The sequence below is a fragment of the Streptomyces sp. AN091965 genome (assembly GCF_022698285.1).
Taxonomy (GTDB): domain Bacteria; phylum Actinomycetota; class Actinomycetes; order Streptomycetales; family Streptomycetaceae; genus Streptomyces.
This window is the reverse complement of record NZ_JALDMY010000001.1, coordinates 8,031,711-8,088,284: the sequence shown is the minus strand read 5'-3', so window position 1 is coordinate 8,088,284 and position 56,574 is coordinate 8,031,711. Positions and strand designations below refer to the sequence as shown.

Annotated in this window: 44 protein-coding genes and 1 tRNA gene (1 of these 45 cut by a window edge); 18 read left to right on the top strand and 27 right to left on the bottom strand. The window is 74.7% G+C overall.

The annotated features are described in order from the left end of the window. The first annotated feature begins 3 nt into the window (after positions 1-3). The gene (locus MQV74_RS34195) at positions 4-600 is read left to right on the top strand and encodes a dihydrofolate reductase family protein (protein WP_242726751.1); all 597 of its coding nucleotides are present in this window, start codon (positions 4-6) and stop codon (positions 598-600) included. A 77-nt stretch (positions 601-677) separates the two neighbouring features. Here the strand turns inward: MQV74_RS34195 and MQV74_RS34190 are convergent, their stop codons facing one another. Beyond that, the gene (locus tag MQV74_RS34190) at positions 678-2,561 is read right to left on the bottom strand and encodes an ABC transporter ATP-binding protein (protein ID WP_242726749.1); all 1,884 of its coding nucleotides are present in this window, start codon (positions 2,559-2,561) and stop codon (positions 678-680) included. A gap of 316 nt (positions 2,562-2,877) precedes the next feature. On the opposite strand from MQV74_RS34190, the gene MQV74_RS34185 reads away from it, so the two are divergent. Then, complete coding sequence (locus tag MQV74_RS34185) at positions 2,878-5,004, top strand: glycoside hydrolase family 3 N-terminal domain-containing protein (RefSeq protein ID WP_374120810.1); 2,127 nt, start codon at positions 2,878-2,880, stop codon at positions 5,002-5,004. A gap of 12 nt (positions 5,005-5,016) precedes the next feature. On the opposite strand, the gene MQV74_RS34180 is transcribed toward MQV74_RS34185, so the two are convergent. Continuing rightward, the gene (locus MQV74_RS34180; protein WP_242726745.1) at positions 5,017-5,904 is read right to left on the bottom strand and encodes a GNAT family N-acetyltransferase; all 888 of its coding nucleotides are present in this window, start codon (positions 5,902-5,904) and stop codon (positions 5,017-5,019) included. 191 nt (positions 5,905-6,095) lie between these two features. Between MQV74_RS34180 and MQV74_RS34175 the strand changes: the two genes are divergently transcribed. Then, on the top strand, positions 6,096-7,187 hold the full coding sequence (locus MQV74_RS34175; RefSeq protein WP_242726742.1) for a medium chain dehydrogenase/reductase family protein: 1,092 nt from the start codon (positions 6,096-6,098) through the stop codon (positions 7,185-7,187). A gap of 299 nt (positions 7,188-7,486) precedes the next feature. After that, positions 7,487-9,448, top strand: a complete 1,962-nt coding sequence (locus MQV74_RS34170; protein WP_242726738.1) for an ATP-binding cassette domain-containing protein — start codon at positions 7,487-7,489, stop codon at positions 9,446-9,448. Here MQV74_RS34170 and MQV74_RS34165 read toward each other — a convergent pair. From MQV74_RS34165 to MQV74_RS34150, 4 genes are all read right to left on the bottom strand, one after another. Continuing rightward, complete coding sequence (locus tag MQV74_RS34165; RefSeq protein ID WP_242726735.1) at positions 9,429-11,363, bottom strand: helix-turn-helix domain-containing protein; 1,935 nt, start codon at positions 11,361-11,363, stop codon at positions 9,429-9,431. The genes MQV74_RS34170 and MQV74_RS34165 overlap by 20 nt on opposite strands. 56 nt (positions 11,364-11,419) lie before the next feature. Next, positions 11,420-12,904 (bottom strand): MFS transporter, encoded by a 1,485-nt coding sequence (locus MQV74_RS34160; RefSeq protein ID WP_242726733.1) that lies wholly within the window; start codon positions 12,902-12,904, stop codon positions 11,420-11,422. A 117-nt stretch (positions 12,905-13,021) separates the two neighbouring features. After that, on the bottom strand, positions 13,022-13,819 hold the full coding sequence (locus MQV74_RS34155) for a 3-hydroxybutyrate dehydrogenase (RefSeq protein ID WP_242726730.1): 798 nt from the start codon (positions 13,817-13,819) through the stop codon (positions 13,022-13,024). 113 nt (positions 13,820-13,932) lie between these two features. Next, on the bottom strand, positions 13,933-14,961 hold the full coding sequence (locus MQV74_RS34150; RefSeq protein ID WP_242726728.1) for an extracellular catalytic domain type 1 short-chain-length polyhydroxyalkanoate depolymerase: 1,029 nt from the start codon (positions 14,959-14,961) through the stop codon (positions 13,933-13,935). A 272-nt stretch (positions 14,962-15,233) separates the two neighbouring features. Between MQV74_RS34150 and MQV74_RS34145 the strand changes: the two genes are divergently transcribed. Next, a complete protein-coding gene (locus MQV74_RS34145; RefSeq protein WP_242726725.1) occupies positions 15,234-15,665 on the top strand; it encodes a VOC family protein in 432 nt (143 codons plus the stop codon). 48 nt (positions 15,666-15,713) lie between these two features. Here the strand turns inward: MQV74_RS34145 and MQV74_RS34140 are convergent, their stop codons facing one another. After that, positions 15,714-16,538: a S1 family peptidase gene (locus tag MQV74_RS34140; RefSeq protein ID WP_242726723.1), complete on the bottom strand. Its 825-nt coding sequence runs from the start codon at positions 16,536-16,538 to the stop codon at positions 15,714-15,716. A 219-nt stretch (positions 16,539-16,757) separates the two neighbouring features. Next, positions 16,758-17,645, bottom strand: coding sequence for a hypothetical protein (locus tag MQV74_RS34135; protein ID WP_242726720.1), 888 nt, complete (start codon positions 17,643-17,645; stop codon positions 16,758-16,760). 193 nt (positions 17,646-17,838) lie between these two features. Between MQV74_RS34135 and MQV74_RS34130 the strand changes: the two genes are divergently transcribed. The 4 genes from MQV74_RS34130 to MQV74_RS34115 all read left to right on the top strand — a co-directional run bounded on the left by MQV74_RS34130 (position 17,839) and on the right by MQV74_RS34115 (position 22,277). After that, a complete protein-coding gene (locus tag MQV74_RS34130) occupies positions 17,839-18,795 on the top strand; it encodes a metallophosphoesterase family protein (RefSeq protein WP_242726718.1) in 957 nt (318 codons plus the stop codon). A gap of 121 nt (positions 18,796-18,916) precedes the next feature. Then, the gene (locus tag MQV74_RS34125; RefSeq protein ID WP_242726716.1) at positions 18,917-20,164 is read left to right on the top strand and encodes an MFS transporter; all 1,248 of its coding nucleotides are present in this window, start codon (positions 18,917-18,919) and stop codon (positions 20,162-20,164) included. Beyond that, positions 20,164-21,141 (top strand): TolB family protein, encoded by a 978-nt coding sequence (locus tag MQV74_RS34120; protein WP_242726713.1) that lies wholly within the window; start codon positions 20,164-20,166, stop codon positions 21,139-21,141. Before MQV74_RS34125 ends, MQV74_RS34120 begins: the two co-directional genes overlap by 1 nt. 50 nt (positions 21,142-21,191) lie before the next feature. Beyond that, positions 21,192-22,277, top strand: a complete 1,086-nt coding sequence (locus tag MQV74_RS34115; protein ID WP_242726711.1) for a S1 family peptidase — start codon at positions 21,192-21,194, stop codon at positions 22,275-22,277. 39 nt (positions 22,278-22,316) lie between these two features. Here MQV74_RS34115 and MQV74_RS34110 read toward each other — a convergent pair whose 3' ends face one another. Further along, positions 22,317-22,784 carry a hypothetical protein gene (locus MQV74_RS34110; RefSeq protein ID WP_242726709.1) on the bottom strand — a complete coding sequence of 156 codons (468 nt, stop codon included), beginning with the start codon at positions 22,782-22,784 and terminating at the stop codon, positions 22,317-22,319. Positions 22,785-23,099: 315 nt separating this feature from the next. On the opposite strand from MQV74_RS34110, the gene MQV74_RS34105 reads away from it, so the two are divergent. Further along, complete coding sequence (locus tag MQV74_RS34105; protein ID WP_242726700.1) at positions 23,100-24,242, top strand: alpha/beta hydrolase family protein; 1,143 nt, start codon at positions 23,100-23,102, stop codon at positions 24,240-24,242. Between the two features lie 29 nt (positions 24,243-24,271). On the opposite strand, the gene MQV74_RS34100 is transcribed toward MQV74_RS34105, so the two are convergent. Continuing rightward, on the bottom strand, positions 24,272-24,757 hold the full coding sequence (locus MQV74_RS34100; protein ID WP_242726697.1) for a phospholipase: 486 nt from the start codon (positions 24,755-24,757) through the stop codon (positions 24,272-24,274). A gap of 356 nt (positions 24,758-25,113) precedes the next feature. Continuing rightward, entirely contained in the window at positions 25,114-25,653 is a 540-nt protein-coding gene (locus tag MQV74_RS34095; protein ID WP_242726696.1) for an FABP family protein, read from the bottom strand. A gap of 496 nt (positions 25,654-26,149) precedes the next feature. Between MQV74_RS34095 and MQV74_RS34090 the strand changes: the two genes are divergently transcribed. The 3 genes from MQV74_RS34090 to MQV74_RS34080 all read left to right on the top strand — a co-directional run bounded on the left by MQV74_RS34090 (position 26,150) and on the right by MQV74_RS34080 (position 30,368). Continuing rightward, the gene (locus MQV74_RS34090; RefSeq protein WP_242726693.1) at positions 26,150-26,575 is read left to right on the top strand and encodes a nuclear transport factor 2 family protein; all 426 of its coding nucleotides are present in this window, start codon (positions 26,150-26,152) and stop codon (positions 26,573-26,575) included. A 71-nt stretch (positions 26,576-26,646) separates the two neighbouring features. Further along, complete coding sequence (locus MQV74_RS34085; protein ID WP_242726690.1) at positions 26,647-26,985, top strand: nuclear transport factor 2 family protein; 339 nt, start codon at positions 26,647-26,649, stop codon at positions 26,983-26,985. Between the two features lie 95 nt (positions 26,986-27,080). Next, complete coding sequence (locus tag MQV74_RS34080; RefSeq protein ID WP_242726687.1) at positions 27,081-30,368, top strand: AfsR/SARP family transcriptional regulator; 3,288 nt, start codon at positions 27,081-27,083, stop codon at positions 30,366-30,368. Between the two features lie 24 nt (positions 30,369-30,392). Here MQV74_RS34080 and MQV74_RS34075 read toward each other — a convergent pair whose 3' ends face one another. Genes MQV74_RS34075 through MQV74_RS34050 form a run of 6 tightly spaced genes read right to left on the bottom strand, consistent with a single transcriptional unit; the run spans position 30,393 to position 34,704 of the window. Further along, positions 30,393-30,710 carry an AzlD domain-containing protein gene (locus MQV74_RS34075; protein WP_138963000.1) on the bottom strand — a complete coding sequence of 106 codons (318 nt, stop codon included), beginning with the start codon at positions 30,708-30,710 and terminating at the stop codon, positions 30,393-30,395. Then, positions 30,707-31,435, bottom strand: a complete 729-nt coding sequence (locus MQV74_RS34070; protein ID WP_242726685.1) for an AzlC family ABC transporter permease — start codon at positions 31,433-31,435, stop codon at positions 30,707-30,709. Before MQV74_RS34070 ends, MQV74_RS34075 begins: the two co-directional genes overlap by 4 nt. After that, on the bottom strand, positions 31,432-32,361 hold the full coding sequence (locus tag MQV74_RS34065; protein WP_242726683.1) for a branched-chain amino acid transaminase: 930 nt from the start codon (positions 32,359-32,361) through the stop codon (positions 31,432-31,434). Before MQV74_RS34065 ends, MQV74_RS34070 begins: the two co-directional genes overlap by 4 nt. Then, positions 32,358-32,792, bottom strand: coding sequence for a nuclear transport factor 2 family protein (locus MQV74_RS34060; protein WP_242726681.1), 435 nt, complete (start codon positions 32,790-32,792; stop codon positions 32,358-32,360). The genes MQV74_RS34065 and MQV74_RS34060 overlap by 4 nt, the downstream gene beginning before the upstream one ends. A gap of 35 nt (positions 32,793-32,827) precedes the next feature. After that, entirely contained in the window at positions 32,828-34,126 is a 1,299-nt protein-coding gene (locus tag MQV74_RS34055; RefSeq protein WP_242726679.1) for a DUF6421 family protein, read from the bottom strand. Beyond that, positions 34,123-34,704: a bacilysin biosynthesis protein BacA gene (locus tag MQV74_RS34050; RefSeq protein WP_242726677.1), complete on the bottom strand. Its 582-nt coding sequence runs from the start codon at positions 34,702-34,704 to the stop codon at positions 34,123-34,125. The genes MQV74_RS34055 and MQV74_RS34050 overlap by 4 nt, the downstream gene beginning before the upstream one ends. A 550-nt stretch (positions 34,705-35,254) precedes the next feature. Between MQV74_RS34050 and MQV74_RS34045 the strand changes: the two genes are divergently transcribed. Continuing rightward, entirely contained in the window at positions 35,255-36,136 is an 882-nt protein-coding gene (locus MQV74_RS34045) for an alpha/beta fold hydrolase (protein ID WP_242726674.1), read from the top strand. 64 nt (positions 36,137-36,200) lie between these two features. On the opposite strand, the gene MQV74_RS34040 is transcribed toward MQV74_RS34045, so the two are convergent. The 7 genes from MQV74_RS34040 to MQV74_RS34010 form a co-directional block, all read right to left on the bottom strand. After that, on the bottom strand, positions 36,201-38,120 hold the full coding sequence (locus MQV74_RS34040; RefSeq protein ID WP_242726671.1) for a DUF2264 domain-containing protein: 1,920 nt from the start codon (positions 38,118-38,120) through the stop codon (positions 36,201-36,203). Then, positions 38,117-39,097 carry a hydroxyacid dehydrogenase gene (locus MQV74_RS34035; RefSeq protein ID WP_242729291.1) on the bottom strand — a complete coding sequence of 327 codons (981 nt, stop codon included), beginning with the start codon at positions 39,095-39,097 and terminating at the stop codon, positions 38,117-38,119. Before MQV74_RS34035 ends, MQV74_RS34040 begins: the two co-directional genes overlap by 4 nt. A 23-nt stretch (positions 39,098-39,120) precedes the next feature. Further along, positions 39,121-39,984 (bottom strand): carbohydrate ABC transporter permease, encoded by an 864-nt coding sequence (locus MQV74_RS34030; RefSeq protein ID WP_242726669.1) that lies wholly within the window; start codon positions 39,982-39,984, stop codon positions 39,121-39,123. Then, positions 39,981-40,961, bottom strand: coding sequence for a carbohydrate ABC transporter permease (locus tag MQV74_RS34025; protein WP_242726667.1), 981 nt, complete (start codon positions 40,959-40,961; stop codon positions 39,981-39,983). The genes MQV74_RS34030 and MQV74_RS34025 overlap by 4 nt, the downstream gene beginning before the upstream one ends. Positions 40,962-40,992: 31 nt before the next feature. Then, positions 40,993-42,330: an ABC transporter substrate-binding protein gene (locus MQV74_RS34020; protein ID WP_242726664.1), complete on the bottom strand. Its 1,338-nt coding sequence runs from the start codon at positions 42,328-42,330 to the stop codon at positions 40,993-40,995. Positions 42,331-42,558: 228 nt separating this feature from the next. Then, a complete protein-coding gene (locus MQV74_RS34015) occupies positions 42,559-43,653 on the bottom strand; it encodes a substrate-binding domain-containing protein (RefSeq protein WP_242726662.1) in 1,095 nt (364 codons plus the stop codon). Positions 43,654-43,797: 144 nt separating this feature from the next. Further along, a tRNA-Pro gene (locus MQV74_RS34010) sits at positions 43,798-43,871 on the bottom strand. Between the two features lie 137 nt (positions 43,872-44,008). On the opposite strand from MQV74_RS34010, the gene MQV74_RS34005 reads away from it, so the two are divergent. The 4 genes from MQV74_RS34005 (at position 44,009) to MQV74_RS33990 (ending at position 47,857) form a co-directional block, all read left to right on the top strand. Continuing rightward, a complete protein-coding gene (locus MQV74_RS34005; RefSeq protein ID WP_242726660.1) occupies positions 44,009-44,539 on the top strand; it encodes a DUF309 domain-containing protein in 531 nt (176 codons plus the stop codon). 12 nt (positions 44,540-44,551) lie between these two features. After that, complete coding sequence (cobF, locus tag MQV74_RS34000) at positions 44,552-45,328, top strand: precorrin-6A synthase (deacetylating) (protein ID WP_242726658.1); 777 nt, start codon at positions 44,552-44,554, stop codon at positions 45,326-45,328. A gap of 65 nt (positions 45,329-45,393) precedes the next feature. Beyond that, positions 45,394-47,442 (top strand): MDR family MFS transporter, encoded by a 2,049-nt coding sequence (locus MQV74_RS33995; RefSeq protein WP_242726657.1) that lies wholly within the window; start codon positions 45,394-45,396, stop codon positions 47,440-47,442. 217 nt (positions 47,443-47,659) lie between these two features. Further along, on the top strand, positions 47,660-47,857 hold the full coding sequence (locus MQV74_RS33990; protein ID WP_242726655.1) for a hypothetical protein: 198 nt from the start codon (positions 47,660-47,662) through the stop codon (positions 47,855-47,857). A gap of 21 nt (positions 47,858-47,878) precedes the next feature. On the opposite strand, the gene MQV74_RS33985 is transcribed toward MQV74_RS33990, so the two are convergent. From MQV74_RS33985 to MQV74_RS33970, 3 genes are all read right to left on the bottom strand, one after another. Continuing rightward, positions 47,879-49,066 (bottom strand): thiolase family protein, encoded by a 1,188-nt coding sequence (locus MQV74_RS33985; RefSeq protein ID WP_242726653.1) that lies wholly within the window; start codon positions 49,064-49,066, stop codon positions 47,879-47,881. A 170-nt stretch (positions 49,067-49,236) separates the two neighbouring features. Further along, complete coding sequence (locus MQV74_RS33980; RefSeq protein ID WP_138962972.1) at positions 49,237-49,938, bottom strand: class I SAM-dependent methyltransferase; 702 nt, start codon at positions 49,936-49,938, stop codon at positions 49,237-49,239. A gap of 27 nt (positions 49,939-49,965) precedes the next feature. Further along, positions 49,966-56,574 carry the 3' portion of a type I polyketide synthase gene (locus MQV74_RS33970; RefSeq protein WP_278194274.1) on the bottom strand. It continues 198 nt past the right edge of the window, so 6,609 of the gene's 6,807 nt are visible here — the last part of the coding sequence; its start codon lies off the right edge, out of view — the gene reads right to left on this strand; it ends in the stop codon at positions 49,966-49,968.

The following is a 56,574-nucleotide window of genomic DNA, read 5'->3' as shown; positions in this document are numbered from 1 at the left end:
CGTATGCGCAAGCTCACCTACTTCATCGCGATGTCCCTCGACGGCCACATCGCCGGACCCGACGCCTCCGACCCCACCGGGCCCGACGGCTTCTGGCCCGTGAGCGAGGACTACGTCGGGCTGCTCGCCGGGAAGTACCCCGAAACGCTCCCCGTCCAGGCCAGGGCCGCGCTCGGCATCACCGCCGAGGGCACCCACTTCGACACGATGCTCGAAGGCCGCCACACGTATCAGAACGGCTTGGACGCCGGATTCACCGACTGCTACCCGCACCTGCGGCACCTCGTCTTCAGCCGGACCCTCACCGAGAGCCCCGACCCGAACGTCGAGCTCGTCGCCACCGACCCGGCCGAGCGGGTCCGCGCCCTCAAGCGCGAGCCCGGCAAGGGCCTGTGGCTCGTGGGCGGCGGCGCGCTCGCGGGCACCCTGTACACAGAGATCGACCGCCTCGTCATCAAGCTCGCCCCCCTCACGGTGGGCACGGGCATCCCCCTGTTCGGCGAGAAGGCCCCCTTCGACCCCACCCTCTGGGAGCGCACCGGGGTGGACGCCCTGGACAGCGGCACCGTGTTCCTGACGTACGAGAAGAAGACCGCGTAGCTCCGTCCCGCCTCACAACCCCGCGGCCCCGCCCCCAAGAGGGGGCGGGGCCGCGGGGTTTTCAGAGGTGGCGGGGGCTAGGCCGCCACGCCCATGTCGTCGCCGGCGAGGAACTGCGTCCGGTACAGCTCCGCGTAGCGGCCGTCCACCGCGAGCAGCTCCTCGTGCGTGCCCCGCTCCACGATCCGCCCCTCCTCGACCACGAGGATCTGGTCGGCCGAGCGGACGGTCGACAGGCGGTGGGCGATGACCACGGCGGTGCGCCCGGCCAGGGCCTCGGCGAGGGCCTCCTGGACGGCCGCCTCGGAGGTGTTGTCCAGGTGCGCGGTCGCCTCGTCGAGGATGACGACTCGCTGCCGGGCGAGCAGCAGGCGCGCGATGGTCATGCGCTGCCGCTCGCCGCCCGAGAGCCGGTAGCCGCGCTCGCCGACGACGGTGTCGAGCCCGTCGGGCAGCGACCGCACGAGGTCGTCGAGGCGGGCCCTCCGCAGCACCTCCCACAGGTCGTCCTCGGCGGCGCCGGGCCGGGCGAGCAGCAGGTTCGCGCGGACGGACTCGTGGAAGAGGTGACCGTCCTGGGTGACCATGCCGATGGTGTCGCGCAGCGAGTCGGCGGACAGGTCGCGCACGTCCACGCCCCCGACGCGCACGGTCCCCGCGTCGGCGTCGTACAGGCGCGGCAGGAGCTGCGCGATCGTGGACTTGCCCGCGCCGGAGGAGCCGACGAGCGCGACCGTCTGGCCGGGCTCGGCGCGGAAGGACAGGCCGTGCAGGACCTCGGCGCCGCCGCGTCCGTCGAGGGAGGCGACCTCCTCCAGGGAGGCGAGGGAGACCTTGTCGGCGGCGGGGTAGCCGAAGCGGACGTCGTCGAACTCGACGGCGACGGGGCCCTCGGGCACCCGCTCCGGGTCCGGCTTCTCGGCGATGAGCGGCTTCAGGTCGAGCACTTCGAAGACGCGCTCGAAGCTGACGAGGGCGCTCATCACCTCGACGCGGGCGCCCGCGAGGGCCGTCAGCGGCGCGTACAGACGGGTCAGGAGCAGGGCGAGCGAGACGACGGCGCCGGCCTCCAGGGAGCCTTCGAGCGCGAAGTACCCGCCGAGGCCGTAGACGAGGGCGAGCGCGAGGGCCGACACCAGGGTGAGGGCGGTGATGAACGCCGACTGGGCCATGGCCGTGCGCACCCCGATGTCCCGCACCCGGGCGGCCCGCTCGGCGAACTCCGCGGACTCGTCGGCGGGCCGCCCGAAGAGCTTGATGAGGGTCGCGCCGGGCGCCGAGAAGCGCTCGGTCATCCGGGTGCCCATGGCGGCGTTGTGGTGGGCGGCCTCCCGCTGGAGCCGGGCCATGCGGGTGCCCATGCGCCGCGCGGGCAGGACGAACACCGGCAGCAGGACGAGGGCGAGCAGCGTGATCTGCCAGGAGAGGGCGAGCATCACGCCGAGGGTCAGCAGCAGCGTGACGACGTTGGCGACGACACCCGAAAGAGTGTTGCTGAAGGCGCGTTGCGCCCCGATCACGTCGTTGTTGAGGCGGCTGACGAGCGCCCCGGTGCGGGTCCGCGTGAAGAACGCGACCGGCATGCGCTGCACGTGGTCGAAGACGGCCGTGCGCAGATCGAGGATCAGGCCTTCGCCGAGCGTCGCCGACAGCCAGCGGCTGAGGATGCCGAGGGCCGCCTCGGCGATCGCGATCACGGCGATGAACAGGGCGTACCGGACGACGAGCGAGGAGTCGGCGCCGGAGACGATGGCGTCCACGACGTGCCCGGCGAGGATCGGGGTCGCCACGGCGAGCACCGCGGTGACGACACTCAGGAGCACGAACTGCGTGATGCGGCGGCGGTGCGGGCCGGCGAAGGCGGCGATGCGGCGCAGTGTCGCGCGGGCGAAGGGGCGGCGTTCCTGCTGGGCGTTCATGACGCTGTACATCTGCGTCCACGCCGTGGTTTCCATGCTCATGGGAGAAACCGTAGGACCTCAACCAATATTGAGGTCAAGGGCGGACGGAAGCACTCGACTGCCTCTGTCGCCTCCCTTGACCCTCCTGTACCCACCACGTACTTTCGCTTCAATTCTTGTGGCCACTCCCCCGCTTGCCCCCACTGTGACGTGAGAAGGCGAACACATGCGAGAGCTACGAAGGCGCACGCTGCTGTCCGGACTGTCCGTGGTGAGTGGCGCGGCCGTCGCGGGCGGCGCCCTGAACAGCACGGTCGCCGAGGCCGCGCCCCGGCCCGGCCGCCGCGGCCGCGAGGTGGAGGAGCTGCTCGGCCGTATGACGGTCGAAGAGAAGCTGGGGCAGCTCCAGCAGCTCGCGTGGGCCTGGGACACCGGGCCCGGCGGCGGCGCGACCAAGGACGTCGAGGACGCGGCGCGGGCGGGCCGCCTCGGTTCCGTCCTTTCCGTCTTCGGCGCGAAGACCACCAACGCGTTGCAGCGCATCGCCGTCGAGGAGTCCCGGCTCGGCATTCCGCTGCTCTTCGGGCTCGACGTCATCCACGGCTTCTGGACGACGTTCCCGATCCCGCTGGCGCAGGCGGCGAGCTTCGACCCCGCGGTGACGCGCACCGACGCGGAGGTCTCCGCGCGGGAGGCCCGTTCGAACGGCGTGCACTGGACGTTCTCGCCGATGATGGACGTCACGCGCGAGCCGCGCTGGGGCCGCATCGCCGAGAGCTGCGGCGAAGACCCCTACCTCACGGCCGAGTTCGCCGCCGCCAAGGTCAGGGGCTACCAGGGCCGGGACCACGCGGCGAAGGACCGGCTCGCCGCCTGCGCCAAGCACTTCGTCGCGTACGGCGGCGCCGAGGGCGGCCGCGACTACAACACGGTGGACGTGTCCGAGTCGCGGCTGCGCAATCTGTACCTGCCGCCGTTCAAGGCCGCCCTGGACGCGGGCGTGGCCACCGTCATGGCCTCCTTCAACACCGTCGGCGGCGTCCCGGCGCACGGGAACGCGCACACGCTCACGGACGTGCTCAGGAAGGAGTGGGGCTTCGACGGGTTCGTCGTCAGCGACTGGACCGGCGTGCAGGAGCTGATCGCGCACGGCTTCGCCGAGGACGGCGCGGCGGCGGCCCGGCTCGCGCTCACCGCGGGCGTCGACATGGAGATGGTCAGCACCACCCTGCGCGAGCACGGCAGGCAGCTGCTGCGCGAGGGCGGGATCAGCGCACACCGCCTGGACGACGCGGTGGCGCGGATCCTGCGCCTGAAGTTCGCCCTCGGGCTCTTCGACGACCCTTACGTCGACGAGGCCGAGGGCGCGGCCGTGACCGGGCCGACCCCCGCGACGCGCGCGGCCGCGCGGGCGACGGCCGCCCGCTGTCTGGTGCTCCTGAAGAACGACCGGGCGACGCTGCCGCTGAAGAGCTCGGTGGCGTCCCTCGCCGTGGTCGGCCCGTTCGCCGACTCCGACGACCTGCTCGGCACCTGGGTGGTCCCGGCCGCGGCGAAGAAGTACCCGTCGGTGAAGGTCCTCGACGCCGTCCGGCGGGCCGCGCCCGGTGCGCAGGTGACGTACGCCCGCGGGGTCGACGCCGCGGGCGAGGACACCGGCGGCATCCCGGCGGCGGTCGCGGCCGCGCGGGGCGCCGACGTGACGGTCGTCGTCGTGGGCGAGCCGCCCGCCCTGAGCGGGGAGGCCGCGGCGCGCGCCGACATCGGCCTGCCGGGCGCCCAGGAGAAGCTGATCGAGGCCGTCGCGGCGACGGGCAAGCCGTTCGTGGTGGTGCTCGTGAACGGCCGCCCGCTGACCGTCGGCGGCTGGCTGGAGAGCGCGCCCGCCGTCCTGGAGGCCTGGCATCCGGGCCTGGAGGCCGGGAACGCCATCGCCGACGTGCTGTTCGGCAAGGTCAACCCGGGCGGCAAGCTGCCGGTCTCCTTCCCCCGCGCGGTCGGGCAGATCCCGGTCCACTACAACCACGAGTCGACGGGCCGCCCGTACGCCGCCGACAACAAGTACACCTCCAAGTATCTGGACCTGCCGCCGGACCCGCAGTTCGCGTTCGGCCACGGGCTCAGCTACACGGCCTTCGCGCTCGGCGAGCCGCGGCTCAGCCGCGCCGACGTGCCGGCCCGCGCGCTGCGCGCGGGCGACACCGTCGAGGTGTCCGTCACGGTCACCAACACCGGTGCGCGCGAGGGCGACGAGGTGGTGCAGCTGTACGTCCACGACCTCGCGGCGAGCATCGCGCAGCCGGTGCGCAGGCTGCGCGGCTTTCGCCGGGTGACGCTCGCCGCGGGCGCCTCACGGACCGTGCGCTTCCGGCTCGGCGCCGACGACCTGGGCTTCTGGACGAACGACCCGCGCGGGGAGTTCCTCGTCGAGCAGGGCGCGTTCGACGTCTACGTGGGCAACAGCTCCACGGCCAAGGGCAAGCGGCGGCTCACCGTGACCTGACCCGCGCGCCCGTCAGCCCAGCTCCAGGGTGGTGATCCCGAACACCTTGTCCCGCGCGAACTCCCGTACCGGACCGGTGTACATGCGGGCCGTCGCGAACGTCGGCTTCATGCCGCGGGCCTCGGCGAGGGCGACCGCGGGCGCGTGGGACTCGGGCACGTCGATGGAGACGAGCGCCCCGTCGAGATCGGCGGTCAGCGCGTCCAGGAGCGCTTCGGCGTCCGCGCGGGTGTCGGCGAACAGCGGCCCGATCCGTACGCCGTCACGCGCCGGGCGCACCACCCCGTACCCGGTGACGCGGCCGCCGTCGACGCAGGCGAACGCGCGGTGGCCGGGCGTGCCCAGCCAGGCGGCGAGGAACCTCGGCCGGTCCGCGGGGTAGCAGGAGCCGTCGTACGCCAGCAGGGCCTCGTGCCCGACCTCGGCGGCGGGGCGCACGTGCGCGGGCACCGGTCCGGACGCCGTCGCCGGGCCGACGTAGCGCATGGTGTCGTGGCGGTGTGCGAAGCCGGAGCGGCGGTAGTTGTCCTGCTGCGCCGGTACGCCGTCCAGGCCCACCGTGCGGTCCCCGGCGTGCGCGAGCGCGGCGCGCCAGGTGGCGATGCCGTGGCCTCGGCCGCGGGCGTCGGGGCGGACGAGGTAGAAGCCGAGGAACGCGTACGCCGCGCCGTAGTTGACCACGGAGACCGCCGAGACCGGCTCGCCGTCGACGCGGCCGATGAAGAAGCCCTCCGGATCCTGGGCGAAGAAGGACTCGGCGTCCCGCAGCCCGGGGTTCCAGCCCTCGTCCGCCGCCCAGCCGGTGACGACGCGCCAGTCGTCGGGCGTGGCGGTGGCGAGCGCGAGCCGGCCGGGGGCGTGCTGTTCGGGGGTGAGCTGGCCGGGGGCCGGGTTCTCCATCGCCGCACCTTCCTTGGACGGGTCCCACGCGGTTCGCGTACGCGCGGCCCTCCCATCCTGCCCCGCGCGGGCCGCCGCGGATCGGCCCGGTGGGCATCGCCCTCCTTGACGGCCTCCGCGGTAGAGGTGCATGCTTACGTTAGAGCTTATAACTACAGCGTGCACCTGACTCCTGCGAAAGAGGACCACCCATGGCCAAGACCACCTCACCCACCGCCCCGGCCGTGGCCACGGCCACCGAGGTCGTCCTGCCCGGCGTCGTCGAGCCCGACGGGCTCACCGTGCGCCGGCGGCCCGGCCCGGCCCCGGCGCCGGGCCGGGCGCTGCTCGCCATGGAGGCCACCGGCGTCTCCTTCGCCGAGCAGCAGATGCGCCGCGGCAAGTACTTCGACCAGCCGCCGTTCCCCTTCGTGCCGGGCTACGACCTGGTGGGGCGCGTGGTGGCCACCGGGCCCGGCGTCGATCCCGCGCTCGTCGGGGGCCGGTTCGCCGCGCTGACCAAGACCGGCGGCTGGGCGAGCCACGTCGCGGTGGCCGCCGCCGACCTCGTGCCCGTACCGGAGTCCGTCGCGTCCGCGGACGCCGAGACGCTCGTGGTGAACGGCGTCACCGCCTGGCAGATGCTGCACCGCACCGCGAAGGTCCGGGCGGGCGACACCGTCGTGGTGCTCGGCGCGAACGGCGGCGTCGGCTCCGCGCTCGCGCAGCTCGCCCGGATCGCGGGCGCCCGCGTCCTCGGCACCGCCTCGCCCCGCCACCACGACGCGCTGCGCCGGCTCGGCGTCACGCCGGTCGACTACCGCGACCCCGAGCTGTACGGACGTCTGCGCGGGCTCGCGCCGGACGGGGTGCGGGCGGTCTTCGACCACGTGGGCGGCGAGGGGATCGTGGAGTCGTTCCGGCTGCTCGCGCCCGGCGGCACCCTCGTGTCGTACGGCACGGCGTCCACCCGTGACGTGGCGGGGTCGTCGAAGGCCCCGGTCCTGAAGCTGTTCGCGCGCCTCGCGCTGTGGCAGGCGCTGCCGAACTCCCGGCGCGCGCACTTCTACAACATCTGGGCCGGGCGGCGCCGCGCCGACGCCTTCCGCGCACGGCTGCGCACGGACCTGGAGCAGGTCTTCGCGCTCCTTGCCGACGGCAGCCTGACCGCGCAGGTCGCCGCGCGCGTGCCGCTGTCCCGGGCGGCCGAAGCCCTGCGCCTGGCCGAGTCCGGCACCGTCACGGGCAAGGTCGTCCTGGTCCCGGACGCGGCCGCGCCGCAGGGCGATGCCTCCGACACGTGACCGCCGCACGAGCGCACTTCGGGCCCTGACTACCGCCATTCCAGGCCGATTTCACCCCATCCCGCGCAGATTGTGCCCGCAGTACCCCGCCGGGGCCGCTCCCCGGGGAAGGTGGTCCCAGCACCCAACGGGACCACGGACACCGGGGAGGCAATGTGCGGCAGCACCATCCAGCACGAGCCCGCGCGCGCAAGCGGCGGCGCGACCGGGAGGGCGAGGGCCTCACCCCGCCGCCCGGGCACGCACCGCCCGAACAGCTCCTCTTCGGGGGGCGGTTGCGCAGTGCGTGGGGATGGACCGTGCACGAGGGTGCGCAGCTGAGGACGTCGTTCTTCACCATCCTGCGGCAGATTCCCACGCTCATCGGACACACGGCCGTCCTCGGCTGGCGGGCCGACCCGATCGCCCTGGTGGTGGTCGCGGTGGCCCAGCTGGGCCAGGCCGCCGCCACCGCGTTCGGTCTGCTCGCCACCAACCGCGTCCTGGTGTCCCTGTTCGCGGCGGGCCCGACGGCCGACCGGGTGCAGGACGCGGTGCCGTCCCTGCTGGGGGTCGCCGCCGCGAGCGCCCTCGCGGCGACGCTGCGGGCCGTGTCCTTCGCGGCCTCGGGCCGGCTCGGCCCCAAGGTGGAGCGCATCGCGGCCCTCTCCATGCTCAAGCACGTCATCCGGGTCGAGATGGAGCACATGGAGCGCGCCGACTTCCACGCGGCCCTCGACTCCGGGCAGCACGGCCAGACCGCGGCGCGCCGCCTCATCGAGCACACCCTCGGCATCGTCGAGGCCGCGATGGCGCTCCTCGCCGTCAGCGGGGTCCTCGCCGTGCTGCACCCGGCGCTGCTTCCGCTGCTCGTCGCCGTGGTCGTGCCGAAGGCGTGGGGCACGGTCCGGGCGGCGCGCCGGACGTACGAGTCGGTGCAGGTGTGGCTGGAGCACGTGCGGCAACTGGGCGCCCTGCGCAGGCTGCTGATCTCGCAGGACGCGGCGCCCGAGCTCCGGGTGCACGGCGCGGGCCCCTTCCTCCTCGACCAGTTCGACAGGATGGCGGCCCAGGCCTCGGACGAGCAGACGCGCCTGGCACACCTTGAGGCCAGGACCGACCTCGGCACGTCGGCCCTGTCCGGCCTGACGGCGGCGGCGACGTACGCCCTGCTCGCCTGGCTCCTGACGCACGGCCACATGCCGCTCGCCTCGGGCGCGACGGCCGTGCTCGCGCTGACCAGCGGCACGGCGGGGCTGCGGCGCCTGGTGACGAACATCCACCACCTCTACGAGCAGAGCCTGTTCATGACGGACCTCATCCGGGCCCGCGAGGAGGCCAGGCGGCGGGCCATCCCGGCCACGGGCGCGGCGGTGCCCGAGCCGCCCGCCGAGATCACCTTCGACCGGGTGACGTTCCGCTACCCCGGCCGTGAGCGGGACGCGCTCGACGGTGTGTCCCTCACCGTCCGCAAGGGCCAGGTGATCGCTCTGGTCGGGGCGAACGGCTCCGGCAAGACGACCCTCAGCAAGCTCCTCGCGGGCCTGTACCTGCCGTCCGCGGGCACGGTCTCCTGGGACGGCACCGATCTGCGCGCACTGGCGCGCGACGACGTGTTCGGGCATGTGGCGCTGGTGCCGCAGGACTTCCAGCGGTGGCCGTTCACGGCCCGCGCCAACGTGGCGATCAGCCGCCCGGCCGAGTTCCACGACGCCGCCCGCCTGGACGCGGCGGCCGCGTACGCCGACGCCCACCGCGTCCTCGACGAACTCCCGCACGGCTGGGACACCTTGTGCGAGAAGGGCTACGAGGGCGGCGTCGACCTCTCCGGCGGGCAGTGGCAGCGCGTCGCCCTGGCCCGCGCCTACTTCCGGGACGCGGCCATCCTCATCTGCGACGAGCCCACCAGCAGCATGGACCCGGCCGCGGAGATCGACGCCTTCGACAAGATCCGCGCCCTGGCCTCGGCGGACCAGACGATCGTCCTGGTCACGCACCGGCTGCACAGCGTCAAGGAGGCCGACGTCATCTTCGTCCTGGCGGAGGGCAGGCTCGTCGAGCACGGCGACTTCGCCACGCTCATGGCCACCGACGGGCCGGGCGTCTTCCGGGAGCTGTTCGAGCTCCAGTCGCACCAGTACCGCACGGACCCGGTCGGCACCGGACCGGGGCGCGCGGAGGAACCGCTGCCCGCGGGCACCCTGGACGGCGTGCCCGCGCAGCCGCGCAGGGACCGCGCGGCCAGGCCGGACGGGGCTTCGGCTAGCGGCTCAGGCGGTTGAGCCGCAGGGCGAGTTGGAGCTCCAGGGCGCGGTCGGGGGTGTTCCAGTCGGCGCCGAGGAGCCGGGCGGTGCGCTCCAGGCGCTGCACGACGGTGTTCACGTGGACGTGCAGCACGTCCTTGGCGCGGGACAGGCTCGCGCCCTGGTCGAAGTAGGCCTCCAGGGTGCGGACGAGGTCGGTGCCGCGCCGGGCGTCGTAGGCGAGGACGGGCCCGAGGACGCGCTCCACGTATCCGGCGACGTCCGTACGGTCGCCGAGCAGGACCCCGACGAAGCCGAGGTCCGGCAGGCTCGCGCCCTCGCCCGCGCGGCCGAGGGCGGTCAGGGCCCGCAGACAGCGCCGGGCCTCGGCGTGGGCGGCGGGCAGCCGCGCGGGCCCGGTGGCGGGGCCCGCGGCGCCGACGGTCACCGGGGCGCCGAGCGCCTCGCCGAGTTCGGCGGCGAGGCGCTCGGCGAGCGGGCCCGGCGCGGCGGTGGGGGCGAGCAGCACGACGTGGCCGCCCTGCGGGCCCGCGAGGCCGCGCAGGGTGCGGGCGTGGCGTATCGCGCGGGCGGCCAGGCGGGCGCGCAGGTCCGGTTCGCCGTGCAGGACGAGCACGGCGGTGGGCTCGGTGAGGTCCACGCCGAGGCGGCGGGCGCGCAGGGCGAGGCGTTCGGTGCGGCGCGGGTCACCGGCGTGTGCGGCGGTGAGCAGGTCGTCGAGGAGTTCGCCGCGCACCCGGTCCTCGGCCTCGGCCACCGTGCGGCGCAGCAGGAGCAGCAGTGCCGTGTCGAGGCTGGCGCGCTCGAACAGGCGCCGGTCGCTGTCGGTCAGGTCGGGGCGGCCGCCGAGCGCGATGCTGCCGAGGAGTTCGGGCCCGGCGAGCACGGCGGAGACCCAGACCCCGTCGACGGGCACGGCGCGGCCGCCGGAGCGGGACGCGGCGACGCCGCGCGCGGGCGGGGTCGGCGCGTCGGCGCCCACGCGGGCCAGTTCGGTGCCGTCGGCGTCCTGGATGACCAGGCCGCCGTCGAGGAGCGCGGCGATCTCTTCGGCGACGTCGGCCACGTCGCCGCCGCGCAGCACGATGTCGGTGAGCCGGTCGTGGGTCTCGGCGGCGCGGCGCAGCGCCTCGCTCTGCGCGTGCGCGGTGGCCGTCGCGGTGTTCAGCTCCACGAGCGCGGCGCGCGTCTCCTCCAGGAGGCGGGCGCCGTCGATGGCGACGGCGGCGTGGTCGGCGAGCGAGGCGAGCAGCGCGATCTGGTCGGGGGTGAAGTCGCGGGGGCTGCGGTCGGCGGCGTACAGGACGCCGATGACGCGGCTGCCCACGCGCAGCGGCACGCCGAGGATGCCGCGCAGGCCCTCCTCGCCGACGCCCGTGTCGATGGCGCGGGTGTGCTGGAAGCGGGTGTCGACGCGGTAGTCGGCGCTGGCGTAGGGCCGGGCGGTCTGGGCGACGAGCCCGCCGAGGCCCTCGCCCATGCCGAGCCGCAGCTGCTGGAAGGTGGCGGAGGCGCAGCCGTCGGTGACGCGCATGAACGTGTCGCCCGCGGCGGGGTCGTTGAGGGTCAGATACGCGACGTCGGTGCGCAGCAGCAGCCGGGCCCTGCGCACGATGGCGCGGAGCACCGCGTCCAGGTCGGTGAGGGCGGCCAGGTCGCCCGCGGTGTCGAAGAGCGCGGACAGCTCGGCCTCGCGGCGGCGGTGCTGGTCGAGGGTGCGGCGGACGGCGAGGGCCGCGTCGGCGGCCTCGTCGATCAGGGCGAGCTGCGCCCGGTTCGCCCCGGCCGCCCGGGCCGCGGCCGCCGGGCGGGCGAACTGCTCGGCCGGGGCGTGCCGTCCGAGCAGGTCGATGAGTTCCCGCAGGGCCGTGGCGGCGGCGCCGTCCGGGGCGGGTGCGGTGCGGGTGCCGGGGCGGGCGTGGGCGGATGCCATGGGGCGGCTGCCTTCCGACGTGCGGTGGGTCTCCACGACCTCGGCGGCGGGTCGCTTCAGGAGGGGTCGCCGGAGCGTACCGGCGTGGGCGCGCCCGTGGCCTGCCCGCGCGCGCCGGGCTCCGCCCGCGTGCCCGGCTGCCCGGACCCGTCCGGCTCTCCCGGCTCGCCCGGCGCGTCCGGCTCGGCTGGTACGTCCGTCTCCCCCTGCGCGGCCGTCTCCGCGTGGCCGAGGTCCCGCCCCCGGGTCTCGCGGGCGAGGGCCACCGTCACGGTGGTGACCACGGCGGCCAGGCACAGGTACAGCGCGACGGGCGCCGACGACTCGTACTCCTTCAGGAGTTCCACCGCGATGATCGGGGCGAGCGCGCCCGCGACGATGGAGGCGAGCTGCGAGCCCATGGAGGCGCCGGAGTAGCGCACCCTGGTGTCGAACATCTCGGAGATGAACGCGGCCTGCGGCCCGTACATGGCGCCGTGCAGGAGCAGTCCCACGGTGACGGCCGCCGCGATCACGGCGAACGACTCGGAGTCGACGAGCGCGAAGAAGACAATGGCCCACAGCGCCATGCCCACCGATCCGATGAGCGTCACCGGGCGTCGCCCGATCCGGTCGGACAGCGCGCCCCAGGCGGGGATGGCGGCGAAGTGCACGGCGGAGCCGATGAGGACGGCGTTCAGGGCGGTGCTCTTGGGCAGGTCCAGGTGCTTGGTGACGTAGACGAGCACGAAGGAGGTGAGGACGTAGTACGAGATGTTCTCGCCGAAGCGGGTGCCGATGGCGGTGAGGACCTGCCGCCAGTTGGTGCGGAACACCTCGACGACGGGCGTCTCCTCCTTGGCTCCGCGCGCGGCGGCGGCCTCGGCCTTGGCGCGCGCTTCGAGGAACAGCGGTGACTCGCTGACGGAGATGCGGATCCACAGGCCGACCATCACCAGGACGCCGGACAGCAGGAACGGGATGCGCCAGCCCCAGGACTCGAAGGCGGCCTCGGACTGCACGGCGGCGAGCAGCGCGAGCACGCCGGTGGCGAGCAGGTTGCCGCCCGGGGCGCCCGACTGCGGCCAGGCCGCCCAGAACCCGCGGTGCGCGGCGCCCCCGTGCTCGGAGACGAGCAGGACGGCGCCGCCCCACTCGCCGCCGAGCGCGAAGCCCTGCACGAGCCGCAACAGCGTGAGCAGGACGGGGGCGCCGACCCCGATGGCCGAGTACGTGGGCAGCAGGCCCATGGCGAAGGTGGCGCCGCCCATCAGGAGCAGGCTCAGGACGAGCAGCTTCTTGCGGCCCACCTTGTCGCCGAAGTGCCCGAACACGACGCCGCCGAGCGGCCGGGCGAGGAAGCCGATGGCGTAGGTGATGAAGGCGAGGAGGGTGCCGGTGAGCGGGTCGGCGGTGGGGAAGAACAGGTCGTTGAACACGAGCGCGGCGGCGGAGCCGTAGAGGAAGAAGTCGTACCACTCGATGGTGGTGCCGACCAGGCTCGCGGCGACGACGCGGGGCAGGCTCGTGCGCGGGGGCGGGGTGCTGGGCAGGGAGGCCATGGCGCCACTTCCAGGTGTTCGACGGGGACGTGTCCGGGCGGGTCGTGCGGGGCGCTGAGGTGCGGGTGCCGGGGAGTGCGGGGTGCGGGGAGCGCGGGGAGTGCGGGGCCGTCGTGGTCAGGTCGCGGTCCAGCCGCCGTCCAGCGGCAGGGAGGTCCCGGTGACGAACCCGGCGTGCGGGCCGCACAGCCACAGGACGGCCGCGGCGACCTCCTCGGGTTCGATGAGTCGCTTCATCGGGGAGCGGGCCAGGAGCACGTCGCTCACCACGGCGTCGTCGCTGACGCGGTGGGCGGCGGCCTGGTCGTGGATCTGGCCCTCGACGAGGGGGGTGCGGACGTAGCCGGGGCTGACGCAGTTGCTGGTGACGCCGTACGGGGCGCCCTCGACGGCGGCGACCTTGCTGAGGCCTTCGAGGCCGTGCTTGGCGGCGACGTAGGCGCTCTTGAAGGCGCTCGCGCGCCCGCCGTGGACGCTGGAGATGTGGACGGCGCGGCCCCAGCGCCGCGCGTACATGTGCGGCAGGGTCTGCCTCAGGAGCAGGAACGGGGCGGTGACCATGACCTGTTGGATGAGCGTGAACCGCGCGGGCGGGAAGTCGGTGAGCGGGGCGACGTGCTGGAGCCCGGCGCTGTTCACGAGCACGTCGACGGCGGTGGGCAGCGCCGCGATGGCCTCCGCGTCGGCGAGGTCCGCGGTGTGGGCGTGGCCGCCGACGGCGTCGGCGACGGCCTTCGCGGCGGCCGCGTCGATGTCCACGACGTGCGTGTCGGCGCCCGCCGCCGCGAGGGCCGTCGCGCAGGCGCGGCCGATGCCGCTGCCGCCGCCGGTGACGAGGGCGGTGCGGCCGCGCAGGTCCACGGCCGCCGAAGGGGCCCCGCGGGCGCCGGAGTTGAGGTGAGGTCCGCTGGTCATAGCCGGAAACCTAGGGTCGGCGCGGAGGCGTGCCCATGGGGTCGGCCACCACAGTCACCACCGGCTCTGTGGCGTCCGGCTCCATGAGTACGCCTGCGGCCGCACGGCCCGGGTCAGGTGTCGAGGCCCCAGGCGCGGCCGAGGCGGTAGGCCGCGCAGAGGCCGACGTCCAGGAGGTTGGCCCCGGCCGTGCCGCACTGCTCGCCGCCCGTGCCGGGGTCGACGGGCTGGCCGTGCGCCATGCCGGTGATGCCGTACGTCTCCACGGCGGGGGCGCCGTCCGGCCCCCGGAAGACCTGGTGCGGATGGCCCGCGACGGTGTCGGTGACGTCGGGGGTCAGGTCGGCTCCGTGCACGTCGGTCCACTGCTCCGTCAGATCCGTCATGTTGACGGCGTTCACCTTCGGGTCGGCGGTGCCGTGCAGGACGGTGAGCACGGGCCAGGGGCCGCCGTAGCCGGGCCGCGCGGCCCGCACCCGGTCGCCCCACTGCCTCGGGCCGAGCCCGCCGCCGGAACTCATGCACACCCAGGGCGAGGCGGCGGCCTGGGCACAGCCGTACGGGAGCCCCGCGACGACGCCGCCCGCCGCGAACCGCTCCGGGTACGCGGCCATCATCACCGAGGTCATCCCGCCGCCCGCGGAGAGCCCGGTGACGTACACGCGCCGGGGATCGCCCGCGAGGTCGGCGAGGTGCCGGTCGACCATCTGCGCGACGGACGCGGCCTCGCCCCGGCCGCGTGCGGTGTCGGTGGTCTGGAACCAGTTGAAGCACGAGGAGATGTTGTTGACGGGCTGCTGCTGCGGCAGTACGAGGGAGAACCCCCACCGGTCCGCGAGTTCGGTCCAGCCGCTGCCGGTGCCGTATCCGGCGGCGTTCTGGGTGCAGCCGTGCAGGACGACGACCACGGGCCGTCCCGCGGGCAGCCCGTCGGGGACGTAGCGGAACATCCGCAACAGGCCCGGGTTGGTGCCGAATCCGGTGACTTCCTTGACGGCCGCGGCATCGCTGCGCTGCGGCGCGGCGACGGCGGGTGGGACGCCCGGCAGCAGGGCCGGTACGAAGGCGAAGAGGAGGGCGGCGGCCAGGGCGGCTGCGCCGGCCCGGCGGCGGTCGTGCGGTGCGGCTCCGGTCTCGGTCATACGCGGGGACTGTAGGAGCGGCGGTGGTCCCGGCCTATGGGGCGCGGGACCACAACTCGCCAGCGGTGCATGGGGGTTGGGCAGGGGAGCTCGCCCGCGCTGGAGGGCGGTCGGCCGGGCGCAACTCGTCCTCGCCGGAGGGCAGTCGGCCGGGCGCAGCTCGTGCTCGCCGGAAGGGGGCGGCGGGGCCGAGGGTTCGCGGGCGCGGTCCTGGGCAGGAAGAGTCGCAGTGTCAGTTCCGTAACACCCGAACGCTCCTGAAAGGCGGCCCCATGACCGGCCCCGACTCCCCCGCCCCTCGGTTCCACCTGGCCATGCCGGTCGACGACCTGGAGGCCGCCCGACGCTTCTACGGCGGCGTGCTCGGACTGGAGCAGGGCCGCAGCTCGGACACCTGGGTCGACTGGAACCTGCACGGGCACCAGTTCGTCACGCACCTCGCGCCGGAGCGCGCGCCGCGCATGCACAACCCGGTCGACGGCCATGACGTGCCGGTGCCGCACTTCGGCCTGCTCCTGACCGTCCCGGCGTTCCACGCGCTGGCCGAGCGGCTGCGATCGGCGGGCACCGACTTCGTGATCGAGCCCTATGTCCGATTCGAGGGGCAGAAGGGCGAGCAGTGGACGATGTTCCTGCTCGACCCGGCCGGGAACGCCCTGGAGTTCAAGGCGTTCGCGGACGACTCACAGGTCTTCGCCGTCTGACGCCCCCCGCCCGTCGGTCTCCGCCGCGCGTCGCGTCGGCGCCTCGGATCAGCCGTTGCGGCCGATGGCCTGGTGGATCCAGCCCGCGTAGGCGGGCGCGCTGGTGTAGAGCCCCGGGCCCTCGCTGCAGGGCACGCCCGGGGCGCCGGGGCCCGAGGTGACGCCGATGAGTTCCCAGCGCCCCTTGCGGTCCCGCTGGATCTGCGGGCCGCCGGAGTCGCCGTTGCACGCCATGGCCTTCGGCACCCGGCTGATCGTGCACAGGCGGGTGCTGTCGGCGTAGCCGGGCGCGCACTCGGAGACCGCTCCCCTGCGCGTGTCGAGCTCCTGGAGCCGGTCGGGGAAGACCCACTCGGTGGGGTCGGAGGCGTTGACGACGGTGCCGAAGCCCAGGAGCCGCGTCGGGGTGCCGGGCCGCCCCGGCTTGTCGGCGATGCGGATGGGCTTCTCGGCGACCGGGCGGTCGAGACGGATCAGCGCGAGGTCGTTGCGGTTGGGCCCCTCGCCCTCGCCGTTCTTGTACTTCGGGTGGGACACCGTCTTCACGACGTTCCTGACCGTGCCCCCGGACTTCCTCCAGTCGCTGCCGATCCGGACGGTGCCGTCCAGGGTGACGAGGGCCGGGTCCACGCAGTGGGCGGCCGTGAGCACCCACTTCTCGTCGATCAGCGAGCCGCCGCAGACGCCCTTGAGCGTGGGGTCGGCCGTGACCGTCACGGGAATCGACACCATGGCCGGGTAACGCTGGGTGGAGTCCTTCCCGTTGACGATGGCTTCGGCGCTGCCGGTCATCATGGCGGCACACGCCGCTCCGGCGAGGGCCACCGCGGCGGTGCGCGCCACGGTGCGGCGGGAGGACTTGAGGCTGAACACAGGGTCTCCTAGCGGTCGAACATCACACAGTTCGGTCGGGATGCCGCGGTGTCCGATCGGGCTGTGCCGGTCGGACACCGCGACGTGCTCAGCCTCCGCGATCAAGTGGAACTGATCCATCCGGCCAGCGGGCCCATGCGAGGTCGGGCCACCGGGCCCCGCGGGGTCGGGCCACCCGGCCGACGCGGGGTAGGGAGAACCCCCGAACGGCACGTTCCGCTATTCCCAGAGAATTCCGTAGATTCCCGGCGTCGGATTGAATTCGATGTACTGGAAGTGCCCCTGCGCCTCGCCGCCGGACAGCTCGCGCAGGATCGTCTGCGCCGAGCTCTCGGATTCCTGGAAGAAGGCCCGGCAGCGCGCCGGTCGGTAACCATCGTCGAAGACGGCCTCCAGGACCACGTCCCGCGTTCCCCGATGGGCGCGAATCTTGGTGAAACGGTCCGTCTGCCGCGGTGGAAAGGTGATGCCGAACTCCGTCAGGGCCAGACCCCCCGCGCGCAGCGGCGGGTCGAGCAGGAACTCGAAGGCGCTCACGCCCGACTCCGGGTCGCCGCGGAACCGGCCCAGGCGACAGCCCCGGGTCAGCCGCACGCGCGGGGCCTGCGGCAGCCGGGCGTAGCGCGTCACGTAGATCATCCGGGTCGCGCCCGCGGAGCCCCCGGCCAGGACGCGGCTGACGTGCATCACCAGCTCCTGCCCCGCGGCCCCGATGTGCGTGCGGACGCGGTACGACAGCGGCCGGGGCACGGCCAGGTCGATCCAGTCGGCGTCGAGCTTGGCCAGGGTGCGCAGCACCGCGTCGGCCTGGTCGCCCCACTGGCCGCGCAGGGCGGCCGCCGTCTCGGCCGCCACCGGGGGCCTGCCGCGCGGCCTGCGCGGGGGCAGCGCGGCGCGCAGCCGCCCGGGCGGCAGGGCGAGGACCTCTTCCAGGACCGTGACGGCGGCGAGCGAGGCGGCCCTTTCGGGGCGGCTCTGCCCGGTCTGCCACGCGCTGAGCGTGCTGGTGCTGACCGGTGTTCCCCGTGTCCGCAATTCCCTGGCGAGCTGGTCCAGACTAAGCCCGCGCGCGGCGAGGGCATTCCCGAGAGTCCGGCTGAATTCCATGGCGCCGCATGCTATCCCCGGCCCGTCCGGAGTTATCCAGTCCGGTGCGGGATATTCCTGGGCGCTTTCCGGCGGCCGTGGTTCCTTACCGGGCAGCGGCTTCTTCCGGAGCCTCTTCCCCCACCTGTCCCGAGCTTCCTCGTGGGCGTCATCGGCGCCGCGAGGCCGCGCATCCCCCACGGAGGGACCTCTGATGAACCACGTGAAACCCGTCCGCAGAGTCGTCTGGAGCACCGTGCTCGGCGTCGTCGCGGTGGCCGGGCTCGGCGGCGGCCTCGCCGTCTCGGCCCCGCTCCACCCCGACGGCGGGGACGCGGGGCGCGACGCGTCCGGCGCCGTCACCGTCGCGGTCGCGGGCGACGTCTGCGGCTCCGCCTGCGACCAGACCGCACCGCTGATCACGAAGATGAACCCGCAGGCGCTGCTGACCGCGGGCGACAACGCGTACGACTCCGGATCGGCCTCGGACTACCGCCAGCGGTACGCCCCGTACTGGGGCGGGTTCAACAAGATCGTGCACCCGTCGCCCGGCAACCACGAGTACAAGACCAGCGGCGCCAAGGGCTACTTCGACTACTTCAGCGGCAACGGCGTCACGGTCGGCGAGCGCGGCAAGGGCTACTACAGCTTCGACGTCGGTGACTGGCACATGGTCGCGCTCAACTCCAACCTCGGCTCGTCCGCCGACACCGCCCAGCGCCAGTGGCTGGACAAGGACCTGTCCGCCTCCACCAAGCCGTGCACGATGGCCTACTGGCACCACCCCCGGTTCTCGTCCGGCGACCACGGCGACCAGAGCCGGATGTCGAGCCACTACAAGATCCTCACGGACCACAAGGCGGACGTGGTGGTGAACGGGCACGACCACCACTACGAGCGGTTCGCGCCCGCGATGGCCGACGGCAGGAAGGACGCGGCGAACGGCCTGCGCCAGTTCGTCATCGGCACCGGCGGCCGCGCCCTCTACTCGAAGACCAGCACGTCGAAGGGCCCCTCCGAGGTCTTCCACAACCGCACCTTCGGCGTGGGCCAGTTCGACCTGTCGGCGACCGGCTACAGCTTCACCTTCCGCCCCGTCGACGGGCGCACCTTCACCGACTCCGTGTCCGGCACGTGCCACCCCAAGGGACCGTCGGGAGCGGCGCGCTGAGTCGCCGTCCCCGACCGGGCGGATCCGGCGGCTCCGGTCCGCCCGCCGAGGGGCGCGGTCACCCCCACGCCACCGCGCCCCTCCGCTCTCCCCGAGCCCTTGGAGTGTGAGGAGTGTGTCGATGTATCTCGCACAGACGCGGGCGGCCGACGGCGCCCGCCCCCGGGCCGACCCGCCGCGGTCGCGCGGCGCGCGGGCCCGGGTACCCCCCACCGTGGTCGCGCTCGGCGCGGTCAGCCTCGTCACCGACGCGTCGGCCGAGATGGTCACCGCGGTCCTGCCGCTGTACCTGATGTACGGCATCGGCGTCGGCTACCTCCAACTCGGCGCCCTCGACGGGCTCTACACCGGCGCCACCGCGCTGCTCCGGCTCGGCGGCGGCTACGCGGCGGACCGCCTCGGCCGCCCCAAGGCCGTCGCCGCCGTCGGCTACGGCCTGTCCGCCCTCACCAAGCTCGGTCTTCCCTGGGTCGGCACGTCGGCCGGCAGCGTCGGGCTGCTGCTCGCCGCCGACCGCACCGGAAAGGGCCTGCGGACCGCGCCCCGCGACGCGCTCATCACCGGTGCCACGCCCGAGGAGCACCTGGGCCGGGCGTTCGGCGCGCACCGGGCGATGGACGCGGCGGGTGCCCTCCTCGGCCCGCTGTTCGCCTTCGCCGTGCTGCTCGCCGTCCCCGGCGACTACGACGCGGTCTTCGTGGTCAGCTTCTTCCTCGCCGTGGCCGGGGTGGTGCTCCTGGGCGTCTGCGTACGGCCCGACCGCGTGCCGTCCGCACCGGGCAGGACCCGGGTCACGCGCGCGTGTCTGACGGCGCTCGGCGCCCGGGACGTTCGCGGGGTGGTCCTCACCTCGGGGCTCCTCGGCCTGGCGACCGCCGGTGACATGTTCCTGTACGTCGCTCTCCAGCAGCGGACGGACCTGCCCGCGCGGGTGCTGCCGCTCCTTCCGGTGGCGACGGCGCTGGTGTTCACGGTGGCGGCGGCGCCGCTGGGGCGGCTCGCCGACCGCGTCGGCCGCTGGCGGCTCTTCCTCGCCGGGCACGGGGTCCTGCTCGTCGCCTACGCATGCGTGGCCGCCGCACCGGCCGCCGTGGCGACGGCCGTCGTGGTCCTCGCCCTGTACGGGCTGTTCTACGCCGCCACCGACGGCGTGCTGATCGCGCACGTCGGGCCCCGGCTCCCGGTGCGGGCGCGGACGACCGGGCTCGCGGTCGTCCAGACCTCCCAGGCGCTCGCGCGGGCGAGCGGCGCGGTGGCCTTCGGGGCGGTCGCGGCCACCGCGGGCCTGGCCCCGGCCTTCGCCGCCTTCGCGGTGGCCCTGCTGGTCGTCGTGGCGGTGGCCGCGGCCCTGTCGAGAAGGAGGAAGTGATGACGCGCGCACGGACCTTGCTGGGCGTGCTGCTCACCGTGGTGCTGCTCGTGACGGCCGCCGCGTACGTCCTGTGGCGCCGCGGCGAGGCGGCGGCCGCGCAGGACGGACTGCACCTGCGCCTGGACCGCCACGGGACCGTGGTGTACGTCGACCGCGACCGGGTCCGGCAGGTGACCCCGCGCGGTACGGCGATCGGCGACGGCCCCACCTGCCAGCGCGCGGCCACCGCCCGGTCCACCCTGATCTGCGTGCGCACCCGCCCCGGGCCGCTGTCCGCGCAGTCCGCGCAGGTCCGCGTCTACACCGGCGGCGCGCGCGAGCCCGAGGTCACGCTGCCCGTGTGGGGCGCCCCGAGCCGGGCCCGGGTCTCGCCGTCCGGACACCTGGTGAGCTGGACCGTGTTCCGCACCGGCGACTCGTACGCCGTGCCCGGCCGGTTCTCCACCACGGCGGGCGTCTACGACCTGCGCGACGGCCACCACTACGGCTCCCTGGAGGACTTCGAGCCGATCGTCGACGGCGAGCGCTACCGGGAGCAGGACGTCAACTTCTGGGGCGTCACCTTCGCCGCCGACGACCGCACCTTCTACGCGACGATGGCCTCCAAGGGCCGCACCTGGCTGATGCGGGGCGACCTCGTCCGGCGCACCCTGACCGCGGTCCGCCGCAACGTCGAGTGCCCGTCCCTGTCGCCGGACGGCCGGCGCATCGCGTACAAGAAGCGCACGGAGCACGGCCGTTGGCGTCTGCACGTGCTCCGCCTCGGCCGCGGCGCCCGCCCGGTCGTGCGCGCGGACGTGGCGCTCGCGGAGACCGCACACGTGGACGACCAGCCCGCGTGGCTGGACGACGACACGCTCGCCTACGCCCGTCCGGTCGACGGCACGCCCACGCTCTTCACCGTTCCCGCCGACGGCTCCGGCCGCCCGCACCGGTTCGCCGCGGGCTCGTCCCCGACCCCGGCCACCGGCTGACCCCCCGTCTCCGACCGTCCTTGTTCTTCCCACCCCCACGGAGGATTGTCATGTTCAGATCTAGTCGGCCGTCCCGGCGCGCGGTGCTCGCCGGGTTCGGCGCCGCCGCCCTGCTCGGCACCGCGATGGCGGTGCCGCACGCGACGGCCTCGCCGCGGACGGGCGCGGACGCGCCCGAGCGGCTCGCCGCCCCGGCGGCCGCGGAACTCGCCGGGGCCCTGCGGGGCGAGCTCGGTGCGCGCTCGGCGGGCAGCTACTACGACGCCGCGCACCGCGCCCTCGTCGTCAACGTCCTCGACCGGGCGGCCGCCCGGCAGGCCGAGGAGCACGGCGCCCGGGCCCGGATCGTGCGCCACTCGCTGCGGGAACTGGGCGCCGCCCAGCGCGTCCTGGAGCGGCGGGCCACGATCGCGGGCACCTCCTGGTCGGCCGACCCCAGGAGCAACCGGGTCGAGGTCGTCGCCGACCGCACGGTCAGGGGCGCCGCGCTCGCACGCCTCCGCGCGGTGGTGGACGGGCTCGGCGACCGGGCCTCGCTGCGCCGCGTCCCGGGCGAGCTCGCGCCGAGCCTCTCGGGCGGGGACGGCATCCGGCGCAGCGGCGGCGGCTGCTCGCTCGGCTTCAACGTCGTCAAGGACGGCAAGCCGTACTTCCTCACCGCGGGCCACTGCGGCAAGGCGGGCTCCGTCTGGTCCCCGACGAGCGGTTCGGCCGTGGGCACCATGGAGGACTCGCGCTTCCCCGGCGACGACTTCGCCCTGGTGCGCTACACCGCGAACACCGCCCACCCCAGCGAGGTCAACCTCTACAACGGCACCGCCCAGCCCATCACCAAGGCGGGCGAGGCGATCGTCGGCCAGAAGATCCAGCGCAGCGGCAGAACCACACAGCTGCGCGGCGGCGAGGTGATGGCGCTCGACGCGACCGTGAACTACCAGCAGGGCACGGTCAAGGGCCTCATCAAGGCCGCGGTCTGCGCGGACCGGGGCGACAGCGGCGGCTCGATGTTCGCGGGCGACACCGCGCTCGGCCTGACCTCGGGCGGCACCATAGGGTGCGGCGGCGGCCGCAAGGGGCCCATGTACTTCCAGCCCGTCACCGAGGCCCTCACGGCGTACGGAGCGGGCATCCACTAGGGGGCCGGGGCCCGCGGGTCACCGCGGGCCCCGGCCGGACTACACCCAGTCGCCGCACCACACGTAGGCACCCGCGCTGTTGACGGAACAGGCCCTGATCCTGAGGTCCTTGATCTTCACGCCGGGGTCGGTGTGCAGACTGGTGTGCACTCCGCTGTCGCTCGTGTCCTTGACGGTGTTGAGGGTACGGACGACCGGTTTCCAGGTGCCGCCGCTCAGAGCGGAGTAACCGGCCTCGATGCGGGAGTCGTTGCCGTCCCCCCTCTTGATGTCCCACAGGTTGCCGTAGACGGCGCCCTTGCCCGTCTCCCAGTCCACGCGGGCCACGATCCGCGCGCCCTCCGTGCCGTGGTTCGGGGTGATCACCTGCCTGGAGTTGGCGTAGTGGGCCTCCCCCTCGGCCCAGTGCTCGGGCGCGGCCGCCGCGGGCGACACCAGGGTCACGGCCGCGAGCGCGGCTCCGGCCAGCGGCGCGAGGACGCGCGTGGACACCTTGGTGAACGTCATGGATCCCCCTTCTCCGCCCCGGCTGACGGGGCCTGTGCTGCACGGGCGGCCCACCCAAACACGCGGCCACCAGGCTTGTCATCGGCTATAGGGGGTTGCGCACCTGTCACCGTGCCGATCTCGCCACCCAGGGGCCCGGGAGGGGTTCGCGGCCCGCCGCAGGAGCGCGTCACCCCTGGCTGTAGCCCCACGGGTGTACCCGGGTGCCGGAGATGTCAGCCAGGGGCCGATGGCCGCTCGCCCGGCCGTGCCTAGCGTGAGGGCAGCGCTTCACGACGCTCCCGTCGTGAAGGGACGCCGGTCGAAAGGTCCTCCATGAGACGCACGTTCCTCGCCGCCTGCGCGGCCCTCGCCGCCGCGCTCACCGTCTCCGTCCCCACGGCGGCGGCCCGCGCCGAAGCCCCGTCGCCACCGGCGCGCGCGGCCGCCCCTGAGCTGCCCGAGCCCACGGGGAAGCAGGCGGTCGGGATGGCCGTGGTGCACCTCAAGGACGCGGACCGGGCGGATCCGTGGGTGCCCGGGCAGCGGCGGGAGCTGATGGTCTCCGTCTGGTACCCGGCCGCGAAGCCCTCGGGCACGCGCGCCCCGTACATGACGGCCGACGAGTCGAGGACGTACCTCGAAGCCAACGCGGAGGGCCTTCCGCCGGAGGTGCCGAAGGACGTCCTGAGCACGGTGGTCACCCATGCCACCGTCCGGGCCGCGCCGGTGCGGGCGCGCGGCGGTCTGCCCCTGGTCGTGCTCTCGCCGGGCTTCGGCATGCCCCGGGCCACCCTGACGGGGCTCGCCGAGGAGCTGGCGAGCCGCGGCTACGCCGTCGCCGCGATCGGGCACAACTACGAGGCCGACGGCATCTCCTTCCCCGACGGGCCCCCGACGACCTGCGTGGCGTGCGCGCACCGGGACTACCCCAAGGTGGGCGCGGTGCGGGCCGCCGACGTCTCCTTCGTCCTCGACGAACTCACCGGCGAGCGCCCGGCCTGGCGCGGCGGCCCGCGCCTCGACCCCGGCCGCGTCGCCATGGCCGGACACTCGGCGGGCGGCTTCAGCACCGTTCCCGCCCTGCTGCGCGACGCCCGCGTGCGGGCCGCGGTCAACATGGACGGCAACTTCCACTTCCCCAACGACACGCCTCTCGACCGGCCGCTGCTGATGCTGGGCAAGCCGAGCCACGTCCCCGGCGGCCCGGACCGGACCTGGGACGAGACCTGGGCCGAACTCACCGGCTGGAAGCGCTGGTTGACCGTGGACGACACCGAGCACACCTCGTTCACCGACCTGGCGCCGCTGGGCAAGCGGCTCGGCCTGCCGCAGCAGCGCCTGGACGGCGACCGCGCCGACGCCCTCACGCGCGCGTACGTCACCGCGTTCGTCGACACCCACCTGCGGGGACGGAACGCACCCCTGCTCACGGGCCCCTCGGCCCGCTTCCCCGAGGTGCGGTTCCACCGGCCCTGAGGGGCGGGGCCCCGCCCCTCAGGGCCGGGTCAGGCCGCCGACTCGGTTCGCGTCGGCGCTACGCTCCCGAGCTTGTCGACGGCCTGGTAGTACGTCCAGGCCGTCGCGTCGCAGGCGGCCTTCTTCGCGCCGCTGTAGTTCGCGCAGACTCTCTTCAGATCGGCGTAGAAGGCGCTGTCGATCCGCGCCTTGTTGGCACTGAAGGTGCCCATCTCCTTGTAGTTGCGGTAGCCGAAGTCGTGCCGGGCGCAGGACGTCTGGAAGGGGAAGCCGAAGGGGTTGTCCGGGGACGAGGAGCAGTAGTCCGTGGACCAATTGAACTGGTACGCGCTCCACGCGCCCTGGTTGGCGCGGGCCGCGGCCCAGGCGTTGTAGCTGCCCGCGTCGGTCTGCGTCCAGCGGCTGAGCACCTGCGCCTTGTCCGCCGGGACGGCGGAGGCCGGGGCGGCCGCGAGGCCCGTCCCGAGCGTGAGGGCGGCGGCGCTCACGGCCAGGGTGGCAAGTCGACGACGCATGGGAGGTCCTCCTCTGTGCGGGCCCGTGGCGGGCCTCTTGTGGGGGGGGCGTGCCACGGCACCGTGCCCCGAGCGCCCGGTGCCGCCTGCTCATTGATGACCCCTGACCTGACGGCCAGGGGTCGTACGCACCGCGCGGGCCTTGCGACCTGATGGCCGAATGGCTGCGCCGGCATCTGAGCTATGCGACACGGGAGTTGGCTTGAAACCTCGAACCCGCCCGCGCGCGGCACGACCGCGCGCACGCCCCCACCACCGCGCCGAGCACGGCGTCTTGTCGGCCGGGACAGCCGCGCCACCGTCTCCCGGGCCGCCGTCGGGCGTCCGGTCCGCGGTGGCCGCGGCGTCCTGGGCGGCTAGCGGGCGCGGCGCAGCGTGGCCGAGAGGTGGTGCTGGAGCGGCCGGCCGACCGCCGCGAGGTCGTGGGTGAACGTGAGCGTGCCGTCGTCGGCCAGGGCGTAGCGGCGGCGGGTGGCGTCGACCCGTTTGGCGGTGGGCGTGAGGGCCACCTGATGGGTGGAGACGTCGACGGTGCGGTCGGCCGCGACGCCGGTCGCGATCTCCACGATGCCGGTGGGCTGGGAGATGACCGCCTCCACGTGACCGTCGGCCTGGAGCCGCCACCAGCCGCTCTCCCGGGCCGCCGGGCGCGAAGGCGCGCCGTCGGCGTCGAGGATCCAGGCCCGGGCCTCGTACCGCAGGAAGGGCCGCCCGTCGTGGCGGAAGGTGACTTCCTGCGCGTACGCGAAGTCCCCGTCGAGCGTGGGGTATCCGCCGTCGCCCAGGCCGTGCCAGGTGCCGAGCAGATCCGTCACGGGCGCGAGCAGCGGGTGCGGCGCGGGGGCGTCGTCCGGTCGGTGGGCGTCGGGGAACGGGAGTTCCGGTACGGGCTGCATGGCGGTGTGCGCTCCAAGGTGAGTACGAGGGCCGGTGCGAGAGCCGGTGCGAGGACCAGTGCTAGGGCCGGTGCGGGAGTCGGGACCACAGGCTAGGGCGTCGCCCCCGCGATCCCCGTCAGCCCGTCCGCCGGTGCGGCGGTTCGTCGGCCCGCCGCGCCGCCATCGCACCGCCGCGCCGTCATGCCGTCATGCCGCCACGCCGTCGGCCGGGCCTCCGGGAGCGGGGATCCGAGCCTCCCGCCCGGCGCGGCCCGGCGTCCGGCCCCCCGTCCGGCGCGGCACCCCCGTCCGGGGGTACCCCCCTGCCCCCCGGCCCCCTCCCTCACCTGCCGACACGCGGAGCCACCCACGGTGCACCGCCAACTCGTGGCGCGAAACCGGCGACTGCCTTACGCTCCCCGCCACAGGCGCACCACACTGGGACTCCACGACCAGCAGCGGGGCCGGCCGTGCGGCCGGTCCTGCCGTCAGCGACAGACGAGGAGTTGGTGAGATGTCCACGCACTCCCCCGAGACGTCCGCACAGGCCACCAGAGAAGTGATCGACGCCTATCTGGCCCGGCTCACGGACCGGGACCTGGACGGTGCGGTGCGGCTGTTCTCCGAGTCGGCGGAATTCCTCGCCCCCGGCTCCCCGGCGGTGCCGTGGTCGGGGCACCACACCGGGCACAAGGGCGTGACGCACTTCTTCACCACGCTCCACGAGTATCTGCAGCCGGAGGAGTTCACCGTCACGCACATCGTCGTCGACGGCGAGCACGGCGTGATCATCGGCCATCTGCGGGACACCGTCAAAGCCACCGGCAAGCCGCTGACCACGCCGTTCGCCGCGCACCTCACGGTCGTCGACGGCCGGGTCGCGCGCTACCACCTGTTCGAGGACACCCACGCCCTGCACCGGGCCGTCACCGACGGCTGACCGGCCGCCCCGCCCCACCACGGCCAGGACCCGGTCGGACACCACCAGGAACCACCAGGAGAGCACCGGAGATGACCTCCTCCAGCGCCAGGCCTTCCCACCCGGCGGTACGCGCCTTCGTCGACGCGGTCAACGCCCAGGACCAGCAAGCCCTCTGGACCGTCCTCGCCGAGGACGCCACCGTGATCGACGTCGGCACCGAGCGGGACCTCCACGCGTGGGTGGAGCGGGAGCTGTTCTCCTCGCACGCGCGGATGGAGGTCGTGCGCGAGTCGCCCGACGGCCTGTCCGTGAGCGCCCGCTTCCACAACGACATCTGGAACGACATCGACACCGCCTGGGAGTTCACGGTGTCGGACGGCGTGATCCGGCGCTTCGTCACCGGCCCCGACGAGTCCGGATCCGGTTGAGCCGGAACACGATCAGCGCCGCAGCGGCAACCGGACGGGGGCGGAAAAGCGACCACAAGAGCAGGGACCGCCAACCGGGAAGCAGAGGGAGTCGAGTGAGCCGCATCTCGGAGCCCCAGGAGGCGCAGGCGCCGAAGGAGTCGGTGCGCATCCGGCTCCTGGGCCCGGTGAGCGTGGAGGTCCAGGGCCGCCACGTGGGCCTCGGACCACAGCAGCGCGCACTCCTCGCGGCCCTGGCGCTCGCCCGCGGCCCGGTCAGCACCTCGCGCCTGGCCGAGCTGCTGTGGGAGGGCGAGATCCCGGACGGCGCGGTCAGTTCGCTGCGCACCCACGTCCTGCATCTGCGCCGCATCCTGGAGCCGGGCCGGCGGGCCACCTCCGGCTTCGAGGTGCTGGTCAGCGCGGGCGCCCGCAGCAACACCAGCTACACGCTCCAGGTGGCCGACGGACAGGTCGACGCGCTGCGCTTCGTCCACCTCACCGACCGGGCCCGCAAGGCCGCGGCCGACGGCGACGCCCCGGCCGTGGTCACCCTCCTCGACGAGGCCCTGGCCCTGTGGACGGGGCCCGCGCTCGAAGGGGTCAGCGACCGCAGCTTCGCCCTCGCCGAGACCGACCGCCTCGAAGAGCTGCGCCTGGTGGCCCGCGAGGACCGCGTCGACGCCCTCATCGAACTCGGCCGCTACGAGGCGTCGCTGGCGGAACTCACCACCCTCGTCCGGGCGTTCCCCCTGCGCGAGCGGCTGCGCCGCCAGCTGATGCTGGCGCTGTACCGCTCGGGCCGCCAGGCCGACGCCCTCGCCGCGTACCGGGAGTTCTACCAGCTCCTCGACGACGAGGTGGGGATCGAACCGGGCCGCCAGCTCAAGGAGCTGCACCAGCGCGTCCTCGTCGGCGACCCCGCCCTCGCCCCCGAGCGCTCCCCGGCCCCCGCGGCGCCGCCCGCCGGGCGTCCGGTCCCCCGCCAGCTCCCGCCCGACGTGGCCAGCTTCACCGGCCGCGCCGACCAGCTGCGGGAGCTCGACACCCTGCTCGCGCGCTACGACACGGGCCCGGGACAGACCCTGGTGATCTCCTCCGTCTCCGGCATGGCGGGCGTCGGCAAGACCGCCCTGGCCGTGCACTGGATGCACCGGGTGGCCGACCGCTTCCCCGACGGCCAGCTCTACGCGAACCTGCGCGGCCACGCCGCCGAACCCCCGACCACGGCCGACGAGGCCCTCGGCCAGCTCCTGCGCGCGCTCGGCGTCGGCACCGGGCACCTCCCGGAGAGCACCGACGAGAAGGCCGCCCTCTACCGCTCGCTCGTGGCGGGCAAGCGCGTCCTGATCCTGCTCGACGACGCGGCCGGGCTCGAACAGGTGCGGCCGCTGCTGCCCGGCTCGCCGACCTGCTTCGTCGTCGTCACCAGCCGCAACGACCTGCGGGGCCTGACCGCCTTCCACGACGCCCACCGGGTGAGCCTCGCGGTCTTCGCCGAGGACGAGGCGCTCGCGCTGCTCGGCCGCGTCATCGGCGCGGACCGGGTGCGGGGCGAGCCGGAGGCCGCCGCCGAGGCCGTCCGGCTCTGCGGTCTGCTGCCGCTCGCCGTGCGGATCGTCGCGGCCCACCTCATCGGCGACCGGCATCTGCCGATCGCGCGGATCGTCGGCCAGCTGCGCGCCGACCGCCTGGGCGAACTCGCCCTGGACCAGGAGCGGCAGACCGGAGTGCGCAGCGTCCTGGCGCTGTCCTACCGCTCCCTGCCCGCCCCGGAGCGCGAGGCCCTGCGGCTGCTCGCACTCGCCCCGGGCCCCGAGGTGTCCGTCCCCGCGGCGGCCGCCCTGACGGGCGCGGCGGTGCCCGCCACCACCCGCCTCCTCGACCAGCTCACCGCCCGCAGCCTGCTGGAGACGCACCGGCCCGGCCGGTTCCATCTGCACGCCCTCGTACGCCTGTTCGCCGGTGAGCGGGCCGCCGCCGAGGACGCCCCGGCCGTGCGCGACGAAGCCGTGGGCCGCCTGCTCACCTGGTACCTGGGCACCGCCGAGCAGGCCGCCTGCCGCCTGTACGGCACGTTCTACTCCTGGTACGCCGCCCGGCCGCCGGAGCCCGACGGCTCCCCCACCGCGCCCCTGGCCTTCCGGAACGACACCGCTGCCCTGGCCTGGCTCGACGACGAGCGGCCCGCGCTCCTTGCCTGCGCGCAGCACGCGGTGCGCCACGGGCCCCGCCCGTTCGCCTGGAAGTCCGCCCTGGCCGTCCACGGGCACCTGATGGAGCACGGCAGACGCACCGACTGGCTGCGGGCCGCGCACGCCGGCCTCAGGGCCGCCGAGGCCGAACACGACGACCACGCGCGGGCGGTGATGCACTGGAGCCTGTGCTACGTCCTGTGGGAGCTGGCCCGGCACGAGGAGGCGCTGGAGCACAGCGTCGCCGCCGACGAGCTGTTCGCGCGGGCCGGGCAGCCCGTGGAGCGGGCGGGCGCGGTCCTCGGGCTCGCCGCGTCCCACCGCGAGCGGGGCGCCCTGGAGGAGGCGGTCCGCGACGCCGAACGGGCCCTGGTCCTCTACCGCGAGGGCGCCCAGCCCGCCGGGGAGGCCTGGGCCCTGTTCCTGCTCGGCTGCGCCCGGCTCGACCAGGGCCGTCCGGACGCCGCGCGCGAGCACTTCGCGGAGGCCGGGGCCCGCGCCGAGGCCTCGGGGGACCAGCACACCGTCATGCTGTCGCTGTGGGGCCGCGCGAGCGTGCAGCACGCGCTCGGCGCCCTGGAGGAGGCGCAGCGCCTGCTCACCCGGGCGCTCGCGGTGGACGGCAGGCTGCTCGCCACGTACGCGGCGGAGGGCGCCCTCAACGCGCTCGCGGTGGTCTGCCGCGACCTCGGCGACCCGCGGCTCGCGCTCAAGTACGCCGTGGACGCGCTCGGCGTCACCCACCGCACCCGCCGCCGCCTGGTCGAGCCGGACGCCCTCAACACGATCGGCACGGTGCTGCTGCGCCTGGACGACGTGCCCGGCGCCCTCGACCACCACCGGCGAGCCCTGGACGCGGCCCGCACGGCGTGCTGCCGCAGGGCCGAGGCCGAGGCGTGCCTCGGCCTCGCCGCCGTGCACCGGCAGCTGGGCGAGAGCCGCGAGGCCCTGGCGTCCACCCGGCGGGCGTTGAGCATGGCCCGGCAGGCGGGGCTCGGGCTCGCCGAGGGCGCGGCCCTCACCGAGCTCGCACGTGTCCACCTGGCCCTCGGCCAGCACGTCAAGGCCGCCCGGGCCGCCGAACGCTCCGTGCGCCTGCACCGGGCCACCGGCCACAGGACCGGCCTCGACGAGGCCCTGGAGGTCGCCGCGGCCGTGGAGCGCGCCGGGGCCGCGGCCGCCGGGCTCCCGGAGGCCGACGCGGGCTGAGCGCGAACGCGGCGTCGCCGGGCGTCACCCGAGCGCGCGTACGCCCGCCGTGACCGCGGCGGCCACCAGGACGACGAGCGGTACGGGCGCCTTGAGCCGCCAGGCCACCAGGGCTCCGGCGAACCCGGCGACGCGGGCGTCGAAGGTCATGCCGTGCGCGCCCGCCGAGCCCACGAGCTGGGTGACGACGAGGACGGCGAGCAGCGCGGGCGTCAGGTACTCCACGAACCGCGGGAACCAGGCGGGCAGTTCGCGGTCGCCGAGGACCAGGGAACCGGCGCCCTTGATGAGGAACGTGGTCACCACCAGGGCGCCGACGACGATCCACGGGTCGTTGCTCACGGCTTCCTCCCGGCCCGCCAGGTCCACACGACGGCGATGAGGCAGGCCACGGCGATGGCGGAGTCGGGCACCGCGACGGCGGTGAGGACGGCGGCGGCCACCGCCGCCGTCGCGGCCGCCGACCGTTTGCGGGCGGTGCCCAGATGGGGGGCGAGCAGCAGGAAGAACAGCACCGGGGACACCGCGTCCAGGCCGTAGTTGAGGACGTCCACCGCCCGGAAGGGCCCGATGGCGCCCGCCAGGGTGCCCAGGACCCAGCCGAGCCAGAGCACCACGCCGGAGGAGAGCAGCCGCACCCGGTCGAACCGTCCGTCGGCGTCGCTGGCGATGGCCCAGGACTCCTCGATCACGAGCTGCGACTCGACGGCGCGGCGCGCCCGGCCGCCGCGCAGGGCGGGCAGGATCGCGAAGCCCATCACCAGGTACCGCAGGTTCAGGAGCGTCCCCGCGACGGCCGCGGCCGCCCAGCCGCCGCCGTTGACGATGACGGAGACCGCCGCGAACTGCGAGGAGCCCACGAAGACGAGGCCCGACATCGAGGTCGCCGCGAGCGCGGGGAAGCCCGCGCCCTTGGCGAGGACGCCGAAGGACACGCCGAAGGCGAAGATCGCCACGGTGAAGGGCACGGCGGCCCGCGCCCCCTCGGCCCAGGCGGCCCGCCGCCCGTCGGCCGTGCCGGGGTCGCGGGAGGGCCGGGGGGACCCGGTGGATCCGGAACCGGTCATCCGGTGTCGCTCGACGCGGCCGCCGGGGCCGGGCGCGCCGCCCGGTCGCCCGCCCCGGCCCGTACGGCGCGCGCGTACGCCTCGGTGAGGGCCGCGCCGACCTCGCCGAGCGGGAAGGTCCTGTCGTCGACGCCGGTCACCGGCTGGACCTCGTACGCCGTGCCGGTCAGGAACACCTCGTCGGCGCGGTCGAGTGCGGCCGGGGCGAGGTGGCGCTCGACGACCGGGAGGCCGAGGCCGCGGGCGAGGCCGATGACCGTGCGGCGTGTGATCCCGTCCAGGACGCACTCGGGCGGCGGGGTGTGCAGCTCCCCGCCGCGCACCAGGAAGAGGTTGGCGCCGGTGGCCTCGGCGAGGCGGCCCCGGTGGTCGAGGAGCAGCGCGTCGTCGAAGCCCGCCGCCTCCGCCTCCTGCCCGGCGAGGGCGCCGACGGCGTACAGGGCGGCCGCCTTGGCACGGATCGGGGCGGTGTCGGGTGCGGGGCGCCGCCAGCGGGAGGTGGCGAGGCGGATGCCGCGCGGCCCTTCGGTGAAGATCCGCGGCCAGGGCCAGGCGGCGACGGCGAGGTGGACGCGGCTGTCCGGGGCCACCAGGCGCAGGGAGTCGGCGCCCCGCCAGGCGACGGGGCGCACATAGCCGTCGGTGAGGTCCGCCGCGGCGACGACCTCGCGCGTGACGGCGTCGATCTCGTCGGCCGTCCAGGGCAGTTCGTAGCCCAGGTGCCGGGCGGAGGCGACGAGCCGGGCGCTGTGGTCGTGGAGCGCGAAGACCCGGCCGTCGTAGACCCGTTCGCCCTCGAAGACGCTGCCGCCGTAGTGCAGGCCGTGGCTGAGGACGTGGAGGCGGGCCGCGCGCCAGGGCACGAAGGTGCCGTCGAACCAGACGACGCCGTCCCGGTCGTCGAGCGGCGGGGCGGCGCCGGTCACGTGGCGAACCCGCGGTCGGCGTAGGGGAACCCTTCCAGCTCGTTCGCGGCGCGGGTGTCGTCGCGCGCGGAGGCGTAGTAGATGCGGACCTCGTCGATCAGGCCGGAGTCGTCGAAGCGGTAGACCTCCGCGCCGCGCAGGACCTTGCCGAGCCGCGGTTTGAAGGCGGTCCACTCGCAGACGGCCGTGCGGGTGTGCTCGTCGGCGTAGACGGCGTCGACGGCCCAGTGCGAGTCGTTGGCCCGTACGTCGGCGCCCCAGCGCTCCACGATCGGGTCGATGCCGTGCACGGGCCCCGCCATGCCGTGGGCCAGGTAGTGCACGACGTCCTCGGTCAGACACGCGGCGAACAGGTCGCGGTCGACCTTGTTGCACGCCTCGAAGTACTGCCGCACCGCGGCCTCCATCGCGGCCCGGTCCAGATCGCCCATGGGGGTACGCCCTTTCGTGGCTCGGCTCGTGTCGGTCACAGCGCGGCCGGTGCGAAGCGCAGGGGCGGCACCGCGGCGAGCCGCTCCCGCGCCCGCAGGAGCGCCCGCTGGTCGTCGGTGAAGGCGTACCGGTCGCCCTCGGCGCCCTCGCGCAGCCGGGTCCGTACGAGCGCCTTGGCGGCCGCGCGGTACTCCGCGGGAGTGCTGACGGCCGCTTCCATACCCTCGATGGCGTCGACCAACTCCCGCAGGCCCGCGATCACCCGGTCCTGGTCCAGGTGGAGGAGTCCCGCCCGGCCGGGGGCGAGGGCGCGGCGCTCGCGCAGCCAGGAGTAGAGGAACACGCCGGTGCCCGCGTCGAAGTTGCGCACGGCGTGGGCGTCCAGCGGGTACCGGAACATCCGCTCCAGGAGGATCATGGCGATCTGCTCGTCGGCGTACGGCACCGCGGGGTCGGCGTGGCAGGCGAGCGCGGTCCTGGCGTCGACCTTCAGCTCCTCCAGGAGGCCGACGAACCAGTTCATCTTGAGTTTGATGTGCTGGTCGAGCGGCCACCGCCCCTGGTGGTGGAAGTAGTCGTGCAGATATCCCCACACGGCGCGGGCCTGGTAGCAGTCGTCGGGGTCCATTCCGGTGGAGGCGCGGGGCACGGATCCGGGGGTGAGGACGGCGCGTGCGGACGGCACGGCGTACGTCTCGTGAATCCTGCGGAACTTGCTGAAGAAGAAGATCGCGTAGGCCTGTTCGACGACCTTGTCGTGGGCCGCGACGTTCTCCGGGAAGAAGACGATGCAGTTGCCGTCGGCCACACCTTCGCTGCCCGCGAGGAGCACGGTGGCCTGGCAGTTGTTCTTCGGGTGCGGATAGTGCCCGGCGAGGGCGGGCAGCGCGTCGGGCTCTTTGCGGCGGACGAGGAAGAACTCCAGGCGCTTGCCGACGGGCGGGACGCTGTTGGTCGTCTGAACGGGCGCCAGGAACGCCGCCCAGTCCCCGTCGGCCGGGGCGGTGAGCGCGTCGCGGCTGCGGGCGAAGTGCGGCGGCGTGTCGAGCCCGGCGGCCAGCCAGTCCTCGACGTCGGCGGCCAGCGCGTCGGCCTGCGCGGTCCTGCCGTGCCCGGCGAAGAAGCGGGTGGCCTCGTCCTTGACGGCGAGCAGGGCGCGGCGGTCCGTGTCGTCCGGGGCGGGCACGGTGCCGTCGTCGCGCTGACGGCGCCGGAAGGCGTTGACGCGCGGCAGGAGGCCGCTGCCGAGCCGCGCGGCCTCCCCCAGGAGGTCGTCGTGGAGGTGGTGGGTGCCGTCGGCCGGGCCGAGCACCCCGTTCGCCACGCCGCTCACCGGACGGACTCCCGCACCTGGTGGACGGTGTAGACCATGGGGACCTCGCCGAAGCTGCGGACGACCCGCAGGCCGTGGGCCCGCGCCGCGACGACGGTGGTGACGCACCCCTCGGCCTTGCCGTCGGCGCAGTCGATGGCCGCCTGGGCGTTGCTGGTCACCAGCTGCCGCTCGCTGACGGGCGCGACAAGCCCGGCCGGGGCGGGGTGGGTGGCCACGGTGCGCGGCTCGCCGTGCGTGCCGGGCGCGGCCGCGAGCACCATCTCGTACGTGGGCCACAGGAAGCAGTCGACCATCCGGCAGGTGTGGAGGTTGCCGAAGACGAGCGTGTGCAGCTCGGGGTAGACGGCGCAGGCCACCAGGGCGTGGGCGCCGGTCCTCGGCACGCTCGCCATGGCGTCCTCCAGGGAGGGGTGCAGGACGACCTGCCCCTCGTCCTCAAGTCCGCGGCGCTGGAACCAGAGATGGGCCGCCGACTCCAGATTGGTGCCGGTCGGGCCGAGCGTGTGCAGATAGCGGATGGCACCGATCGACTCCGCCGCGAGCGTGTCGACGCATGTTTGTTCCCCCGTCGTCATTCCACTCTCCTGAGTTTCCTGAATGTCCCCCGCGCAGATCCCGTGCACGTCCCCTGCACGTCCCCTACGTATCTCGTGACGTAACTCGTGCATATCTCGTGCGACCGGAGCGCATACCGGCCGTGCATATATCGATGGCGCAGGCATTCTCCGGGTGTTTCCCCGGATACCGACCGGCGCGGCACGCGGTGTGCGTACCGCGCCTACTGGCCCGCGTCGGCGATCCTAAGCAGCCCCGGCCCGGCGCGGCCAGCGCGCTGGTGACGCACCGATGGGATTTCCACACCCTGGCCATTTCGGCCCGCCCGGCTGTCCCGAAATCCCGCGACAAACGCCGCTGTTGGGGGTGACGCATGCCGTGCTTTCATCCACACACCGGGGTTCCGGCGCACGCATCGCGTCACGCCGGAGCGGCCGGGAGGGTCCGGTCACCGCCCGGTCCCCCGCCCGCCCCGGCATGTTCACGCTCCGTCCGCGATGAGATTCGGCGGGCCCGGCCGTCTTATGGGTAAGAGCGGCCGAGCCGGCCGAAGAGACCCGAGGAGACACCATGACCACGAAGCCCGAGAGCCACACTCTGGCGGCGCCCGGCGCGACCCTCGCGTACGACGTCCGGGGCGAGCTGGGGCACGCGGACGCGGACCACCCCGTCCTGCTCCTGATCGGTTCGCCGATGGACGCCGTCGGGTTCACGACGCTCGCCTCGCACCTGACCGACCGGGTCGTCGTCACCTACGACCCGCGCGGGACCGGGCGCAGCGTCCGGAGCGACGACAAGGGGGCGCTGACCCCGGACCAGCACGCCGAGGACCTGCGGCAGCTGATCGAGGCGCTCGGCGTCGGGGCGGTGGACGTGTTCGCCAGCAGCGGCGGCGCGGTGAACGGCCTCGCCCTTGTGGCCCGCCACCCCGGCCTGGTGCGCACGCTCGTGGCGCACGAGCCGCCGGCCGTGCGGACCGTGCCGGACCACGAGCAGGCGTGGGCCGCCGTCCAGGGCATCCACCGGACGTACCAGAGCCAGGGCATGGGGCCCGCCATGGCCAAGTTCATCGCCCTGACGATGCAGAAGGGTCCGCTGCCGGACGGCTACGCCGACGCGCCGGGGCCCGACCCGGCCGGCTTCGGCCTCCCGGCCGAGGACGACGGCTCCCGCGACGACGCCCTCCTGGGCCAGAACCTCCTCGGCTGCTGCGGCTACCGGCCCGACTTCGCCGCCCTCGCCGCCGCGCCGACGCGGATCGTCATCGCGGTCGGCAAGGAGTCGGAGGGCGAACTGGCCTCCCGCGCGGGCCTCGCGATCGCCGAGCGCCTCGGCACCTCCCCCGAGGTCTTCCCCAGCCACCACGGGGGCTTCCTGGGCGGCGAGTACGGCCAGCACGGCGAGCCCGAGCCCTTCGCCACGAAGCTCCGCGAGGTCCTCGAAACCACCTGACCCCCGCCCGGAGGCCGCCCACCCGGCCCGTCCGGCGCCTGAGGACGAGCGCGCAGCGCGACGATCAAGCCCGTCCGGCGTGTGAGGACGAGGCCGAAGGCCGATCGACCGCCGCCCCACCGTGGTGCACCCGCGGCGGATCGAAGCCGACCTGGGTCCACTCCCCCTCCGCCCACCCCACGCGCACCTCACTCCCGGAAAGGACGACCTCACCCACGGCGGAAGCGAGCGGCAGCGGCTCCGTGCCCAGCGAGGCCAGGGCCACGAACACCCGGGTGCCCTCGGCGGCAGCAGTGAGCCGGGGCATCCGCGCCCACGGCTCGTAGGCGGTACCCGCGGGGGCCCGGACCTCGTCCGCCCCGTCCCAGCCGTACAGCCCGACGAGCCCCGAGCGCACCGCCCCCGTGGCCCAGCCGGTGAGCGTCACCCGCGCCCCGGGCGGTGCCCCCACCACCCGGTGCACCCGCAGCTCGTACCGCCCGCGCGCCACGGTCACGCTCTCGACGCGCAGTCCGGGCACCATCGGCGGCCCGGATCCGAACACCGGCCGGTGCCAGGAGGCGGCCCAGCCCCATCCGTCGCCGTGGCCCGCGCCGAGGGGACGGATGCGGCGCCGCACGCTGGCGACGCCGTCGACCACCACCGCCAGGTGGTTGTCGGCGGCGTCGGCGGGCGCGGTGGGGCCGGTGTGCGTGGAGTAGGCGAGCCGCCCGTAGTGCGGGTCGTCCTCGGCGGCGGCCTCGCCCTCGTGCGGCCGGACGTGGTCGCTGCCGTGGTTGTGGAGGCGCACGATCCCGTCCGCGCGGGTCGACTGCACGAGGAGGCCCGGCGCGGGCAGCGCGAGCACCCGGTCCGCGGCCTCGCTCGGCGCGGGCTCCTCGGGCGCCGTCCACAGCGGGGCGTCGGCGGGGGCGAGCAGCGCCACGAAGGCCTTCGTGGCCCAGTACGGGGACGCCGGGCCCGAGTAGGGCTGGAGCGTGGCCGGGTGCGGGCCGTGCCAGCCGAGGCTCAGCAGCCCGTCGGCGGTGAGCGCGCCGCGGTCGAGGAAGTGGCGCAGGGCCCCGCTGGCGATGCGGCGCGAGGTGCCCGGCGTGAGTGGGGTGTGGCCGGTGACCGCGCCGACGCCGACGGCCGCCGCGGCCGCGAAGCGGTAGGTGAGGGAGCGCCCGAAGTGGACGGGCGCGCCGTCCCCGCCGAAGAGGAGCGCGTAGCCCTCCAGGTGCGTGCGCAGCCGCGGCCCGAGCCGGTCGGCGAGGTCCGTGTCGCCCGTCAGGTGCGCGTGCAGCAGCGGATACAGGTGCAGGGCCCAGCCGTTGTAGTGGTCGAAGGCCCGCCCGTCGCCGTCGGCGTACCAGCCGTCGCCCCGGTACCACGTCTCCAGGAGCCCGAGCGCGCGCTCCATGGCGCGGGCGGTCGCCGCGTCGCCCCGGCCGACGGACTCCAGGAAGGACGCCACCATGAAGGGGAACAGATACCAGTTGTTGGGGGCGGGCACATGGGTGAGCGCGTCGCGCAGCCAGCGCTCCGCGCGGTCCTGTACGTCGCCGTCGAGGCGGTCCCACAGCCACGGCCGGGTCAGCGCGAGGCCGAGCGCGACGGACGCCGACTCGACCATCGGCTGGCCCCGCACGTGGTGGTCGAGGATCAGCGGCCACGACTCGGCGTCGTCCCCGCCGGGCGCGCGGGTGCCCGCGGCGAGGCCCTCCGCGTACCGCTCCAGCCAGCCGTGCGGGTCCGCGCCGCCCGCGCCCGCGACCCGGAAGCCCGCCGCGAGGAACGTACGGGCGTAGCCCTCGAGGCCGTCCGAGCGGACGCCGGAGGCGGACGGGCGGCCCGGCAGGCCGAGCAGGGCGCCTCGCGGGGTGGCCCAGCGCCACGCGGCGGTGAGCAGCCCGTCGGCGACGGCTTCCCAGTGCGCGCGGGTGTACCCGGTGTGCGGGCTTGACCCCCGGTCCTCCGCGGGCAGGTCGAAGGGGATGCTCATGCCAGATACGCCAGCCTTTCGCGTCGTACGGGATGGGCGAGGCCCTCGCCCGCGGCCCAGCGGGCCACCTCGCCGACGGCCGTGTCGGCGAGGCGCTGCCACTCGCTGCCCTGGGACCCCGCGAGGTGCGGGGTGATCAGGGCGTTCGGGCAGTCCCACAACGGGTGGACGGCGGGCAGGACTTCGGGGTCCGTCACGTCGAGCACCGCCCGGATCCGGCCCGCCCGCACCACGTCGGTGAGCGCGTCCTGGTCGACGACGGCGCCGCGCGAGGTGTTGATCAGGGTGGCGCCCGGCCGCATCGAGACGAGCAGCTCCCGGTCGACCAGGCCGCGGGTCGCGGGGAGCAGCGGCGTGTGCACGCTCACCAGGTCACCGCGCGCGAAGAGGGCGGGCAGGGTCACCCGCTCCGCGCCGAGCTCGGCGGCCTGCGCGGCGGTGACGTACGGGTCGTGAAGGAGCACCTCGAAGTCGAAGGGCCGCAGCAGTTCGATGACCCGGCGGCCGATCAGGGAGGCGGAGAGGATGCCCACGGTGCGGCGGTAGTTGCCGACGTGGTGGGGGGTGAGCAGCCAGTCGCCGCGCTCGCGGGCGCGGCGGTAGTCGCGGGCCCGCTCCAGGACGTGCTTGCCGTGCAGCAGGATCATCGCGAGGGTGTACTCGGCGACCGGCAGCGCGTTGGCGGCGGCCGCCGACGACACCGCGAGGCCCCCTTCCCAGCAGGCGTCGGTGACGTGCCCGCGCACCGAACCCGCGGCGTGCACCACCGCCTTGAGGCGCGGCGCCGCCGCGAGCACGTCGGCGTCGAGCGGCGGGCAGCCCCAGCCCGTCACGAGGACCTCGACGTCGGCGAGCACGGCCCGGGCGCGCTCGGTCGTCAGGTCGTCGAGCGCGGGCGGCGGCGCCAGGTCGCACACCTCGGCGAGCGCGGCGAGCGAGCGCGGGGCGAAGACGGCCGCCGCGGCCCGCGACGACATGGCGAGCGCGGTGCGGGGCCCGGTCACTTGACCGCCCCCGCCGTGAGCCCCGAGCGCCAGAACCGCTGGAGGAGGGCGAAGGCGAGGATGAGCGGGACGACCGCGAGCAGCGAGCCGGTGATCACCACCGGGTAGTACTCGGGCGAGACGGTCGCCTGGCTGTTCCACTGGTAGAGGCCGAGGCTCACCGGGTACAGGTCCTGGTCGGACAGCATCACCATGGGCAGGAAGAAGTTGTTCCAGATCGCGGTGAGCTGGAAGAGGAACACCGTGATCAGTCCGGGGCCGAGCATCCGCAAGGAGACCCGGACGTAGGTCGTCAGCTCGCCCGCGCCGTCGACGCGCGCCGCCTCCAGGACCTCGTCGGGCACATAGCCCTGGCTGAAGATCCGCCCCAGGTACACGCCGAACGGGTTGAAGAGGACCGGGACGAAGACCGCCCAGAAGGTGTTCACCAGTCCGGCCTCGGAGGCCAGCAGGTACAGCGGCAGGGCGAGGACCGTCTGCGGCACCATGACCGCCGCGAGCACCAGGCCGAACAGCTTCTCCTTGTGCCGGAAGCGGTACTTGTCGAAGGCGTATCCGCAGGCCACGCTGATCAGCGAGCCGAGGGCCGCGCCCAGGACGGCGTAGAGCAGGCTGTTGCCGTACCAGCGCCCGTACAGGCCGCCGTCCATCGCGAACACGTCCTGGACGTTCTGGGCCGGCGAGAAGTCGCCGAAGGACAGCAGGCTGCTGCTGAACAGGGCGTCGCGGGTCTTCGTCGCGGCGAGCACCAGCCACAGGACGGGCAGCAGCGTGTAGAGGACGAAGAGCGCGACGACCGCATTGACCGTCGCACGGCCGAGCAGGCGCGGGCGCAGCGGGGCGGAGTGCGACGCGCTCATCGGGCGGCCCCCTCGGTCCGGTCGGCGCGGCTCGTCCAGCGGGTGACGCCGTAGGACACGGCGACGGTGAGGGCGAGCAGGATCACCGAGGCGGCGGCCGCGAGGGAGTAGTTGTTGCGGGTGAAGGCGGCGTCGTAGATGTACATGCTGGGCGAGAAGCGGGAGTCGATCATCTGCGAGGACTGGCTGAGCAGCATCGGCTCGGTGAACAGCTGGAGCGCCCAGATCAGGGTGAACATCGCGACCACCACGATCGAGGAGCGCACGAGCGGCGTCTTCACCTGGAGCGCGGTGCGCACGGGCCCCGCCCCGTCCACGACCGCCGCCTCGACGACCTCGCGCGGGACCGCCTGCAGGGCGGCGTAGAAGACGACCGTGTTGTAGCCGAGGTTGCTCCACAGGGCGATGTTCACGATCGACGGCAGCGTGGTGTGCAGCCCGAGGAAGTCCACCGTGATGTCGGCCTTGTTGAGGGCGTCGATGACCGGGCTGATGCCGGGCGTGTACAGGTAGAGCCAGATCAGGGCGGCGATGATGCCGGGCACCGCGTGCGGCAGGAACAGACCGAGCTGGGCCCACGCGCGCAGCCGTACGACGCCGGAGTCGAGGAGCAGCGCGAGGGCGAGCGAGCCGAGCACCATCAGCGGGATGTAAAGCAGGCAGTACAGCGCGACCGTGCCGAGCCCGGACAGGAACGTCGGGTCGCTGAGCACGGCGGCGTAGGAGCGCGCGCCCACGAAGACCGTGCGCTCGGGGCCGAAGCCGAGGCCCGGCTGGTCGTCGCTGAAGAAGCTCAGCCACACCGCGGTCCCGACGGGGACGAGGAAGACGGCGGTGAGCAGGAGGAAGAAGGGGGCCATCAGGACGCCCGCCGCGGTGCGTGCGCGGCGCGCGGCCACGCGCCTCGCCTTCTGCCCGGGCCGTTCGGCGGCCCGCCGCGGGGCGGTCGCGGCGGGGGCGTGGGCTGTCGCGGTCATGGGTGTCACCTGCCTTTCGGGGTGCGGGCGTTCACGTGGAGCGCTGGGTGGTGGCCAGACCGAGCGCCTTGAGGTCGGGCATCGTGCCGTCCTGTGCGGCGCGCACGGACGACAGGACGGTGCCGGAGCCGCCTCCGGCGCGGGCGAAGGCGTCCTGCATGACCTTGCTGGTGGCGGTCATCCGGGGGCCCCACACCCAGCCGTCGCGGATCTTGCGGGCCTCCTCGTCGAAGAGCGCGTAGACGTCCTGTCCGCCGTAGTAGCCGCGGTCGAAGGCCGCGCGGCCGACCGCCACCAGGTCGGTCGCGGCCGGGTACTGGCTGCTCGCGCCGCTGGAGAGCCGGGCCTTGAGGGCGTCGGGGTGGGAGACCTGCCATTCGATGAACTCCATGGCGGCCTCGGGATGCCTGCTGTCCTTCGTCACGGCGAACGTGGAGCCGCCGTGCGTGCCGATGGCGGGCCGGCCGGGGTCCCACTGGGGCAGCGGCGCGATGCGCCACAGGCCCTTCTGCGCCGGGCGCGCGTTCATCTGCGCGCCCGCCTCCCAGGCGCCGCTGAACCGGGTCAGGACCAGGCCGCCCGCGATCTGGGCGTCGAAGAGGCGGCTCTCGACGGCGTTGACGTGGACGAGGTCCTCGTCGATCAGACGCTGCCAGTACGCCGCGACGCGCCGGGTCGGGGCGTCCGCGAGGGACACGTTCCAGGCGCCCTTGGAGGTGTCGAACCACTGGGCGCCCGCCTGCCAGGCCCAGGCCGCGAAGTGCATCGCGCCGTCCGTGGCGAAGACCGCCGCCCTGCGGCCCTCGCCGCGGCCCGGCACCTTCCGGGCGAGTTCGGTGAACTCCTCCCAGGTGGCGGGCACGTCGAAGCCGTACTTCTCGAAGAGGTCCTGGCGGTAGTGCAGCACCATCGGCTCGACGTCGAGCGGCACGCTGTACGTGCGCTCCTCGAACGTGGTCAGGGCGAGCGCCTGGGGCAGCAGTCCGGCCCGCAGCCCGGCGCCGAGCAGCGGCGTGATGTCGCGGGCGACTCCGTCTATCGCGAATCCCGGCACCTGGGGGTACTCGATCGTGGCGACGTCGGGGGCGTTGCCTGCGCGGGCCGCGTTGCTCAGCTTCGCGTAGCCGCCGTGGTTGCCGGACGGCACCTGCTCGAAGTCGACCTGGATGTGGTCGTGCGTCCGGTTGAACGCGTCCACGACCTCCTGGCTGCCGCGCAGCGCGGACCAGAAGGTGAGGGTGGTGACGCCCTTGGCGCCTTTGGCGCGCGGCTCGGCCCCGCCGCAGCCGCCGAGGGCACCGGTGAGCGGCAGCGCGGTGGCCGCGGCGAGTACTCCCCGACGGCTGGGGCGGCTGTGTCGACCAGGCATGGGCGCCTCCCGGGGCTCCTGCGTGTCCGAGTCACGGGAATACTGATCGGCTGAGCGAATCTGGTCAATAGATCGCTCAGAAGAAGATGAACCGATCAAACGCTCATCGTGATGGCGCAGTTGAAGCCGGGTGTCCGGCAGCGCCCCGAAGGAGCGCGGGGAACTGCGCGACCAGCCCCTGTCGTCCCGCAGACGGAGGACGCTTCGGCGCGGCAGCCTCCACCCGGCTCAAGCCCCGCGCAGCGGTCGGGTCGAGCCACGGACCTTCAGCTCGGGCAGCAGCTCAAGGCGCCGCACAGGCTCAGCGCCCAGCGCGAGGCGGCGCAGCAGCAGCTCGGCCGCCGCCCGGCCGATGTCCGCCTTGGGCGGGGACACGGCCGTGAGGGGGGTGCTGCCGAGCGCCGCGACCACGTCGTCGTACGCGATCACGGAGCAGTCCTCGGGCACCCGCACCCCGTTGTCGCGCAGCGCCTGCACCAGCATCAGCGCGTCCACGTCGCCGTGCAGGACGGCGGCGGTCGCGCCCGTCGCGCCGAGCAGCGCCGGCAGGTCGACCGGCTGCTCGGCGGTCGGCGCCGCCGGGTCGGGGACCGCTCCGGGAGAGCTGAGGGCGAGCGCCCACTCGTCCACGCCCGGGTGGTCCGCCGCGATCTCGGTGAACGCCGCGCGCAGGGCGCGGGCCGTCGGGCTGTCGTCGCGCGCGGCGAGCACGATGCGCCGGTGCCCGAGCCCCGTGAGGTGCTCGACGGCGAGGTGGACGCCGTACCAGTGGTCTGTGCACACCGCGTCGACGGCGTGCAGCGCGCTGCCGCGACGGGGCCTGCGCTCCATCACGACCAGCGGTACGGGAACGCGCGAGAGCCAGGCGTCATCGGCCTCCTCGGTGGCCCGGTCGCGCCAGCGCGGCGCGATGAGCAGGCCTCGCGCGCCGTCCGCCAACGCCCGCTCCACCAGGGGCCGTTCGGCGCCGGGCGCGGCCGGGGCGATGTGCAGCGCAATGCGGACGCCCGCCTCCTCGAAGGCGGCACGGGCGCCGTGCAGCGTCTCGTACAGATACGAGTGGCGCTCGGGCACGACGACGGCGACCGGGCCGCCGTCGGCCGCGGGCCCGGAGGGCGCCGGCCGCTCGGCCTCGTCCGTGACCGGCCGGGCCACCCCGTGGCCGCGGCGCAGCTTGCCCTCGCGGGCGAGTTCCTCCACGTCGCGCCTGAGGGTCACGACCGACACCGCGAGCTCCGCCGCGAGGTCGCTGACCCGGGTCGCGCCGCGCGACCGCACCGCGGCGAGGATCCGCTGCCGCCTGAGGTCCACCGGTTCGCGCATGCTGCTGCCCCCTCGCCACGGCCGTTCGTTTGAGCGCTTTCCCTGAGCGCTTCGCACGGCGGCAGCATAACCAGCGCGCGCGAACGACCGAGGGGCCGTTCCAGATCTCTCTGAAACGGCCCCTCGACTCGCGACTTCGCAAAGTCGGGACGACAGGATTTGAACCTGCGACCCCTTGACCCCCAGTCAAGTGCGCTACCAAGCTGCGCCACGTCCCGGTGCGTTCCTCGCGGTGTGTGTTCCGCGTGATCACGCAGGTAGAACTCTACCCCACGTACGGGGGTGGTCCCGGCCGTTCCCGTCGCAGGTCACCGCCCGGCGGCGGGGTGCGGGCCCGGGGCGGGAGAATCGCCGTATGACGAGCGCACTTGGACCAGGCGGCCGGGACCGGGACGCGGAGGGCCGGGCGCGCAGCGCGCGGCCGCGGGACGGGCTCGGGCGGCCGCTGCCGTACGGGGCCGAGGGCGTGGCGCGCCAGCCGGAGGGCGTGACCCGCACGCCCGCCCGGACCCTCGCGGAGGCGCAGGCGCTGCTCGACGCCGGGCGCCCCTTCCACGCGCACGAGGTCTTCGAGGACGCCTGGAAGTCGGGGCCCGAGCGGGAGCGCGGCCTGTGGCAGGGGCTCGCGCAGCTCGCCGTCGGCCTGACCCACGCGGCGCGCGGCAACGCGCGGGGCGGGGCGCGGCTGCTGCGCAGGGGCGCGGGCGCCGTCGCGGAGTGGAGCGCGGCCGGGCCGGGGCGCGAGCGCCCTTACGGGATCGGCGTGGCGGAACTGGTGGAGTGGGCGCGGGGGTTGGCCGCGCGGGTCGAGGGGGGCGAGGTGCCCGTCGACGCGGCGGCGGCCGCGCCGACGCTGGCCCCCCGCACGGCGCGCGGGGACGGGTGACAGACTCCTGACGTGCGAAGGATTCATGTCATCGGGATCGGCGCGGGCGACCCGGACCAGCTCACCCTGCAGGCCGTCAAGGCGATGAAGGACACCGAGGTGTTCTTCGTCCTCGACAAGGGCGAGGTCAAGGAGGACCTCGTCGCGCTGCGCCGGGGGATGCTCGACGCGCACCGCCCGGACGGGGCGTACCGCGTCGTCGAGGCCCGTGACCCGCGGCGCGCGCAGGAGGCGGACCGTGTCGCCTACGCCGGCGCGGTCGACGACTGGCGCGGCCGCCGCGCCGACATCTATGAGCGTCTGATCGCCGAGGAGCTGGGCGCGGAGGGCACCGGCGCGTTCCTGGTGTGGGGCGACCCCGCCCTGTACGACAGCACGATCGCGATCCTGGAGGAGGTCATCGGGCGCGGTGCCGTCGCCTTCTCCTACGACGTGGTGCCCGGGGTCAGCAGCGTGTCGGCGCTCGCCGCCCGGCACCGGGTGGGTCTGAACCGCGTGGGGCGCCCCTTCCAGGTCACCACGGGCCGCCGCCTGAGCGACGAGGGCTTCCCCGAGGGCGTGGACGACGTGGTGGTGATGCTGGACGCCCGGCAGGCCTTCCAGCGCTGCGCCGACCGGGACGACCTCGACATCTACTGGGGCGCCTACCTCGGCACTCCCGACGAGATCCTCGTCTCCGGGGCGCTGCCCGAAGCCGCCGGGCGCATCGCGCGGCTGCGGGCCGAGGCCCGCGCGCGCAAGGGCTGGATCATGGACACCTATCTGCTGCGGCGGCGCCCGCGGGACTGAGCGGTCCTTCACCGGACCGGACGGCCCGGCATGCACACGCCCGGTACCGGTGTGAGGGTGTGCCTGTGACCGTCACCGAGCACGCCGAGGCCGCGCGGGCACCGGAGCAGGGCCCGCCGGTCCTGGACCGGCGCCGCCGCAATGTCGTCTTCGTCACGATCATGCTGGGCGTCCTGCTCGCCGCCCTCGACCAGACGATCGTCGGCACGGCCCTGCCGACGATCGTGTCGGACCTGGGCGGCGCCGCGCACATGTCGTGGGTGGTGACGTCGTACCTGCTCGCGGAGACCGTCGCGACGGTCCTCGTCGGCAAGTTCGGTGACCTGTTCGGCCGCAAGGTCGTCTTCCAGGTGTCGGCGGTCGTCTTCATCACCGGCTCGTTCCTGTGCGGCCTCGCCACGAACATGTCGCTGCTCATCGCCTGGCGGGCGATGCAGGGCATCGGCGCGGGCGGTCTGATGGTCACGTCGATGGCGCTGATCGCCGATGTGATCCCGCTGCGGGAGCGCGGCAAGTACCAGGGCGCGATCGGTGCCGTCTTCGGCGTGTCCACGGTCATCGGCCCGCTGCTCGGCGGCCTGTTCACCGACCATCTGAGCTGGCGCTGGGCGTTCTACGTCAACGTGCCCATCGCGGTCCTGGTCGTCGTGGCCGCCGCCCGCACCATCCCGTCGGTGAGGTCGGCGGCGCGGCCCGTCATCGACTACCTGGGCATCGCGCTCGTCGCGATCGGCTCCAGCGCGCTGATCCTCGCGACCAGCTGGGGCGGCAACGAGTACGCGTGGGGCTCGGGCGTCATCATCGGTCTGTTCGCGGGCGGGCTCGCCGCGCTCGCGGGCTTCTGCTGGGCGGAGACGCGCGCGGCCGAGCCGATGCTGCCGATGCGCTTGTTCGCGAACCCCGTGTTCACGGTCTGCTCGGTGCTCAGCTTCATCGTGGGCTTCGCGATGCTCGGCGCGATGACGTTCCTGCCGACGTACCTCCAGTACGTCGACGGGGACTCGGCCACGATCTCCGGCGTGCGGACCCTGCCGATGGTCGTCGGCCTCCTCATCGCCTCGATCTTCAGCGGCAACGTGGTCAGCAGGACCGGCACGTACCGGATCTTCCCGATCGTGGGCGCCCTGGTGATGGCGCTCGGTCTGTTCCTGATGTCCCTGATGGGCAGTGCGACCAGCGCGTGGCTGGAGTCGCTGTACATGTTCGTGCTCGGCGTCGGCATCGGCCTGTGCATGCAGGTCCTCACGATCGCCGTGCAGAACACCGTCGCCTACGCGGACCTGGGCACCGCGACGTCCGGCGTCACGTTCTTCCGCACGCTCGGCAGCTCCTTCGGCACGGCCGTGTTCGGCACCATCTACGCCAACACGCTGGCCCCGAACCTCCGGGACGGGGTCGCGGAGGCGGCGCGGACCGGGGCCGCGCCGCAGGAGGCGATCGCGAAGGCCTCGCAGAGCCCGGAGGGGCTGCACGAGCTGCCGGGCGCGGCGGCGGCACCGCTCGTCGAGGCGTACGCGGACACGCTCCAGACCGTGTTCCTGTGGACGGTTCCGGTCGCCGCCGTCGGGTTCGTCGTGGCGCTCTTCCTCAAACAGGTGGAGCTGCGCGACAGCGCGCGGATGAGCTCCAACGACATGGGCGAGGGGTTCGCCTCGCCGTCGTCCACGGGCGACTCGGCCCGGCTCCTGGAGCTGGCCGTCGGGAACATCCTGCGCCGCAAGGGCGTCGGCACCGCGCGCACCGTCATCGGCCGGTCCGACACGCGCCTGGACCCGGCGGGCGCCTGGGCGGTGATGCAGGTGGCGCTCTTCACCCGCCTGGTGGGACACGCGAACCTGAACCTCATCGCGGCCCGGCGGCGGCTGCCGCCCGAGGTCCTGGTGCCGGTCTTCGACCGCATGGTCGAGGAGGGCTACCTCAGCCGCAGCGGCACCCTGTTCCAGCACACTCCCGCGGGCGAGCGGGAGGCCGGGGTCATCGGCGAGGAGTGGACACGCTGGCTCGCCGAGGAGCTGGCGAAGGACGGCCGGGTCAGCGAGGACGACGCCGCGCTGATGACGGCGGTCGACACGATCGCGAAGCGACTGCTCGCGGAGGACCTCAGCACCCCGTAGGGGCCAGGGGCAAGCGCCCCGCGGGGGCGCGGGGCTGTGTCCATGTGCGGCTCCGCCGCGTGGGCGCGACCAGCCACGACGGGGCCGCGGACGACCGAAGACCCCTTCCCCCGCGGCGCCCACGCCAAACGTTTCCGCGCGCGGCATCCGCCGTATCCGTGGTATCAGGACGGCCTGATTGACCCCGCCGTGGCCACGGCGCGGGGCGGAGCGTTGGATGGGCATGGAGACCGACGGCGCAATCCACCAGGTACACGCCCGGCTCGTCGGGGCGTACTGGCTCGACTCCCCCTACCTCCAGCATCCGCGGTGCTGTTGTTGCGCCCCGGCCCGCCCCGCACGGCCGTGGGGCGTGACGGCGGTGGGACTCGCCTGTCTGGCGCTGGCGCTCACCGTGGCCGTCACGCTCATGTAGCGGCGCGGACGCGGTCCGGGGTCAGTCGCGCTCGACGAGCACGGCGCTGCCCTGCCCCACGCCGACGCACATCGTGGCGAGGCCGCGGGTGGCGCCGGTGCGGCCCATGCGGTGCAGGAGCGTGGTGAGGATCCGGGCGCCGGAGCAGCCCAGGGGGTGGCCCAGGGCGATGGCGCCGCCGTCCGGGTTGACCAGGTCCGGGTCGATGCCGAGCGTGTCCACGGAGGCGATCGCCTGGGCCGCGAAGGCCTCGTTGACCTCGGCCTCCTGCACGTCCGCGACGGACCAGCCGAGCCGCGCCAGGGCCTTGCGCGTCGCGGGCACGGGGCCGATGCCCATCACGTCCGGGTGGACGCCCGCGCTGGCCCCGGCCGCGTACCGGCCGAGCGAGGTGAGGCCGAGGTCGCGCAGCGCCTCCTCGCTGACGAGCAGCAGGCCCGCGGCGCCGTCGTTCATCGGCGACGCGTTGCCCGCGGTGACGCTGCCGCCGTCGCGGAACACCGGGCGCAGCTTGCTGAGCTTCTCGTACGAGGTGTCCTCGCGGATGCCCTCGTCGGCGTCGACGACCGTGCCCTCCGGGGTGCTGACGGGCAGCAGCTCGGCGTCGAAGTGGCCGTCCTTGCGGGCGGCCGCGGCGCGCTGGTGGCTGCGCAGCGCGAAGGCGTCCTGGCGTTCGCGGGAGACGCCGTGGCGCTCGGCCACCTCCTCCGCGGTCTCCCCCATGGACAGCAGGCCGTGCAGCTCCCGCATGCGCGGGTTGACCAGGCGCCAGCCGAGGCGGGTGTCGACGGCCTCCATGCGGTGCGGCAGCGCCTCGTCGGGGCGCGGGAGGACGAACGGGGCGCGGCTCATGGACTCCGAGCCGCCCGCGACGACGATGTCCGCCTCACCGGCGGCGATGGCGCGGGCCGCCGTGGTGACGGCTTCGAGGCCCGAGGCGCACAGCCGGTTCACGGTGGCTCCGGGCACGGACTCCGGCAGGCCCGCGAGCAGCGCGGCCATGCGGGCCACGTTGCGGTTGTCCTCGCCCGCCTGGTTGGCGGCGCCCCAGTAGACGTCGTCGACGCGGGCCGGGTCGAGGTCCGGCACGCCGTCGAGCAGGCCGCGCACGACGGTGGCGGCGAGGTCGTCGGGGCGGACGGAGGACAGGGCCCCGCGGAGCCTCCCGATGGGGGTGCGGCGGGCGGCGGCGAAGTGAACGGTGCGCACGGCGACTCCGGAGCGTGTACGGCCGACAAGCGGTTAATTAGCGCTGCTAGTTTCGGAGTGTACGTGGCCCCCGGGTCCGGGGGAAGCACGGACGGACGGCCGTCCCGGCACGGCCGCTCCCCCGGGGCCCCGCGCGGGCGGCCCCGGGAAGCCGTCGCGGCGCACCGGCGTCAGGCGGGCGTCCAGGCGCGGAAGATGCCGACGCACCCCCGTACGGTCAGGTCGAAGCGGTCGAAGTGCTCGTCGAGCTGCGCGCGCAGGTCGTCGAGGTGGTCGTCCTCGTTGTGGAAGGCGCCCCGCTTGTTCAGCGTCCGCAGGGCCCGGCGGGCGGAGCGGGTCACCGGGACGCCGCCGGTGAGGACCGTGGTGCCGAAGACGACACCACCGGGCCGGACGACGGCCCCGGCGTGCGCGAGGGCGATCCCCTTCTCGCGCAGGCTCCCCGGCACGCAGTGCAGCAGATAGCTCATGCCGACCGAGTCGTGCGACCGCTCCGGCACCGGCAGGGGCTCCAGGACGTTGGCGCGGACCGTGGAGACCTCGTAGCGCCGCAGCCGGTTGGCGGTGTGCGCGAGGGAGTTGGGGTTGAGGTCGACCAGGGTGATCCGGGGGTCGGGCACGGGGAACCGGGCGTGGTGCAGCAGATAGCCGCTGCCCACGCCGATGTCCATGTGGCGCGCGCCGACCTCGGTGTCGTAGAGCTTCCGGGAGACGGCGGGCGGGCACCGCCACAGGAGGGGGGCGGTGCCCCGGTAGACCGTGAGGTCGTAGAGGTTGAGGAACGGCTTCGAGTACCCCGACTGTCCGTCGATGACGGCCTGGTCGAGGTCGTCGATGGGCTTGCTGCCGCCGGTGCCGTGGGACGTCATCATGCTCCTAGGGTGGTCGGGTGCCGTGCCTCAGTGAAGGCCGCCGAGCCAGTCCCGCACCGCGCGCAGGGCGGGCTCGCTGTGCTCGCGGATGATCGAGAAGTGGGTGCCCGCCGTGTCGACGGCGGTGTGCGGCAGGTGCCAGCGCGGCCGCCAGTCGTCGGGGGTCCCGGCGACGGTCTCGGCGGTGGCCGGTGCGTCGAAGGCCGGTTCCGTGGCACGGACGAGCAGGGTGGGGGCGCCGATCTCGCGCGGGCGCCACGTCTCGAAGAGCTGTGCGTAGTGCGCCAGGGCGGTGAGGTAGGCGTCGTCGCCGGTGTCCTCCGTCCACAGCACGTCCGGCGCGCCGGTGGCGCGGGCCCGGTCGATCCGGGCGTGCAGCCGCGGGATCATCGCGCTGCCGGGCCAGTAGCTGTCCAGGAGGACCACGGCGGCGGGGCCCGCCCCGCGCTCTTCGAGGACGGCGGCGGTGGCGTGGGCGATCCAGCCGCCGGCCGAGTACCCGAGCAGCACCGCCGGGCCGCCGTCGGCGCGGGCCCCGACCCCGTCGGCCAGCAGGTGCGCCAGGGCGTCCACGGACGCGGGCAGCGGCTCCCGCCAGTCGAAGCCGGGGACGGGCTGGGCCCATACGTCGTGCTCGCCCTCGGCCGCGGCGGCGAGGCGCGCGTACTGCGGCGCGCCCGCGCCGACGGCGAACGTCGGGAAGCAGACCAGGTCGGGTCCCGCGGCCGCGGAGCCGCGTGCGAGGCGGACGCGCGCCGGGCGCAGCCGCTCGTCGGGCGCGTCGAAGGTGGGGCGGAACCGGGCGACGCCGCGCACCAGTTCGTGGAACTCCTCGGTGCGGCCGAGCTCGCCCGCGCGGGCGAGCAGCGGGCCCAGGGTGAACCGCGCCCCGGCGGCGGGCGCCGCGTCGGCCGCGCCCTCGGGGCCCGCCGCCGCCCCCTGCTCCGCCAGGAACCGGGCCACGTCGGGGACGGTCGGGTGCTGGAAGACCAGGGCGGGCGGCAGCCGGAGCCCGGTGGCCGCGCCGAGCCGGTTGCGCAGGTCCACCGCGGTCAGCGAGTCGAACCCCAGCTCCGGCAGGTTCCTGTCGTCGGCTACCCCGGCCGCGTCGGCCAGCTTGAGCACGGCCGCGACCTGGGTGCGGACGAGGTCGGCGAGCAGCTCCCGCCGCTCCTCCCCGGTGGCCGTGGCGGTCAGGCGCGCGCGGAACTCCCGCCCCTGCTCCGCGCGTGCGGAGCCGCGCCCGGGCCTGGAGGCGCCGAGCGGCGAGCCGGTCGGCTCGGGCCAGTAGCGCTCGTGCTGGAAGGCGTACGTGGGCAGCTCCACGAGGGTCGCGCCGACATCGGTGAGCATCGTGTCCCAGTCCACGGCCGCGCCGCCGACGTGCAGCCGGGCCAGGGCGGCCAGGAGCGCGCGCACCGTGGCGCCGTCGCGGTCCGGCTCCACGTGCTCGCGCACGCCCTGGGAGTCGAGCCACCGCACCGCCTCGTCGGGCGTGCCCGTCTCCCGGGCGAGGCGGGACCAGTGCTCCGGGGCGGAGAGTTCCTCGTACGGGACCGGGCGGCCGGTCCGGCCGGAGACGAGGGGGATCACCGGCGGGCGGAACGTCAGCTCCTTGGTGACGCGGTGGACGCCGTCGCCGGAATCGGCGCCGCCGGGTTCCCGGTCGAGGGCGACGGCCAGGGCCACCGCGTCGGCCAGGGACAGGGCGCCCGCGCAGTGCGCGGCGGCCACCTCGCCCGCCGCGTGGCCGAGGAGGTGATCGGGCGTGACGCCCCAGTGCTCCAGGAGGCGGAACAGCGCGACGTCCCCGGCGAAGCGGGCCAGCGCCCGGGACGCGCCGGGCGCGGGCGCCTCGGGGTGCGCGGCGCACGCGGCGGCGACCTCCGCCAGGGCGGCGGCGTGGACCGGGAGACGAGCGTACGCCGGGTCGGCGGGGCCGGTCGGGGCGGCGGCATCGCCGGAGGGGGCGTCCCCGCTGGAGCGGGCGTCCCCGCCGGAGCAGGCGTCCCCGCCGGAGAAGTGGAACGCGAGCCTGCTGCGGGCGCGGGCCGCCCCCTGGACGACGTGCGGGGCGTTCTCCCCGTTCTCCCCGTCCTCCCCGTTCTCTCCGCTCTCCCCGTTCTTCCCGTTCTCTCCGCTCTCTCCGTTCTCCGCGATCAGCGCGAGGCCCGCCAGGAGCGACTCGCGGTCCTCGCCGAGGACGACGGCCCGGTGGTCCAGGGCGGCCCGGGTGCCCGCCAGGGAGCGCGCGACGTCGGCCGGGGCCAGGGCGGGGCGCTCGGCCGTGAACTGTCGCAGCCGTTCGGCCTGTTGGCGCACGGCCTGCTCTGTCTTGCCGGACAGGACCCAGGCCACGGCGGGCAGCGCGGCCGCCTCGGCGGGCTCAGGGGCGGCGAGGGACTCGGCGGGCGCGTGCTCCAGGATCACGTGGGCGTTCGTGCCGCTGATCCCGAACGACGAGACGCCCGCGCGCCGCGCCCGGCCCGTGTCCGGCCACGGCCTGGCCTCCGTCAGGAGCTCCACGGCGCCCGACGACCAGTCCACGTGCCGGGTGGGGTCGTCCACGTGCAGGGTGGGCGGCAGGACGCCCCGGCGCAGCGCGAGCACCGTCTTGATGACGCCGCCGACGCCCGCCGCACCCGCCGTGTGCCCGATGTTGGACTTCAGGGACCCCAGCCACAGGGGCGACCGGGCGGGCCGCCCCTGGCCGTACGTGGCCAGGAGGGCCTCCGCCTCGATGGGGTCGCCGAGGGTGGTGCCGGTCCCGTGCGCCTCGACGGCGTCGACGTCCCGGGGTTCGAGTCCGGCCTGGGCCAGGGCCTGGCGGATCACGCGCTGCTGGGCGAGGCCGTTGGGCGCGGACAGGCCGTTGCTGGCCCCGTCCTGGTTGATCGCGGAGCCGCGGATCACGGCGAGGACCTCGTGGCCTTCGCGCCGGGCCTTCGACAATGGCTCCACCAGGAGCACGCCGACGCCCTCGCCCCAGCCGGTGCCGTCGGCCGCCGCGGCGAACGCCTTGCACCGGCCGTCGGGGGCCAGCGCGCCCTGCGCGCTGAACTCCACGAACGCGCCCGGCGTGGACAGGACCGTGACGCCCGCCACCAGGGCGGCCGTGCAGTCGCCCTGCCGCAGGGCCTGCACCGCCAGATGGAGGGCGACCAGGGACGACGAGCACGCGGTGTCCACGGTGACGGCGGGCCCTTCGAGACCGAAGGTGTAGGCGAGCCGCCCCGACGCGACGCTCGTCGACGTGCCGGTCATCAGGTGCCCCGCGCTCTCGTCGGGGTCGGCGGTGAGCAGCGGCAGGTAGTCCTGGCCGCTGAGGCCCACGAACACGCCGGTGCGGCTGCCGCGCACCGCGTCGGGTGCCAGCTTCGCCCGCTCGAACGTCTCCCACGCCACCTCCAGGAGGAGGCGCTGCTGCGGGTCCATGGCCAGGGCCTCGCGCGGGCTGATCCCGAACAGGAGCGGGTCGAACCGGTCGGCGTCGTGCAGGAAGCCGCCCCGGCGGACGTAGGTGCGTCCCGGCGTGCCCGGACTGGGGTCGTACAGCTCCTCGACGTCCCAGCCGCGGTGGGCGGGGAACGAGGAGGTCGCGTCCCGCCCCGAGGCGACCAGGTCCCACAGCTGGTCCGGCGACGCCACGTCGCCGGGGAACCGGCAGCCCATGGCGACGATCGCGACCGGCTCGTCGGCGACAGGCCCGGCCGTCACCGGTGCGGCGGCGCCTTCTTGACTGCCCGTCAGGAGCGTACGGAGGTGGGCGGCGAGCCGCTCGGCCGTGGGGTGGTCGAAGACGGCCGCCGGGGAGACGCGGACGCCGGTCGCGGCGGCGAGCCGGTTGCGCAGCTCCATGGCCGTCATCGAGACGAAGCCGAGGTCGGTGAAGGCCCGGGTGGGGTCGAGGTCCGCCGGGTCCTGGTGGAGCACGGCGGCGGCGTGCTCGCACACCGTCTCCAGGACGAGGCGTTCCCCGGCGCCGTCGGGCAGCTCCGCCAGGCGTCGGCGGAAACCGGCGGCCGCGCTGTCGTCGCCCTCCCGGCCCCGCACGGCGGCCTGTGCCCCGTCCGGCCAGTAGCGGCGGCGCTGGAAGGCGTGCGTCGGCAGGTCCACCAGGCGCGCCCGCGTCCCGATGCGGCCCGACCAGTCCACGCGGACGCCTTGGACGTGCGCCTCGGCCAGGGAGGTGCCCACGCGCCGGGCGTCGCCCTCGCCGCGCCGCAGCGAGGTGAGGACGGTGCCTTCGGCGGCGGCGCTCTCGAGGATCTCGTGCACGGAGACCGCGAGCACCGGGTGCGGACTGACCTCCACGTACGTGCGGTGGCCCGCCGCGAGGAGGCCGCGCACGGCCGCGTCGAAGCGGACCGTCCGCCGCAGGTTCCGGTACCAGTAGGCGGCGTCGAGCCCCTCGGTGCCGAGGAGGCCGCCGGTGACCGTCGAGAAGAACGGGATCGCGGCCGGGCGGGGCCTGATGTCGGCGAGCACGGCGAGGAGTTCGGCCTCCAGGGTCTCGACCTGGGCCGAGTGCGACGCGTAGTCCACGGCGACGCGGATCGCCCGTACGCCCTCCTGCTCGGCGGCCGCCAGGAGTTCGTCGAGGGCCCCGGCGTCGCCCGAGACCACCACGGAGGAGGGGCTGTTGGCCGCGGCGACGGCGAGGCGCGTGCCCCACGCGGCGAGCCGCTCGCGTGCCCGGTCCTGCGGCAGCGCGAGGAACGCCATGCCCCCGCTGCCCGCGAGGCGTTCGGCGACGAGGCGGGACCGCAGCGCGACGATCCTCGCCCCGTCCTGAAGGGTCAGCGCGCCCGCCACGCACGCGGCGGCGATCTCGCCCTGCGAGTGGCCCACCACGGCGCCCGGCTCGACGCCGTGGGAGCGCCACAGCTCGGCCAGGGAGATCATCATGGCCCACAGCGCGGGCTGCACCACGTCCACGCGGTCGAGCGGGGCGGCGCCCTCGGCCCCGCACACGACGTCGACGAGCGAGAAGTCGACGTGGGGGGCGACGGCGGCGGCGCACGCGCGCAGCCGGTCGCGGAAGACCGGGGAGTCGCGGTACAGGTCCGCGGCCATGCCCTCCCACTGGGCGCCCTGGCCGGGGAAGACGAACACCGGCTTCCCCGGCTCCCGGGCGACGCCCGCCACCACGCCGGGCGCGCTCCTGCCCTCGGCCACGGCGTCGAGCCCGGCGAGGTGGCCGTCGCGGTCGTCGGCAAGGACGATCGCGCGGTGGTCGAAGGCGGTGCGCGAGGCGAGGAGCGCGTGGCCGACGTCGGCCGGGGACAGCTCGGGGCGCTCCCGTACGTGGTCGCGCAGCAGGGCCGCCTGCTCCCGCAGCCCCCGTTCGCTGCGCGCGCTGACCAGCCAGGGCAGGGGGCCCTCGGCTCCGGCGGTGGCGTCGGCCGGCACCGGATCCGCGGGGTCCGTCGCCGGGGCCGGGAAGCCGTCGTGGTCCGCCTGTTCCAGGATGACGTGGGCGTTGGTGCCGCTGATGCCGAAGGAGGAGACGCCCGCGCGGCGCGGGCGGCCCGTCCGCGGCCAGGCGCGGCCCTCGGTCAGGACGCGTACCGTGCCCGGGGACCAGTCGACGTGCGGGGTCGGCTCGTCGACGTGCAGGGTGGGCGGCAGGACGCCCCGGCGCAGCGCCATCACCGTCTTGATGACGCCGCCGACGCCCGCGGCGGCCTGGGTGTGGCCGATGTTCGACTTCAACGACCCCAGCCACAGGGGCCGTCCGGCCTCGCGCTCCTTCCCGTACGTGGCGAGGAGGGCCTGGGCCTCGATGGGGTCGCCGAGCGCGGTGCCGGTGCCGTGCGCCTCGACGGCGTCCACGTCGGACAGGGAGAGCCGGGCGTTGGCGAGGGCCGCCCGGATGACGCGCTGTTGGGAGGGGCCGTTGGGCGCGGTCAGGCCGTTGGAGGCGCCGTCCTGGTTCACGGCGGAGCCCCGTACGACAGCGAGCACCGGGTGACCGTTGCGCCGCGCCTCCGACAGCCGCTCCAGGAGGACGAGTCCTACGCCCTCGCCCCAGCCGGTGCCGTCCGCCGCCGCCGCGAACGCCTTGCACCGACCGTCCGGAGCGAGCCCCCGCTGCCTGCTGAACTCCACGAACATGCTCGGCGTCGGCATCACCGCCGCGCCGCCCACCAGCGCGGTGGCGCACTCGCGCTGCCGCAGCGACTGCACGGCCAGGTGCAGGGCCACCAGCGAGGCGGAGCACGCGGTGTCCACGGTGATCGCCGGGCCTTCGAGGCCGAACGTATAGGCCAGGCGCCCCGAGAGGACGCTGGCGAGGAACCCCGTGGAGTAGCCCTCGAAGTTCTCCTCGGCGCCCTGGAGCAGCATCGCGTACTCCTGGCTGCTGGTGCCGACGAAGACGCCGGTCCTGCTGCCCCGCAGGGCGGCCGGGGTGATGCCCGCGCGCTCGAAGGTCTCCCAGGCCACCTCAAGGAGCAGGCGCTGCTGGGGGTCGAGGGTCAGGGCCTCGCGCGGGGTCACGCCGAACAGGCCCGCGTCGAAGGACGCCACGTCGTCGAGGAAGCCGCCCTCGCGCGCGACGCTCGTGCCGAACCGGTCCGGATCCGGGTCGTAGAGCCCCTCGACGTCCCAGCCCCGGTCGTCGGGGAAGGGCGC

What these genes read in the sequence shown, in the direction of transcription:
- MQV74_RS34195 (WP_242726751.1), top strand. Translation starts at nt 4, where the DNA reads ATGCGCAAGCTCACCTACTTCATCGCGATGTCCCTCGACGGCCACATC.
- MQV74_RS34190 (WP_242726749.1), bottom strand. Translation starts at nt 2,561, where the DNA reads ATGAGCATGGAAACCACGGCGTGGACGCAGATGTACAGCGTCATGAAC.
- MQV74_RS34185 (WP_374120810.1), top strand. Translation starts at nt 2,878, where the DNA reads ATGACGGTCGAAGAGAAGCTGGGGCAGCTCCAGCAGCTCGCGTGGGCC.
- MQV74_RS34180 (WP_242726745.1), bottom strand. Translation starts at nt 5,904, where the DNA reads ATGGAGAACCCGGCCCCCGGCCAGCTCACCCCCGAACAGCACGCCCCC.
- MQV74_RS34175 (WP_242726742.1), top strand. Translation starts at nt 6,096, where the DNA reads ATGGCCAAGACCACCTCACCCACCGCCCCGGCCGTGGCCACGGCCACC.
- MQV74_RS34165 (WP_242726735.1), bottom strand. Translation starts at nt 11,363, where the DNA reads ATGGCATCCGCCCACGCCCGCCCCGGCACCCGCACCGCACCCGCCCCG.
- MQV74_RS34160 (WP_242726733.1), bottom strand. Translation starts at nt 12,904, where the DNA reads ATGGCCTCCCTGCCCAGCACCCCGCCCCCGCGCACGAGCCTGCCCCGC.
- MQV74_RS34155 (WP_242726730.1), bottom strand. Translation starts at nt 13,819, where the DNA reads ATGACCAGCGGACCTCACCTCAACTCCGGCGCCCGCGGGGCCCCTTCG.
- MQV74_RS34150 (WP_242726728.1), bottom strand. Translation starts at nt 14,961, where the DNA reads ATGACCGAGACCGGAGCCGCACCGCACGACCGCCGCCGGGCCGGCGCA.
- MQV74_RS34145 (WP_242726725.1), top strand. Translation starts at nt 15,234, where the DNA reads ATGACCGGCCCCGACTCCCCCGCCCCTCGGTTCCACCTGGCCATGCCG.
- MQV74_RS34135 (WP_242726720.1), bottom strand. Translation starts at nt 17,645, where the DNA reads ATGGAATTCAGCCGGACTCTCGGGAATGCCCTCGCCGCGCGCGGGCTT.
- MQV74_RS34130 (WP_242726718.1), top strand. Translation starts at nt 17,839, where the DNA reads ATGAACCACGTGAAACCCGTCCGCAGAGTCGTCTGGAGCACCGTGCTC.
- MQV74_RS34125 (WP_242726716.1), top strand. Translation starts at nt 18,917, where the DNA reads ATGTATCTCGCACAGACGCGGGCGGCCGACGGCGCCCGCCCCCGGGCC.
- MQV74_RS34120 (WP_242726713.1), top strand. Translation starts at nt 20,164, where the DNA reads ATGACGCGCGCACGGACCTTGCTGGGCGTGCTGCTCACCGTGGTGCTG.
- MQV74_RS34115 (WP_242726711.1), top strand. Translation starts at nt 21,192, where the DNA reads ATGTTCAGATCTAGTCGGCCGTCCCGGCGCGCGGTGCTCGCCGGGTTC.
- MQV74_RS34110 (WP_242726709.1), bottom strand. Translation starts at nt 22,784, where the DNA reads ATGACGTTCACCAAGGTGTCCACGCGCGTCCTCGCGCCGCTGGCCGGA.
- MQV74_RS34105 (WP_242726700.1), top strand. Translation starts at nt 23,100, where the DNA reads ATGAGACGCACGTTCCTCGCCGCCTGCGCGGCCCTCGCCGCCGCGCTC.
- MQV74_RS34100 (WP_242726697.1), bottom strand. Translation starts at nt 24,757, where the DNA reads ATGCGTCGTCGACTTGCCACCCTGGCCGTGAGCGCCGCCGCCCTCACG.
- MQV74_RS34095 (WP_242726696.1), bottom strand. Translation starts at nt 25,653, where the DNA reads ATGCAGCCCGTACCGGAACTCCCGTTCCCCGACGCCCACCGACCGGAC.
- MQV74_RS34090 (WP_242726693.1), top strand. Translation starts at nt 26,150, where the DNA reads ATGTCCACGCACTCCCCCGAGACGTCCGCACAGGCCACCAGAGAAGTG.
- MQV74_RS34085 (WP_242726690.1), top strand. Translation starts at nt 26,647, where the DNA reads ATGACCTCCTCCAGCGCCAGGCCTTCCCACCCGGCGGTACGCGCCTTC.
- MQV74_RS34070 (WP_242726685.1), bottom strand. Translation starts at nt 31,435, where the DNA reads ATGACCGGTTCCGGATCCACCGGGTCCCCCCGGCCCTCCCGCGACCCC.
- MQV74_RS34060 (WP_242726681.1), bottom strand. Translation starts at nt 32,792, where the DNA reads ATGGGCGATCTGGACCGGGCCGCGATGGAGGCCGCGGTGCGGCAGTAC.
- MQV74_RS34050 (WP_242726677.1), bottom strand. Translation starts at nt 34,704, where the DNA reads ATGACGACGGGGGAACAAACATGCGTCGACACGCTCGCGGCGGAGTCG.
- MQV74_RS34045 (WP_242726674.1), top strand. Translation starts at nt 35,255, where the DNA reads ATGACCACGAAGCCCGAGAGCCACACTCTGGCGGCGCCCGGCGCGACC.
- MQV74_RS34040 (WP_242726671.1), bottom strand. Translation starts at nt 38,120, where the DNA reads ATGAGCATCCCCTTCGACCTGCCCGCGGAGGACCGGGGGTCAAGCCCG.
- MQV74_RS34035 (WP_242729291.1), bottom strand. Translation starts at nt 39,097, where the DNA reads ATGTCGTCGCGGGCCGCGGCGGCCGTCTTCGCCCCGCGCTCGCTCGCC.
- MQV74_RS34030 (WP_242726669.1), bottom strand. Translation starts at nt 39,984, where the DNA reads ATGAGCGCGTCGCACTCCGCCCCGCTGCGCCCGCGCCTGCTCGGCCGT.
- MQV74_RS34025 (WP_242726667.1), bottom strand. Translation starts at nt 40,961, where the DNA reads ATGACCGCGACAGCCCACGCCCCCGCCGCGACCGCCCCGCGGCGGGCC.
- MQV74_RS34020 (WP_242726664.1), bottom strand. Translation starts at nt 42,330, where the DNA reads ATGCCTGGTCGACACAGCCGCCCCAGCCGTCGGGGAGTACTCGCCGCG.
- MQV74_RS34015 (WP_242726662.1), bottom strand. Translation starts at nt 43,653, where the DNA reads ATGCGCGAACCGGTGGACCTCAGGCGGCAGCGGATCCTCGCCGCGGTG.
- MQV74_RS34005 (WP_242726660.1), top strand. Translation starts at nt 44,009, where the DNA reads ATGACGAGCGCACTTGGACCAGGCGGCCGGGACCGGGACGCGGAGGGC.
- MQV74_RS33990 (WP_242726655.1), top strand. Translation starts at nt 47,660, where the DNA reads ATGGGCATGGAGACCGACGGCGCAATCCACCAGGTACACGCCCGGCTC.
- MQV74_RS33980 (WP_138962972.1), bottom strand. Translation starts at nt 49,938, where the DNA reads ATGATGACGTCCCACGGCACCGGCGGCAGCAAGCCCATCGACGACCTC.